Origin of the sequence: Chryseobacterium sp. Leaf394, from assembly GCF_001424105.1 — a bacterium.
Classification (GTDB): domain Bacteria; phylum Bacteroidota; class Bacteroidia; order Flavobacteriales; family Weeksellaceae; genus Chryseobacterium.
This window is the reverse complement of record NZ_LMQH01000012.1, coordinates 141,285-198,955: the sequence shown is the minus strand read 5'-3', so window position 1 is coordinate 198,955 and position 57,671 is coordinate 141,285. Positions and strand designations below refer to the sequence as shown.

Sequence of the window (57,671 nt, the reverse complement as noted above, 5' to 3'; positions counted from 1 at the left end):
AAATTTTTAGTTTTCAGAATTTAAATTAAAATGCAAGCTGCTGATTTATTTTTAAATCATCTGAAAAAAGAGATTATCTATATTTTAATTTTCCGGTTGCAAAGATACTCAAAAGAAGACGAACTTATAAAACAGGAATCTTTTTCTCGATTATATCATAATTCCTTTTCAAGACCTTCGGTGGAGGAAATCTGTAACCAAAGTACAGCAGACCAAAAACGTTACTGTTGATAACTTCTGAGCTGGAATCTTCTTTATAAAACGATGAGGTTACATTAAGCTTGGCACCAAACAGAAATTTTCGCGAATTGTATCCCAGATGAATTCCTGTCCCGAATTTACTTGTCAGATATCTGTCTTTTTCCGGATCGGATTTTGTTCCGTCCGCAAAATCAGTTCGGTAAGACGACCATTTTCCTCCAATTCCCGCAAATATGTAGGGTGCGAAATTTATTTTCTCTGCAATCACCCAATTGTAATGATATCCAAGGTTTAAACCGAGATTGTATTGTCTTTCCCTGCTTTTCAGACCATCATTTCTGTTACTGAAATAGGACAGATCATATTCAAGAACAGGAATCAAACTTCCACTGCTTTCTTTCTGCCATTCCCGCTGATAATAGATGCTTTTCAAAGAAAAGTCTTTATTAAATACATAAGAAGTGCTGCCACCAAAAGTCTGAATTCTCAAATCCGGAAATTGAAGATAGGGATCTGTACCCTTTTGCCAGTCGGGGAAAAAATCCGCCATGTTGTCGACATAAAAACCTTTGATATTGCGGTAATTAAATGACTGAATAAACTGGTTGGGGAAAAATCTAAATACAAAATCTGTGTAAGAGCTTTCACCTTTCAGGTTATTGTCATTATTTCCCGGAAGAATATCCGGTGCGAAAGACAACGCTGCACTGATCATTTTGTAATCCACAGAAAAGGAAGTTCTGGTTTTGTTGTTGATGGTCAGTCTGGTTTGGAGATTTCCTGCATCTGAATTATAGCTTGCTACAAAGTCTTCGATATTGGTGTCGAAATTAATTCTCAGCATTACCTGTTCTTCATAAGAAATAATTTTTGCAGAATCTATTTTGCTCTGTGCATTTGCCGGCACAAAAGATATTGTTAATCCTAAAAAAATGAAGAATTTTATCAAGTAGATGTGTTTAATTCGAGGTTTAAATTACTGCAAATTATTTAAAATTAGAAACAGTCATAATTTCTTCTCGCAGTTTGTATTGACGGAATTCAAGTAAATAAGTTATTAGAATTGGAAAATTTACCAAACGCAAATGTGTAAGAACAAAAGCTTTTTTCAAAAACAAAGAATAACCGGAGAACTTATCACATTGAAATATCAATTCATATTGCAGCATAAAAAAGGAAAAAGAACTTCTGAGATCAAAGTTAAAGATTCCCGAAAATCTCATCAGTAGAAAAACTGAGTTCAGGAAATGTTTTTGAAGTAATTATTTCGCCTTCTGTGAAAGGTTTTAAGCCAATGTAAATTCCGTCCTTTAGCACAAAAACCTGAATATTTTTATCTGTAGGATGCACAATCCAGTATTCAAAAACACCTGCCTCTTCGTAAATACGATATTTGAGATCCTGCTCTTTTTTTGTATTTCCCGGGGAAAGAATTTCAACAATTAAATCTGGTGCTCCTAAACAGCCTCTGTCGTCCAGTTTTTGCAGATCACAGATCACACACAAATCCGGTTGCAAAACAGTGGAAATATTCCCATCTTTATCAGGAAAACGTACGTCAAATGGTGCATAATATAATTCACATGGGTGTTTTCTGAAAAAATCATCCAAAACCCTCGTAATGTTTAAAGAAATTTTCTGATGAATTCTCGCGGGAGCAGGGCTCATTTTGAAAACTTTTCCTTTAAAAAGTTCTATTCTTTCTTTAAACTTCCACAAAAGATAATCAGCGTAAGTGTACTTTTTATTGGGGTCAAGTTGGTTGATATCAGTAATTTCCATGCTGTGATTTTTAACAAAGTTAAAGAAAAAAAGGAAGATTGTTTTCTAAGAACATCCGCAATCATTGTCACAGCCTGTTCTTTTCGAATCAAATTTTTTCGGGGCGAAGTTTTTCTTTAAAATTCTAAACAGGGCATAGCACGCAAATCCGAAAACCAACGCGAGAATAATGTATTGAATGATAAGAGAAGTTTCCATTGTTGAAATGATTTGATTTTAAAACTTTGTCAAAGTTATAAGCGCCATGCAAAAACTTTGACAAAGTTGGCTTTTTCCCACTCAGGAAATACAAACAACCGATTTCCTTTTTCTGATTATTTTAATATCTGATAAGCAATAAGCGACACAAAATATGCCAAACCGGTCATCATGGCCAGCTGAAAGCCAGTCCATTTCCAGCTTTTTGTTTCTTTGTAGACGATAGCAACGGTCGAAGCACACTGCATGGCGAACGCATAAAAAAGCAATACTGAAATTCCGGTAGCAAAACTGAAAACTTTGCTGCCGTCAGGTTTAACGTCGCTTCTCATTTTGTCGATCACTTTCCCTTCGGGAGCGTCATCGTCCAGACTGTATAAAGTCGACATGGTTCCTACAAACACTTCTCTTGCAACGAAGCTCGTCAGAATTCCAACGCCCATTTTCCAGTCGTAACCGAGTGGTGCGATAGCAGGTTCGATGGCTCTTCCCATTCTTGCGAGGTAGGAGTGATCGAGTTCAACATCAGTTGCTACGATTTCGTTTTCATTAAGTTTCGGACCGAAATAACTTAAAACCCAGATAATAATACTGACTACGAAAATAATCTTTCCGGCTCCGGTGATGAATTCCCAGACTTTACCTAACACAAGTTTAAAATCATACCAGAAAAGCGGTTTTTTATAGGTTGGAAGATCCATGACGAGATAGGATTTCCCTTTTTCTTTAATAAAATATTTCAGGATGAAAGCAGACAGAAGTGCAACAAAAAATCCTAAAAGATACATTGCCAAAAGAACCAAAGCTTTGTAGGAAATGCCGAAGAAATTGTCGTCAGAGATAATCAAGCCGATCATAATGCTGTACACCGGAAGCCTTGCTGAACATGTCATAAAAGGTGTTACCAGAATTGTAAGCAGTCTTTCTCTGAGGTTCTCAATATTTCTTGTAGACATCACGGCGGGAATTGCACAGGCCGTTCCTGAAACCAGTGGAACGATACTTTTTCCGTTGAGACCAAAAGGCCGCAGAAATCTGTCCATTAAAAAAACAACTCTCGCCATATATCCCGAATCCTCCAGAATGTAAAGGAAGAACAGTAAAATTCCGATTTGCGGAGCAAAAATAACGATGCCGCCAACGCCCGGGATAATTCCGTTCGAGATTAATGAATTTAAAGGTCCTTCGGGCAAATGTTCGCCAGAAAAGCCAGACATCCATGCAAAAAGCCCGTCAATCCAGTTCATCGGATATTCTGCGAGGAAGAAAACCGACTGGAAGATTATCAGAAGCACCAAAAGAAAAATAATATAGCCCCAGAATTTATGAACAAGAACTTTATCTAATTTCTCGGTCAGAAGTTCCTTGGCATTTTGCTTTTTTGAAATAATTCCCTGAAGCATTTTGTCTGCAAGCTGGTATCTTCTTACCGTCTCCTGAACCTGTATTCTTTTTGGGTTTACTGATTTTAAACCTGAATTTTCATCGGCAGGATTTTTTTTATCCGAGTCGAGGGAAATGCTCAGCCAGGCTTTGTAAGCGTTTTCTGAATTTTGCTGGGCAACAATTTTTTCAACCAAATTTTTATGTTCAGTTGGAATATCAAAATAGGGAACAGAGGTATTTTTAAATTCATTTTTCAGAATTGACTCTTTTAATTCCACAATTCCGGTCTGTTCTTTAGCGTTGGTCTGAATGATTTTTAAACCTAATGTTTCTTCAAGTTTTCGTACATCGATGTCAACACCTCTTCTTTTTGCCTGATCGACTTGGTTCAGAACTACAATCATTGGCAAACCTGCATCCAGTATCTGTTGCAGCAAAAGCATTCCACGTTTGATGCTTAGTGCTTCAAGAATGTAGATTACTCCGGCATAGTTTTTTTTGTCAAGTAAAACTTTAGAGAATATAGCTTCATCCTCAGAACTCGGATAAATGCTGTATGATCCTGGTAAATCGGTGATTTTTACTTCTTCATTTTTATAAGAATAGTTTCCGGAATGGCTTGAAACGGTTACTCCGGCGTAGTTTCCGGTTTTCTGTGTTGTATTGCAGAGTGCATTGAAGAGGGTAGACTTTCCCACATTGGGATTCCCAACCAAAAGCACCTGTTTTTCGTGATTTTCCTGCATTTAGATCAATTCTTCAACAATAATAAAATCTCCTTCTTCTTCTCGGAGAGCAATCCGGCTTTTTTCTTCCCCAAACTCCACGTAAATAGGCCCGTTAAAAGGTGCCTGATACAATATTTTAAAGGAAGTTTCAGGAAGCATACCCATTTCAATGATCTTTGTAGGCATGCTGAGATGCTCATTGTCATAACCTTTTATTATTCCCTTTTTGTTTTTCGGGAACCGACTCAGTTTCTGTGGATCTTTCTGTTTCAAAGCTGAAAATTTGTCGTGCAAATATACGTTATTTAAAGTAAATCTAAATTAGAGCAAAAAAACAGACCCAAACACATTGCTGTATCTGGGTTTGCTTCTAATATAGTTAAGTTAAATATGAATGTGCGTTTATTTTGCTTTTTCAGTACCTGTTCTTTCTACTTCGCCTACTGTTAAAGCTCCGTAAGCAGGTTCTATTTCGTTATCTACAGCTTTGAAGAAATCTTTGTACTGTTTCTCCTGTTTTTTAATCATATCCCCTACCGTTCCGTCCATTCCCGGGATAGACTGAGACATGATTTCTTTTGTCAGCATCGGTCTCATGGTAGCGAAAGGATCTTTCTTAAATTCGTTGAATTTTTTCTCAAATTTATCTCTCGGCATTTCGTTCACTTTACCTCCTTTAGCCTGCATCATATTTTCGATGTAAGAATATTCTGTGTAGTCCTGTATTTTTTTATTTCCCTGCAAAACCCATGAGTAATCTTTAGCTTCGTCTTCGATCTTTACAATTAAACCCGGAAGTCCTGAAAATTTGTATGGCCCGTCCTGAAAAGGAATATCTGAACTGAACCAAGCCGTCCATTTTCTACCTCCGAATTCTGTAGTAGCTTTCTGGGTGTTGTATTCCCCGATTTTCTGTTTGTCTGAAAGAATCTTCCATGCAAATTTCGGTTCTTCAACATAACCGATGTTGGCTGGTGTAAATCCGCTTGTGATTTTTTCCACAAACTGAATTTTCATTGTAGGATAGGTTTTGTAAACTCTTGCAGAAAGTTTCGGCATCTTGATCAGTTTAGAAAGATCTTTCATCTGACCCGATTTCTGCATCGCTTCAATTTCTAATTTCATAATAGAATCCTGAGCAATGATGGTGTAATCCTGATAGACAGATCTGTTCTTATCTGTGATATCCAGAATAGTGATTACCTTATCAGTTTTTGTGGAATCTTTTTTAGGCTTAAAGTTAAGTTCGTAAAAAAACCTGTTTGCGGTTTCTTTGGCATCCTGAGCATTGGCGAATACCGCCGTTGCAATTAAAAATATTGAAAATAGTTTTTTCATATTAAAAGTAAATGTTTCTCTATTAGTTTGAAGTAGAGGCAAAATGTTACAGAATTTTTAAACTTAATTTTAAACAGGATTAAAATTTAAGTATTTATTATGCTGGAAATCAATGATTCCGATAGCATAATTTTTGATGTCAGAAAGAGAACAACACAAAATAAATTATTATGGATACGCTGAAACAATTAAAAGACGAGCTCACACAAGAGTACAAAACCACAAAACAGTTTTTTGATATTTATCCCGAAGACAAAGGTGAATATAAGCCGCACGAAAAAAGTATGGCAATAAATCATCTCGTGACGCACATTGCAGAAATTTTTGGATGGGCAGGTTTTATGCTGAATTCTTCTGAGTTGGATTTTGCTGACAGTTCAATGCAACCGAAATTACTTACTACCAGACAGGAAATTTTAGAAACTTTTGAAAACAATTTCCAGCAAAGTATTAAGGCTCTTGAAAATGCTACAGAAGATGATTTGACACCGTACTGGGCTTTAAAACATGCCGGGCACGAACTGGCAAAATGGACAAAATACGGAGCGATCCGCCACAGTTTGGATCAGATTACCCACCACAGGGCTCAGCTCGGAGTTTATTACCGGCTGAATGATATTGAGCTTCCCGGAAGTTATGGGCCGACTGCCGACAACGAAAATTTTTAAAATTAAAATGAAAGCAAAAAAAATATCCCTCTCAAATCTGAAAGGGATATTTTTATTATTTAAAGTTAAATTTCACTGTAAACATAACCTGGCTTGGTCTGAGCTGAATTCTGGTGTAAGTAAGAGAGTTCAGCGTTCCGTTAAGATCATAGGTTTCAAAAACTTTTCTGTTGCTGATGTTCATCCACTTCAGTTCAAAATCAATTTTCTTTTTTGACCATGTAAACTGGTAAGAAAGATCAAAGAATGGGTTTCTGTAGGTAGTGTCGTTGTTTGTAGTGTTCAACTGATCCCATGAAAAACCGATGTTGTGATCTTCGAGAGGATAGAAGAATACAGCTAAATTATGATTGTATCCTCTGTTGATACCCAAAGTTCCTGTACGGCCTTCCTGTTTTGTACGCGAAAGATTCATGTTGAAATCCACACTCATCCAGCTGAAATACGTGTTGTTTAACTTAAAACCGTAAGACTGGTTGTTGTTTTTGTTTTTAAATCTAACTTCGTCAAGGAAAGCATCAGAAAGTGACGTCGTATTTCTGTAGTTTACAGATGCATTCGTTTTAAATGAAGGGAAATATTTTCCAACTTCTGCGCTCAGCCTGTTGCTTTTAGCATGATTTTCAATATCCAGATACTGCATCAATGTAAATCCTGTATTTGGATCAAGCAAAGGTGCAGAAAGTAGATTTCTTTTACTGTCGGAATAAGAATAGTTTACATTAAAAAACAAATTGTTCAGTGGATTTCTATATTCAAGTCTTGAGCCCAAAGCAGAAGTTGTTGTCTGCGGAATTGGATTGTTTGCGTCCATCACGTTAAACCCGTTTGGTGAAAGCAGCATATAACCTGCATAGGCTGTCTGAATATCACCGAAATTATTGCCCACATTGGCATTAACACTGGCTTTCCAGAATGATGCAAAAGTATACTGCGCAAATAAATTCGGGGTAAATGTGGTTCTGTTTAAATCTTTTGAAACTCCTCTCACGTCATCTTCAGCTTTGATGCTGGTGAAATTTACCGGTAAATTGGCAAACACATTCCATACATCTGTTTTGTAGTTTATACCTAATGAAGCGTTAGGATTGATTTCTGTGAATTTCAGATTGTTTTCGTATGCCGGACCGTTAAAATTTGGTATTCCTGAAAGGGCAATTGCATTGAAATCGGTATCCAATCTGTCATTTGAAAAGTCAAACCCAACTGATGGCGTAAACGTCCAGCCTTTTTTGGTAAAACTGATGTTCGCTGAATGTGAAGTATCTAAAGTTTTAAGTCTGAAATTCTGCTGTGCAACGGTATTGGGAAGAAATGCGATCGTTCCTATCGGTGCATCTTCGTTTTCTCTGAATGGAAAACGAAGGTAGTCTGCCGGTGATACTTTCAACATTTGCTGATCATCCTGATAGCTGATATATGATCTGAGGTTTACCATCTTTTCTTTCCAGGGTATGATAGTGCTCAAAGAGTTCTGGAAATTTGAGGTAGGAGATTCTACTGCCTGTCCTGCAGATCTTCCTTCTCTTACCGCAAATGCGCGGTCTGCATTCCAAAACTGGCTGAAGCTGGTTGAGTTTTTAAAGAAACCTTTCTTGGCATTTTTTGTGAAAAGTAATTCTCCTCTTACCTTGTCGGTGTAGAAATCGTTTCTGGTGCTGTTGATGACCTTGCTTCCTGCCAAATCTCCTGTCTGATAAGTCGTTTCTTTGTAATCTTCTCTCTCAACCGCATTATTGGTATAGTTGGCAATAGCTTTCAGTTCCCACTGTTTTGCCTTGTCAATATTGGTTAAATAGTTTGCAGAGGCGTAGTGTACATTGTTGAACAAGTATCTTTTAACCGGCGTGCTTGGTGTACCGGAAGTTTCCACGTTCAACCAGTCATTTTGAGAAACATTTCCACGTCTGCCTTCCCAAGGGTTGTAGCTTCCCAGGATATTTCCCTCATTTTCTACCTGATCTCCAACGTTATTTGTTTTATAGTTAACTACCCACTGGCTGGTTTTGCTGAAAAACATTGGGGTCAGTTTTACATTCCACAAAAGAGGATCTGCACCAATTCCCACTTCGCCACGACCTGTCATGGTCACAGATTTTTTAAGCTTGATATTGATGGCAGCTGCATCAGAAGGTATTTTACCCTGAAGCATTTTTACCGGCTGGTGATTTTCCAAAACCTCAAGTTTTGCGATGGCATCTTTAGGTAATGAGTTGGTTATTGTTCCGTAACCGCCTTCCATAAGGTCTTTTCCTTCTACATAAAATTTGTTGATGGCATTTCCCTGATACAGAACCGTTCCGTCTGCATTCACTTCAATTCCCGGTATTTTTTTCATGACGTCGGCCAAAGTACGGTCACTTTTGCTGTCGAATGCTTTCAGATCGTATGCAATGGTGTCGCCTCGCGCGGTAATCAGTTTGGTTTTGAGCTGTACTTCTTTGATTTCTGTAGCTTCAGACTGCATCTTGAAATTCAGATTCTGATCTGAATTGCTGATCTGCTTTGTGATAGGCTTTTGGTTAAACCCTTTCACTTTAAGGTCTACATTGCTCTCGGATGAGGTAAAGGTAATTTTGTATTCCCCCTTGGCATTGGTAATTCCATACGCAAGAATGGCGTCTTTGCCGGGTTCTTCAATCGTCACACTGGCACTTGGGATGCCCACTCCGTCTTCATCGGTAATTTTTCCTGAAACCGTTTTCTGCGAAAATACCATCACAGAAAAAAACATCAGAACAAAGAGGAAAAAATTTTGTTTCATATCAAGTTATTTATTTTTTTAAGTTTCTTAAAACCGTTTTTTAATCCTGAAAATTCAGGACAAAATGATTTCGGAATTTATTATTTGAACTATTAGTTTAAAAGAATCAGGATTTGTTACTACTCATAGAGATATAATTTTTTTGAAATAGTTAAAACACAGTTCACAAGTGAAAAGAAAAGCGATCAGGAACGGTATTAAAATTCACTTTCTGTTGACTGGAATCTGTGATGCGGAAAGTTTTTAAGACAAAGGAAAATCAGAACTGCTAAAAACAGCACAGAATTTTTGAGAATATTCCGAACTAACTGAATTACACATTTCAGTTTTGAAAACAAAAAAAATATATTTTTACCGATTCTAAATTAAATGTGATGAACATCATAGATTAAAAAAATCTTTATTTCGTCTGCATATGCATTTATTTAATAATTTTGTAACATTAATTTTTTTAAAAAATGGGAGTTATCTTAAAGCCGATTGATGTTGTAGACGATATTACTCAGGAAGATTTTATTGAAAAATACTTAAAGCCAAGAAAACCGGTTGTCATAAAGAATATGGCAAGAAAATGGCCGGCTTACCAAAAATGGACAATGGAGTATGTGAAGGAAGCGGTAGGCGACGTGGAAGTTCCGTTATACGATTCGAAAAAGGCTGATCCTGCTGCACCAATCAATACGCCGACGACCAAAATGAAGTTTGCAGATTATATTGATCTTATTCAGAGGGAACCTACAGATTTGAGGATTTTCTTTTTTGATCCTATCAAGCAGGCAAAAAAACTGTTGGAAGATTATATCTCTCCTAAAGATCTGATGGGCGGATTTCTGGATAAATTTCCATCCATGTTTTTTGGGGGAAAGGGTTCTGTGACATTTTTACATTATGATATCGATTTAGCCCATATTTTCCATACCCATTTTAATGGAAGAAAACACGTTCTTCTTTTTGAAAACAAATGGAAACAGAGATTGTATAAACTTCCCTATGCTACCTACGCACTGGAAGACTACGATATTGCCAATCCTGATTTTGCAAAATTTCCCGCTTTGGATGGAGTGGAAGGAATCGAATGCTTCCTAGAGCACGGCGATACCTTGTTTATGCCGACGGGATGGTGGCACTGGATGAAATACCTCGACGGAAGCTTCTCAATCTCGCTCAGAGCGTGGGACAAATCGTGGGCGGTAAAAGCGCAGTCGCTTTGGAATCTTACTGTTCAAAGGAAGTTTGATGACGTAATGAAGAAGAATTTTAAAAAGAAATACATGGACTGGAAGGAGCGTAAGGCCGTAGCCAGAGCCGAATTAGCTTTAAAAAAAGGGTTACCTAAAAGATAGAAAAAAGACGTTTCAGCTGAAGCGTCTTTTTTGTTTACAGAATTCTGTAGACAGGATATTGTCTGAACGTTTTTTCCTCGAAATACGGAGAGTTCCGGTAAATCCAGTCGAGCTGTACTGTTCCGTCTGTGGCAAATTCTTTGTCTGAGGCTTTTTTAGCTTCAAATTTCTGTTTTAAATCTTTCTCTTTTTTCAACAGTTCTGCAGCGGTATCTTCAAAAATGTAAGCTGAAAAATATTCTTTCTGAGATAGAATTCCGTCGAAGAAATTCCAGTTGAAGAATGAATCTGTGGCTTCCGGTTCCAGTGTTTCAATAATATACTTTACACCAAACTGTTGGGTTGAAACGAGATAATCTCCCGCTTGAAAAGTTATTTTTTTATCTGAATGAGAAACTTTGGTGTCGTAATGCAGATAATGGCCTTCAGATGGATTTTTAACGGTTTTAAAATCATCAATTTTATAAGATTCTACGGCGATTGCACTGTCTTTTCGGATCAATTTCATGTGGATCTGATTTCTCTTTAATTCTTCAATCACCCGGTACTGCGACTGTGGAATTACATAATACTTCGGAATGGTAATGTAGCCGGTAGGAATCGCTGTTGTAAAAAGTTTTATCTCTTTTGTGAAAGGTTTGTTTCTGTCATAATACAACCTAGGCTTCCCCGAAATTTCGCTTGGTTTATATTTTCCTTCAAAACCTTTAAAATTCATGGTTGAATATTGTGTGGAATCTATTTTCCAGCGGATGCCATACTGTTTCCCGGCTTCGTACTGTTTCAGATTTTCAAGTCTCAGTCGCTTGATTTTAAGATAATCTTTGTCTAAATTCTGAAGATTCACAAGCATGTATTTGTAAGTCGCATCCACGCGTTTGTCATAAGGTTTCAGCATATGCGTTTCAGGCATCGTGGCCAAAGTGTTGAAAAGCGAAGCATAGCCAGTCGAATATCTTGGAGTATCTTCAAAAGCAGCAAACCCAATATCGGGAACATCACCGTGGATATTGACGTAAGGTGTGCTTTCGTAACCAAGCTTTTTTAAATCCTGTAAATTTTTAGACTGAAAATCATTGTAAAAATATTCACCTAAAACTTTCCCCAAACGCTCTTTGAAAGTAGAAATATAAGTAAAAGTATACTGATAATCTGCCCCGTTGCTCACGTGATTGTCAATAAAAACATCCGGTTTCAGCCACTGGAAAATTTCCTGAAAACTCTTTGCGTTTTTAGAATCAGCCTTGACGAAATCTCTGTTGAGGTCTAAATTTCGTGCATTTCCTCTGAAACCATATTCCTCCGGACCGTTTTGGTTGGCTCTTGAAAATGCTCCACGGTTCAGCATCCCGCTGATGTTGTAGGCAGAAATTGCGGCGATGACAAAATTTTCAGGAGTTTTAATTTTTTTTAATGCTAAATCCCGCATCAGCATCATGGTCGCATCGATTCCGTCGGGCTCGCCTGGATGAATTCCGTTGTTGATAAAGAGAACGGCTTTTTCCTTTCGTAATTTCTCGAAATCTTTCTCAGCAAAGGGATTGTAAATGACGACATAAATTGGTTTTCCATTATCGTCTACACCTTTTTGAAGATATTGAATAGTGTTGAAATTTTTTGCAAGGTTCTCATAGAAATTATTCATTTCCTGATAGGTTGCCGTTTTATTTCCGTTACCCTTTTCGAAAGGAGTCTGATACTGATTCTGAGAGAAAATGAAAGAGGAAATCAGGAGAAAGAGGAAAGGTGTCGGTTTCATAAATTCATTGGTTTGGAGTTGCCAGTTATTTAAAGAAGATTAGAATTGATTAAACTTTAAACTTTTAGTTTAATCTTTTGACGGTTTCTACCTCTTTCTTCTGGGTATAAAACGGTAAGCGGTTCGCTCTGCCAAAATTCTTTTGTGTCAACATCCATGATCGAGAGCGCTCCTGTAAAAGCCGCGCCGGTATCAAGATTCCACACGTTGCTTTTTTTTACAGGTTCTGTAATTCCTAAATGTAAAGTATGGGTGTGACCGATAAAAATTTCTTTAAAAAGCAGTAATTTTTTAGGGAATAAATCAGGATTTTCCTTCAGTTTTTTGTCCATGGTGATGGCTGTTTCCCAAAGTGTTCTGTCCCAACGGCTGTCTGCAGTATACATTTCAGCCTCCGGACCCTCAATTGAAGTGTAACCTGCATGAATAAAGAGTCTGTTGTCTTCGTCTACGTAATAGTTTTTCATATTCTGAAAAAACTCAAGATGTGATTCAATCTTATCTAAAGAGTAATCCACATAACTGTCGACTGTACTCTGTCCTCCATTGTTTAGCCAAACAGCGGGCTCAGAGCCAAACGAAAGCCATTCTTCAGCCCACGCATCGTGATTTCCCTTGATGAAAATACATTCCTGTTTTTGCGAAAGTTCCATCAGAAACTGAATAATCTGAGCAGACTCGCTCCAGCCGTCGACGTAATCTCCAAGAAAAATAAGTTTATCGTTTTCTGTAACTTCTGCTCTTTCCAAAACCTGTTTTAAGGCTTTGAATCCTCCGTGAATGTCGCCAATGGCTAAAGTTCTTTTCATTTAAATATTTTGTAGTAAGTCGGATGGGAAATTTTACATATCCCTTGAAATATAATTCACATCCACAAAATCCGTCAGCCAGACTCCGTTTTCTGAGAGATAAAAAGGAATGCCGTCTTCAGACATTTCTTTTGTTTTAATGGTTAAAATTACAGGTTTTCCGTGACGCATTCCTACTTTTGTTGCGGTTTCTCTGTCTAAACTTAAGTGAACGTGCTGCCGGCTCTTCTTTTCAATGCCGTTTTCTAAAATTGAATTGATATTTGACTGTGCCGTTCCGTGATAAAGAAATTCAGGAGGCTGCTGAGGTTTTAAATTTAAATCAATCCCGATCGAATGCCCTTGATTGGCTCTGATTCTGGTTTTATCTTCATTAAAAACAAAACGTTTTTTGTCATTGGTTTCCACAATGTCACTGAGTTCTTCGAAAGTAAAACCATGACTGTCATTGGTTGATTTTGCAATGAGTTCCTCCACATCTGCCCAGCCGTTTATCTAAATGTAAACCAATCAGTTCAGGATGATGCCTGAGAACGTAGCTGAGGAATTTGCTTGTTTTTTTATTTTGGGAGTCAGTCATAGTGTAATTTTTTAAGCCAAATCCACAAGTTTGTCAAACAACAGCTTCATTCCCTGGGTCGCAGTCTCTTTCATTACAACGGCTCTCTGTCCGTAACCGAAACCAGTTTCATTGGGATTGATAACGATCAGAAGACAGTCATCTTTAATCTCGTGAACCAATCCTGCGGCAGGATAGACTTGAAGAGATGTTCCAATAACAAGGAAAATATCGGCCTCACGGGCGAGCTTGGTTGCTTTTTCCATCATTGGCACTTCTTCGCCAAACCAAACGATAAAAGGCCTGAGCTGAGCTCCGTCTTCCGCTTTGTCGCCAATGTTGATGTCGTTTTTCTGCTCGTAAATCAGATTTTTGTTGTTGCACGAGCAGGATTTAAAAAGTTCACCATGAAGATGGGTGATATTTGTAGAACCTGCTCTTTCGTGGAGGTCGTCTATGTTTTGAGTGATAATTTGTACTTCAAAATGTTGTTCCAGTGCTGCGAGTAATTTGTGGGCATCATTGGGCTCTACTTCATGCAGCTGACGGCGTCTCTGGTTGTAAAAATCCAGAACCAATGCTCTGTCCTTCATCCAACCCTCCGGACTTGCTACGTCTGTGATGCTGTGGTTTTCCCAAAGTCCGTCGCCGTCTCTGAAGGTTTTAATTCCGCTCTCAGCGCTGATTCCGGCTCCGCTTAAAATGGTGAGTTTTTTCATCGGTTTTAGATCTGATTATTTTCCTTTAAAATATGCAAAAAAACTTTTTTAGCAATCATCCGTGCTCCAAGACTTTCAAGGTGAGGTGTGTGAGACTGACAGTCGATAAGCGTGAGAGAATCTTTATTTTTCTCCACAAACGTTATAAAACCTGCTTTTGAGGCGTTGCTCACTTTGCTGAACATGCTTTCGCCACAGAAAACATTTCCGATTTTCAAACCATAGAATCCTCCAACCAATTCGTCATTTTGCCAAACTTCAATACTTTTTGCCAAACCATACCTGTGAAATTGCAGAAAAACCTGAATAAGTTCTTCTGAAAGCCACGTTCCGTCCTGATCTTTTCTCGCTGTCTGCTGACAGTTCCGGATGACTTCTTCAAAATATTGATTTTCTGTGAATGTGAAAATGTTCCTGTCTAAAATTTTCTTCATCGACTTCGAAATTTTTACTTCTTCAGGAAAAAGTACAAATCTGGGATCGGGACACCACCAAAGAATCTCTTCATCCGGATTAAACCACGGAAAAATACCGTTTTGATAGGCAAACCACACACGGTCTGCCGACAGGTCGCCACCGTAAGCGATAATGCCTTCGTGGCCATCGTAAAATTCCGGGTCGGGAAAAGTTATCTCTTTGGGATCAAGTTTTACCATAAGACAAAAAATCCCACTTTTTTTCGGAAAGCAGGATTGTATTTTGATTTTAGATTTCGATTAGAAAGGAAGATCGTCGTCGTCTTCTTCAAAAGGGTTTGCATTAGAAGCAGCTGGCGATGCAGACTGGTTTGGTGTTGCGTGCGTTGGCTCTGCGCTGTTGTTATCCATTACCTTTTCAACTCTCCATCCTGTAATAGAGTTGAAATATTTAGTTTCGCCCTGCGGAGACACCCATTCTCTACCTCTGATGTTGATTCCCACTTTCACATTTTCACCTTCAGAAACATTATCAAGCAAATTGATCTTATCCTGCAAAAATTCGATGTTGATTGGCTGCGGATACTGCTCCTGCGTCAAAATCACCATTTCTCTTTTCTGAAAACCGCTTGCAAAAGACTGAACTTCAGAGATTTTCTTTACCGTACCTTGTAATTCCATATCATTAAATGTTAAAGATGTAAAAGTAATAAAATGAAACGTAAAAATAAAGGAAGAAATAAAATTTTAAAAAAAATGAAAAAAAAGTTGCAAAAGACTTGCAGTTATGATTTTTTGCCCTATATTTGCACTCACAAAAACGAAGGAAGTTCTTTAAAATATTTCAATAATCATGCGGATGTGGTGTAATTGGTAGCCACGCCAGACTTAGGATCTGGTGCCGTGAGGCGTGGGGGTTCGAGTCCCTTCATCCGCACTTATTGCGAAAATAGCTCAGCTGGTAGAGCACAACCTTGCCAAGGTTGGGGTCGCGGGTTCGAGTCCCGTTTTTCGCTCTCATCACGCCCTGGTGGTGGAATTGGTAGACACGCAGGACTTAAAATCCTGTATCCGCAAGGATGTACGGGTTCAAGTCCCGTCTGGGGTACTTAAAAAGACTGTTAATCATTGATTAACAGTCTTTTTTGTTTTTAGGGGTGGCCAAAATGGTAATATATCTTTTTTGCATTTTGGAAAATTAATACCCCTTGAAAGATTTTCAATTAATCTTTATTATTATTTATTCGGCATAATTTTTTTTCCATTTCGAAATTGTGTTTCTGCTCATTTTAAAATCTCTCGCGACCTGAATATTGCTTAATTTATTTTTTTTCTGGTATTCAATAATCTGTTTGATGTCTGTTTGGCTGTAGGTCCGGTGTTTTTGATTGAAAATTTCTGCATCTTTCCCCGAATTACCAAAAATAATGGTGTTGAGCTTAATGATGTCGAGTGCGGAGAGATCATCTTTTTCCAGTAAGTTTTTGCAGGCAACCCTCTTGTCGGGATGTTTTAAGTCGATAATATCACTGAAAATCAGTTTGTAGTTTGGTCCTGGATTTTTCATAAATCTTTTGGTGCTAAAAAAGAAACAACTTTGAATTCGGGATTTTTTCCCTCAAAATAATACACATTGATGAGCTCTTTCCAAAGAAAATATTTGCTTATGGAAATATCAACTACTTTATCATCTTCGAAAATAAATACGATCTCATCATTATAGAAACTCGGCTTGAATTTTCTGAAAAACCATACTTCACTGTCAGATTTTCTGGCCGGCCTTCCAAATGAAATTAAAATTTCATTTTTAGATTTATGAAGATAATTTGCAATCAGCTTTTTAAGTTTTCGTACTTGTTGATCCATTTGTATAACGTGGTTTTCGGTATTCTGTATTTTTCGACGGCACTGGCTTTCGTTATTTGCCCGCAACTGATCTGTTCAAGTATAAAACTGATCATCTCCTGCGTGTAGATATGCTTTCGGAAGACCGGCAGTGATGTTTTTGTTTTTGCACCCTCTGAGCTTTTGTCTGCAGATGAAGATGCAGCGGGAGAATAGAGAATCAGATGCTGGCTGTAAATTCTGAAGAAGTCGTACTCCAGGAGTTTACACCATTTTAAGAGAACGTCAGAATTAAGGCTTGGCGATGAAAGCATTGTTTTGATTTCTTCCTCAGTGCTTGCCATGAAACTGCAGATTCTTGAAAATTCTGTTTTGTTTTCTCTTATTTTCTGCTCAATAAGAGAACCGATGTGAATTTTTTTAAAGTCCAAAATTTGTGATTTATAATTTGAATTCAAAGAACGTTCAAACTATTGGAAAATAAAAAAAACAGGGGGTCTATTGAGATACTACTTTCGTTTAACTAATTGATAAACAATTTATTTAAAATTATTTTTTAGCTAAATTTTTAAACCAGAGTTCAGTGCTTTCTTCAGCAGGAATACTGAGTTTTGTTCTCAAATTGTGCTTTCTATTACGGACCGTGCTTAATGTCCGGAACGTAAAAGTTGCTATATCTTTGGTAGTAAACCCTAAAAAAATATAGGAACAGAGAGTAAGTTCTGAAACCCTGAGTTTAGAATCAATCTGTAGAAGTTTGCTGATTACTTCGGGATATACTTCCTGAAAACGGGTGAAAAATTCGGGGCTGTTACTTTTGGCGAGGAAAATGATTTCTTCGAAAGCTTCATTTACTTTTAGTTGCAGCTGAGAGTTTTCTTCTTCTTTAGAATACAGTTTTTCTTCATCCGCTCTGCTCTTTTTAGAGTATTTTATTTTCAGAAAGATAAAGATTCCCGCTGATAAGAACAGAATTATGGCTATAATCAGATAAAGTTGAGTCTTTGATTTTTCTGAAACTTCTTCTTTTTCTTTAATAAGTTTTTTTACGGGGATTTCCTGTATTTGGGTGCTTACAGTTGCCAGACTGTCATTTAAAGAAGTGTGTTTTTCCAGGTTTTCTATAGCTTCTGTGTTGTTTTGGGATGCTTTGTGAGCTTCATATAAAAGTTTGTGAATATCCCGCACATCCTGTGGTTTTTTTAATTGTTTACAAATCACCAGAGCTTCTTCATAGCATTCAATTGCCTTTGCAAAATCTTTTCTTTCCATGTAATACCTTCCAAAATTTCTCTGCAGAACTGATTTCTGAAAGACAGGAATTTTTTTGGTTTCATAGATTTTTTTGCCCAGATCCAAGTAGTATCTTGCGGAATCAAGATCTTTGTTATATGAGATAAAATACTTTGCTATTCTGGAAGCAGTAAATGTGTTGGAGGACGCCTTGTGGGCGTTCTGAATATCCTTGTAGAAAGCTTTAATATTCTTATTCTCCTCGTGAATAACACTTCGTAGACCGTAAAAATACTGCAGGTGGCCGGCATTTGCTTTCGGATTTCCTTTCGCAATATCAATCGCGATACTGTAATTTTCTATTGCTTTTTCATTAAACCCCAAAGCATTATAATTTCTGCCGTATTCCCCGTAAATTCTGGCGTTAAGTGAGGGGTTGTCGAGATCTTTACACTTTTCGAGGGCAAGATCGAGATAGTGCATACTTTCTTTGATCCGGTAAAGATTGCTGCTGGTATTGGCGGCAAAAAGATATGCTTTTGCTGCATCCTCGTCTGCATTCAGGCTTTCATATTCGCGTATTACTTTTTTACAGAGTTCCAGAGACTCCTGTAGCTGTCCGTTTTTGAACAGACGTACCACATGATTGTCAAAAACAGAGTCTGTTGCTTTTTTAGTATAGATTTGAGCATCAGCAGAGATGAAACCGATGAAGAATATACAGATTGTAATAAATACAGTTTTAGTCACTTTGAATGAAGTTTTTAAATTCCGCTAAAGCACATGCTTTCAGGAGATAGGATTTTTAATTCTCCTTGATGTTTAGGAATTTTACTGAATAAATTTAAGGAAAACTTCCTGATCATTTTCAGGAAAATAAAATAATGGCCGGCAAGCTGCGCGAAATCTTATCTCATCTCTCCCTCCGCGGGTTGAAATATCATTGTGTTTTTTAGCAGAAGAACAGGCCATTCTTCCTTTTTGCGGAGGGATATGATGAGAATTCTGTATGAGAAATTTTCATTTTTCAGTTTCCATCAGATTGTGTTTTTGGGTTGGCAAAGAAATCTTAAATTTTCCTATTTAACATAATAATTGGTACCCTATTTAGTATCTATTTTGATTTAAATATTTGATTTTCAGGAATATAAAATTTAATTTTAAATCTTAATCATTGATGTCTGTTATTTCACTGGAGAGAATCAATTGAATTTTTGTACTGTTTTAGTTTTAATGATCACGCCGTAAATCATCAGATTTTTTTCCTTTTTAACAGCGAAAATGGGGAGAGTGTAATTATTGGAGATTAGAAATAAAAAAAACCCAGGAAGAACTCTGGGTTTAATTATTTATATGTGCTGTTTGTTTTTTTTAAAGCAAAGTGATGAGACTCTTATTTTCTCAACATTTCTGTGTGAGGAATTCCGTCTTCCAGATATTTTTTTCCGGTATCTTCAAAGCCAAATTCACCATAAAATTTCAGTAGATAATCCTGAGCCGAAATTCTGATTTGTGAAATTCCAAAACGGTTTTCAATTGTTTCAACAGCGTACTTTATAAGCTGTCTTCCCAGATTTTTACCTCTTGCTTTTTCTGTAGTTAAAACTCTGCCGATTGATGTTTCAGGATATTTAATTCCTTTGTTAAAGATTCTGCAGTTGGCTAAAACTTCCCCGTCTTCCTCAGCCCAAATGTGCACAGCTTTCTGGTCGTAATCATCAAGATCAGGATAAGGACAGTTTTGCTCTATCACAAAAACATCGATCCGTGCTTTGAGAACCGCATAAAGTTCAGGAACAGTAAATTCTTCAAACGTTTTAATTTTCCAGATAATATTACTCATCGAAGGTCACGCTGTTGTTAATTAGAAATTCATTCGTAGTCTGGATGAAGCTCAAAATTTCTGCACAGCCTTCTTTTTTTTCTGCAGAAGTCACGTAGATTTCCGGAAGATCAGCCCATGTCTTGTGCAGTTCGGTTTTGTAATCTTCAATATTTTTTATCACTGCGTTCGGCTTTAGTTTGTCTGCTTTTGTAAATACAATCGAAAACGGAACTCCACTCTCACCACACCACTGTATAAACTCGAGGTCAATTGTCTGTGGTTTGTGTCTGGAATCTACTAAGACAAAAAGGTTAACAAGATTTTTTCTGTTCAGAATGTAGTTGGTAATCAGTTTTTCGAAGTCTTTTCTGATTGATTTTGAAACTTTTGCATAACCATAGCCTGGTAAATCTGTCAGATACCAGGTTTCGTTTACCAAAAAATGATTGATAAGCTGTGTCTTACCTGGGGTTCCCGAGGTTTTTGCCAAATCTTTATGATTCATCATTGCGTTGATGAGAGAAGATTTCCCAACGTTGGATCTGCCGATGAACGCGTATTCCGGCATATTGGGTTCGGGGCATTCCTGCCATTTTCCGCTGCTTTTTACAAAGGTGGCTGTTTTAATGACCATAATATATATTTTAGAAAAACAAACCATTAAGAAATTTCTTAATGGCTGTCTTATTTTTTATTAAATTTTATTTTTTAACCAGGCGTAAAGAATTTCATTGAATTCATCAGGCTTTTCCATCATTGCTGCGTGACCACATTTATCAATCCAGAAAAGTTCTGAATTTGGGATAAATTTATTCATATCGATAGCAACTTCAGGCGGAGTTACGTTGTCCTGTTTTCCCCAGATCAGACATGTTGGTCTCAAAATTTTAGGAAGATCATTCAGCATATTGTGTTTGATGGCGCTTCTGGCCAACATTACAGTTTTAATGCCTTTCATTCTGTCATTTACCACACTGAAAACTTCGTCTACCAGTTCTTCAGATGCTACAGTTGGATCATAAAAAACCTCTTCTGCCTTCTTTCTTATATAGGAACGGTCATTCTTTCTCGGAAAACTGTCTCCGAAAGCTCTTTCGTATAAACCTGAACTTCCTGTCAGCACAAGATTCTGTACGAGATCCGGACGGGCGAGTGTTAAAATCAAACCTACATGCCCACCCATTGAGTTGCCTACGATGGTAACTGGTTTACCAATATTGCTTTCAATGAAAGTAACAACATATTTGGCTATTGTTGTGAGATTGGTATTGAGAACCGGAAGGTCATATATCGGAAGCTGAGGTACGTAAACTTTAAAACCTTTTTCAGAAAAAAAGTCTACCATTTTCTCAAAATTGCTGAGACCACCCATCAGACCGTGCAACAGTACCAATGGATGTCCTTCTCCCGCTTCCACAAAGGCGAATTTTTTCTCTTTTTTTGTTTTGAATATCATAAATATGCTTTAAGAAAGCCTTGCAAAAATACAAATTAAACGTCACAAATATTTTGCCAAGCCTAATTTAAAATAAAAATAACATACAACTGCACATTTTGGTGAGTTTTTTCTGAAAGTCTTTATCGCGCTTCATCTGCTGAAATTTACAACTTCCAAATTATCAGCCGTTAAGATTGATTTTGAACCTTAAAGGTAAAACTTATTAACATTAAGTCAAAAAGTGGGAAAAAGTGGGAGCTTTTGGAAAAATATTTCTAATTTTGTCCCAAATGAGAAATTTCATTGGAACATATGAGTGCAAAATAGACGACAAAGGCCGTCTCAAAGTACCCTCTTCTTTAATAAAGCAGATGGAGAATTTTGATGACAAAACCTTTGTGGTAAAGCGTTCTGTGTTCCAAAAGTGCCTTGAAGTTTATCCTATGAATGCGTGGGATAAAATGATGGACAAAATTAATAAACTCAACAGATTCAACAAACAGAATGCTGATTTTATTAGAATGTTTACGGCAGGAGTGAAAACCGTAGAGCTGGATAATGCCGGAAGGCTTCAGATTTCAAAAGACCTTACGCAGTACTCGGGTCTTCAGAAAGACATCGTGATTACAAGCGCGGGTGAACTATTTGAAATTTGGGATAAGGATGCCTACGAAAGTGTAATCTCAACCAATGAAGAGGATTTTGCAAATCTTGCAGAGCAGGTGATGGGTTCTTTTAACGAAGAATAGATTACCGGAATCTGATTGTAAACAATTAAAAAACACAAACTTAACATGTATCATAATCCCGTTTTATTAAAGCAGAGTGTAGATGATTTGGTGACGAATCCGGACGGCGTGTATGTAGACTGTACGTTTGGTGGTGGTGGTCATTCAAGAGAAATTTTGAGCAGACTTTCAGAAGGTGGAAAACTGTTCAGTTTTGATCAGGATCTGGATGCGCTTAAAAATACAATTGACGACCCGCGATTTACATTAATCAATCAGAATTTCAGATTTCTTGAAAATTCTTTACTGATGTACGGAATTTCAAAAGTTGACGGGGTTTTGGCGGATTTGGGTGTGTCATCACATCAGTTTGACGAAGCTGTGCGCGGCTTTTCAACAAGAAGTAATGCTCCGCTGGATATGAGAATGAATATCATGCAGAGTCTGGATGCGAAAAAAGTAATCAACGATTATGACGAAGAGGCTCTCGCTGACATATTTTACTATTACGGTGAATTGAGAGAAGCAAGAAAATTGGCCCGTGACATCGTTCATCACAGAAAAATAAAGGTGATTGAAACTACTGAAGATCTTAAAAAACTTTTCAGTTATCTGCCGCCGCATAAAGTAAATAAATTTTATGCACAGCTGTTTCAGGCTATCCGAATTGAAGTGAATCAGGAGTTGGATGTTCTGAAGGAAATGCTGGTGCAGTCTTACAATGTTTTGAAACAGGACGGAAGACTGGTTGTAATTTCCTATCACTCACTTGAAGACCGTCTTGTAAAAAGATTTTTGAAAAACGGAATGTTTGAAGGCGAGCCTGAAAGAGATATCTACGGAAATTACAGCAAAGCATTTGAGCTGGTAAAGAGCAAAGCAATTATTCCTGATGATCAGGAAATTGAAGAAAACTCCAGAGCGAGAAGTGCAAAAATGAGAACAGGAATAAAAATATAAGTAATGAGCAATGAGTGATGAGCAATGGAAATTACTCATTACCAATTACTGATTACCAATAAAACAAACGTGGCAAAAAGAAATACATACAAACCTCAGAAAAAACTCACTTTTATAGATATTGTAAAGGGGAACTTTCTGAACCGTGATGAGGTGAAAGCCCATTACAAATATTTTCTGCTGCTATTTATATTGATGATGGCGATGATTTATACCAACCATCTGGTCAATCAGAAAATCAAAATTGTTAATGCATTAAAAGAAGAAACTGAAGAATTTAAATCAAGAAATGCTTACGCTCAGAGCAAACTCATCAAAGTAAAAATGGAATCGGAGCTGGGAAAAGAAGTAGCACAGGATTCTCTAATGACGCTCGAAAGCCACCCGCATAAACTACTAATAAAACTGGACAGTACGGATGCAGAATCAAAATGAATACGACAACAAACGTAAGAAAACATTACGTTGGGGCTACCTCTTTGCAGTGGTGGCTTTATGCGTATTTGCGCTGTTCATGGGCAGAATTGTACTGTTGCAGAATACCAATGTTACCGAAATCAAAGAAGATTATATCAACAAAAATTACCGTGAAGCCACACTGAAAGCCGCAAGAGGAAATCTTTTTGCCTCAGACGGATCTATTTTGGCGACTACCGTGATGAGATACGATATTTATCTTGATTTTAAAACAATGCGCGATACTGTTTATACCAACAATATCGGTGCACTCAGCGATTCTTTAAGCAAAATGTTTGGCAAGCCCAGAGCAGAATACCGCAAAAGGTTTGATGAGCAGCGTAAAAAAGGAAGAGAAAATCAATATTACTCGTTGGTAAAAGGTCTTGATTTTGACGAGTACGACAGAATCAGAAAATTTCCGATTTTTAAAAGAGGAAAAAATAAAGGAGGTTTTATTGTAGAAAGAAATTACAAGCGCGAACTGGCTACAACCGAAATTGGCTCGGGAACCATTGGAATGGACAACGGTCAGTACACATCTGGTCTTGAAGGTGCCTTTTCAAAATATTTGCGGGGCAAAGACGGCAAACGTCTTGAGCAGAGAATCAATTCTGCGCAGTGGAAACCGATTGATTACTGGAAGGTGGAAGAACCTGTAGACGGTCAGGATGTTTATACCACTTTAGATCTTAGAATTCAGGATATTGCTCACTCCGCTCTGGAAAAACAGCTGGTCAATTTTGAAGCAAAACACGGAACCGTTATCGTTATGGAAGTGGAAACCGGAAAAGTTCGTGCGATGGTGAATCTTCAGCGTGATGATGCTGGTGAGTATGTAGATTCTTATAATTATGCAATAAAAGATAATATCGAACCGGGATCGACTTTTAAAGTGATTTCACTTCTGGCAGCGATGGACGACGGTTTTATTGATGAGAAAACAACAGTAAATGTTGGAAGTGGTTCATGGGTTTATGCCAAGCAGAGAATCAATGACGGCCACGGTGGAGGAGTCTATGAAATCAGTGATGTTCTGGCAAAATCCAGCAACGTGGGAACTGCAAAACTTATAACTCAGTATTATGCAGACAAGCCACAGATATTTTTGGATCATTTAAAAAGATGGAAGCTTTTCGATAAAATGGATATTGAACTGCCGGGAATCACAAAACCGAAAATTCTCACTCCTGAGCATAAAAGATGGAACGCAGCGACACTGGCATCAATAGGTTACGGATATTCCACCAACATCAATCTTTTGCAGCTGGCTACATTTTACAACGGTGTTGCCAATAGAGGTAAAATGGTAAAACCTCTGTTCATCGATAAAATCATGCAGGATGGTAAAGTAACATTTGAAGCAGAGCCTCAGGTCATGGTTAAAAAAATGGCTTCTGAAAAAGCAATTCAGATGATGACGAGTGCACTTACAAAAGCAGTTGAAAAAGGTACGGCAAGAAGCATTTTTACACCCAACCTGAAAATGGCAGGAAAAACCGGGACCGCAAGATTTGAATACTGGCTGCCCGGTCCAATGAAGTACAGAGCGTCATTCGCAGGATTTTATCCTGCAGATAATCCGAAATATACATGCTACGTCATGATCAGTGAGCCAAATGTTTCAAAAGGATTTTACGGAGGAACGGTTTCAGCTCCGGTTTTTAAGGAAATTGCAGGTAAAACTTTCCTTAAAACGCCACAGAATATCGAAAAGGAAATGCTCGTCGATAAAAAGGTAAACCTTAATAAACTGGTTGAACCGAATGTGAAAGTCGCGGTTAACAATAAACAGATGCCGACCGTTGTCGGTTTAATCGGCAAAAATGTAATTCCTCAGCTGGAAAATTTAGGTTACAGGGTGGAATTTAAAGGAGTCGGAAGAATTAAGGAACAGTTTCCGCTCGAAGGCACGGTGATCAGTAAAAATCAAAGGATTTATCTGACGTTGCAGAATTAAAGTTAAATACTTCACGGCAGAGCTAAGCGATGCAATCGCAGTATGTCAGCACTAAGTAAAAAGATATTAAGAGGTGCGAAGCACCGGAATGTAGGTATATGGAATTAAGCAGATTATTAGAAAGAATCCAAATTCTGGAAACAGCAGGAACTCTTACAAAAGACGTTTCAGAACTGGTATTCGACAGCAGAAAAGTGATCCAAAACTCATTGTATATTGCAGTGAGAGGAACGGTTGCGGATGGTCATTCCTACATTGCATCATCTGTTGAAAAAGGAGCAACAGTTATTGTCTGCGAAGAGTTTCCGGAAAATTTAAATGATAATATTACCTACATCAAAGTAAAAGACTCATCAAAAACTTTAGGCCATCTTGCTTCCAATTTTTACGGAAATCCTTCAGGAAAATTAAAACTTATTGGCGTTACAGGAACCAACGGGAAAACCTCTGTTTCCACTTTGCTGTTTGATGTTTTTAAAAATTTAGGCTACGATTCAGCTTTACTTTCAACGGTAGAAATCAGAATTGGAGATGAAAAAATTCCTGCAACACACACTACACCTGATGTGATTACCATTAATCAAACTTTGGCAAAAGCAGTTGAAGCAGGTTGCGAATTTGCTTTTATGGAAGTGAGTTCACACGGTATTTCTCAAAACAGAATTGAAGGTTTAACCTTTAAAATCGCGGGTTTTACCAATCTTACGCACGATCATTTAGATTATCATAAAACGTTTGATGAATATTTAAAAACGAAAAAAAGATTTTTTGATGAATTAAATAGCGAAGCTATTGTTATCACCAACGTGGATGATAAAAACGGAAATGTGATGCTTCAGAACACAAGGGCTGCGAAAAAGTCTTATGCTTTGAAAACGATGGCAGATTACCACGGAAGAACTATGGAAGTAGATTTCAACGGAATGCTGTTAAACTTCAACGGAAAAGAATTCTGGACAACCTTAACAGGAAAGTTTAATGTCTATAATTTGCTTCTGGTTTTCGCAATTGCTTCTGAATTAGACTTTCAGCAGGATGAAATTCTTCAGGCCATCAGCATTTTGAAAAGAGTCAACGGTAGATTTGAAACTTTTAAATCCGACGGCGGCATTTTCTTCGTCGTAGACTATGCTCACACTCCTGACGCATTGGAAAATGTACTCGACAGCATCAACGAAATCAGAACCAAAAACGAAAGACTGATCACAGTTTTCGGTTGCGGAGGCGACAGAGATCACTCCAAAAGACCTGAAATGGGAAATATTGCCACTAAGAAATCAACTCTGGCAATCATCACTTCGGACAACCCGAGAACCGAGGATCCTGCAGCAATAATAAAAGAAATTGAAGCAGGCGTTGAACCTCAGAATTTCAGCAAATACACTTCAATTCCCGACAGAAGAGAAGCGATAAAAATGGCTATAAAATTTGCCGAGCCAAAAGACATCATCGTCGTAGCCGGAAAAGGCCACGAAAATTATCAGGAAATCAATGGTGTAAAGCATCATTTTGACGATAAGGAGGTCATCACTGAACTATGGCAATTAATGAGCAAATAAAATTTAAATAAAAGCAATATGCTGTATTATCTATACGAATATCTAACGAGCCAGGGCATCCACATTCCAGGAATGGGAATGATGAAGTACATCTCTTTCCGTGCAGGAATGGCGGTGTTGCTGTCTTTGTTGATTGCTCTTATTTATGGTAAAAACATCATCAATTATCTGAGAGGAAAACAGATGGGCGAACTGGTGCGTGATTTGGGATTAGACGGACAAAAACAGAAAGAAGGAACTCCGACAATGGGAGGCTTGATTGTTATTATCGCAACTCTTATTCCTGTTTTGCTGTTCACCAGAATTACAAATGTTTATATCGTTTTGCTGATTGTTTCGGTAGTCTGGATGGGCGCGATTGGTTTTATTGATGATTATTTAAAGAAAGTAAAGAAAAATAAAGACGGTCTCAGCGGGAAATTTAAAATCGTTGGACAGGTCGGTTTAGGCCTGATTGTAGGTGTTACCATGTATTTTCACCCCGATATTACGGTAAAAAGAAAATATGCGGATGCTAAAGTAGTGAACAGAAATAATGTGGAGCAGAATTTTTCACCAACTGAAAAAATCACCGTTTCCACAGTTCCGTTTACCAAGAACAATGAGTTTGATTACAGTGGAATTTTGTTCTGGATGGATGATGCAGAGGCTCATGAATGGGCTTGGATTGTGTTCATTCCAATAGTAATTTTCATAGTAACAGCAGTTTCCAACGGTGCCAATATCACCGACGGAATTGACGGTCTGGCGGCCGGAACGAGCACGATTATTCTGCTCGCGTTGGCATTTTTCGCTTACGTTTCAGGGAACATCATTTTTGCAGATTATCTCAACATAATGTTCCTCCCAAACATGGGTGAAACGACCATTTTTGCCGTCGCCATGGTGGGTGCAGTGATTGGATTTTTCTGGTACAATACGTATCCTGCTCAGGTTTTCATGGGAGATACCGGAAGTTTAATGCTTGGTGGCGTAATTGCTGTTTTGGCGATTATTTTAAGAAAAGAATTGATGATTCCTGTTCTGTGCGGAATATTTTTAATAGAAAACATATCTGTAATGCTTCAGGTGGTGGTTTTCAAATACAGAAAAAGAAAATTTGGGTTGGAATATGCCCAAAATAACAGATTGTTTAAAATGTCTCCTTTGCATCATCATTATCAGAAAGATGGTTTTCACGAAAGTAAAATTGTTAACAGGATGATTATCATAGGGGTTATGATGGCAATTGTTTGTCTCATTACATTAAAAATGAGATAGAAAATAGCGGGAGTTGGAAGCAGGAAGCTAACAGCAAATAGCAAAAAGCAGGTTTATGAAAATAGTTGTTTTAGGAGGTGGAGAAAGCGGTTGTGGTGCTGCTTATTTGGCTAAAAAGAAGGGTCTGGAAGTGTTTCTTTCAGACAAAGGTGCCATTAAGGATAACTACAAGCAGTTTTTAACTGAAAATGAAATCGAATTTGAAGAGGAAAACCACGATGAAGAAAGAATTTTAAATGCAGACTGGATTGTAAAAAGCCCGGGAATTCCCAAGAAGGCTGACATGATCACTAAAATTCATGATAGAGATATCAGACTTTCTTCTGAAATTGAATTTGCCGCAGAATTCACAGATGCGAAAATCATCGCCATCACAGGTAGCAACGGAAAAACAACTACAACGTCGCTTATTTACCACATCCTTAAAAACGATGGATTAAATGTAGGTCTGGGCGGAAATATAGGCTACAGTTTCGCAAAACAGGTGGCCGACGAAAGCCATGAATATTATGTTTTGGAGGTAAGCTCTTTCCAGCTCGATGATATTCAGAATTTCAGACCGTATATTTCTTTGCTGTTGAATCTGTCTAAAGATCACCTCGATCAGTACAATTACAATTACGAAGAATATGCTTTAGCAAAATTCAGAATAGCTGAAAATCAGGAGAATGACAATTTTTTCATCTACAATAAAGATGACGAAATGAGCAAAAATATTCTGGAAAAGTTTGAAATTAAGGCTAAAATGATCCCGTTTTCTACCAAAGAAAAATTGACTGAAGGTGGTTTTATTAACGGAGAAAATATTCAGATCAATTTGAAAGATCAGTTCACCATGAAAATTGATGAATTGTCTTTATTGGGAAATCATAATGTTGCCAACAGTCTTGCTGCGTCGATCGCCGGTAAAATATTGGAAATCAACAATGAAAGCATCAGGAATTCTCTGATGACCTTTCAGGCAGTGGAGCACAGACTGGAATTTGTAGCAGAAATTGGCGGTGTAAAGTTCATCAACGACAGTAAAGCAACCAACGTCAACGCCGCTTATTATGCTCTGGAAAGCATGAAAACGCCGACGGTTTGGATCGTGGGAGGCGTGGATAAAGGAAATGATTATACAGAAGTAGAAGATTTAGTTAAAAGAAAAGTAAAAGCAATTGTCTGCATCGGACTTGATAATCAGAAAATTATCGATTTCTTTAAAGGCAAAAAAGAGCTGATTTACAGCACATCGAGCATGGAAGAAGCCGTGAAAATTTCAAAATCTCTAGGGAAATCCGGAGATACGGTTTTACTGTCTCCGTGCTGTGCAAGTTTTGACCTCTTCAATAATTATGAAGACAGAGGTCATCAGTTTAAAGAACAGGTTTTAAAAGCCAATGGCAATTAGCCAGAAGCCAATAGCATAAAATATGAACGAACAGATTACAGATCCGAAATTTGAATTTCTAAAGGGCGATAAAGTGCTTTGGATGGTCATTATTTTGATCTCCATTTTCTCCATTTTCCCTGTATATTCTGCGAGTTCAAACCTTGAATATATCGTAAATAACGGCACCACTACCAGCCACATTGTAAAACACATGTTTTTCCTTTTATTAGGTTTAGGCTTAATGAGAATGGTAGGAATGGTAAAATACGAGCACATCGGTAAAATAAGCATGGCATTATTGATCGTCATGTGTGGGTTGCTGGTTTTGACGATGTTCACAGGGCAGACCATCGATGGGGCAAGTGCTTCAAGGTGGCTCAAAATTCCTGGAACGCCGTTTTCGTTTCAGCCTTCGTCATTCGCATTTCTAATGCTCATTATTTACCTCTGCAGATATTTAACCAAGAAAATTGCGAGAGAAAGAACGGTTGGTGAAAACGTAGGGTTTATTTTCGGACCTATTTTACTCGTGTTTTTGCTTGTTGCCAAAGACAACGGTTCCACAGCTTTAATGATTCTGATGGTTTCTGTGATTGTATTGGTGATCGGACAGCTCAACTGGAAATATATCGCAGGATTTATTTCAACTTCAGTGGTTGCGATTATTTTGTTTTTACTGATTGCTTTAAATACAAATATGATCGGTGGAAACCGTGTTCACACATGGATGAGCCGTATCGAGACTTTTACCTCAAGCAAAGCAAAGACTGCTGATGTAGATGATGAAAGTGTAAAGGCTAAAAATTATCAGGTAATGCAGGCGAAAGCCGCCATCGTTCACGGAGGTGTTACAGGAATGGGACCTGGGAAAAGTGCTTTAAAGCAAATGCTTCCACAGTCTGCTTCCGATTTTATTTTTGCCATCATCGTAGAAGAATATGGTTTGTTGGGTGCAGGATTACTGATTTCGCTTTACCTTATTATGATTGTAAGAATTGTAATGATTGCCAGCAAAATGCCCGCATTTTTCGGATCGTTGCTGGTGCTGAGTATTGGCGTTATGATATTTATACAGCTGGCTGTAAATATAGCTGTTGCTGTAAATTTAATACCGGTTACCGGTCAGCCATTGCCGCTGATCAGTTATGGGGGAACATCAATGTTGGTGACTTATATTCAGTTGGGACTGGTTCTGAGTGTGAGTTCAAGAATTCAGATTTATGATGAAGAAGGTATTGGCAAAAAACAAAGTGTAGCAGAAATTAACGATATAGCTTAAAAAGTATGGAAACCAAACAGATAATATTCACAGATAACAAAAGTTCAGAGCAGCTGATGATTTTGGATACCTCAGAGAAAATCTCAGGTTTTCTTGAAACTTTCAGGCTGGAAACCGGAGAGGTCATTGAGATCAACGACGGAATGTTTTCCGTGAAAAATATATCAGAAAAAGCTGTTGACAGTCAAAAAGAGATTTCAGTTGAAGTGGAATTTATTGATTTGATTGAAAATCAACCTACAGCATAATATTTTTAAAATGAACAGGACATTAAAAATTCTAATGAGCGGCGGCGGAACAGGAGGACACATCTTCCCGGCAATCGCTATTGCAGATGAAATCAAAAAAAGATTTCCTGATGCAGAATTTTTGTTCATCGGTGCCAACGGAAAAATGGAAATGGAGAAAGTTCCGCAGGCAGGTTATAAAATCGAAGGTTTAAACATTGCCGGTTTCGACAGAGGAAATCTGCTTAAAAACATAGGATTGCCTTTCAAACTCATTTCAAGTCTGATAAGAGCAAGAAAAATTATAAAAGAATTTAAACCTGATTTTGCTGTGGGAACAGGAGGTTTTGCGAGCGGTCCAGCCTTATTCATGGCTGCGAAAATGGGAATTCCCACTTTCATCCAGGAGCAGAATTCTTTTCCTGGAAAGACTAACACTGCCAACAGTAAAAAAGCGAAAGCAATTTTTACAGCCTATCCGGATATGGAGAAATTTTTTCATGGAACTAAAACATTCTTCCTTGGAAATCCGGTTCGCCAAAATGTAATTTCAGACTTAACCGACTCTGAAACTGCAAAGGAAAAATTAGGTTTAGACAAAAATAAATTAACAATCCTATCCGTAGGTGGTTCGCAGGGTTCACGAACTTTAAACAACGGCTGGAAAGATAATTTAGAAAACCTGAAAGAAAAAGGCTATCAGTTGATTTGGCAAACTGGGAAATTGGACTTTGCGGAGATAACTTCCAGCCTCCAGCCTCCAGCTTCCATCCAAATTAAGGAGTTTATCTCAGATATGGCAACCGCCTATTCTGCAGCCGATGTAATTGTTTCCAGAGCAGGAGCAATTGCGATTTCAGAACTGGCGATGGCAAAAAAGCCCGTGATTTTGGTTCCGTTACCAACTGCCGCAGAAGATCATCAAACTAAAAATGCGATGAATCTTGTTGAAAAAAACGCAGCACGAATGGTTAAAGATGTTGAAATGAAGGAGAAATTTTGGAATACACTTTCAGAAATCTGCGAAAACGAAGATGTAAGAAAAGAAATGTCAGACAGTCTTAAATATTTTGCCAAACCCAATGCGGCAAAAGAGATTGTGGATGAGATATTTAAAATAATAAAGTAATGATAAAAGGACTTTCAACATATCGAAAATTCATTTACGAGGATGATGCTTTAGAATTAATGGAAATTCTGAAACAGAATCATATTACTTACGAATTGATTAATAATTCATCTCAATTAGATTCAAATTTTGGAGGTGATATCAATACAAAACAGTTTGAAGTAAAAATACATCCTGAAGATTTCGTCTTGGCTGAAAATCTGGAAGAAGAGTTTCTTAAAAGTGAAATAGAAAATGTAGCGGAAGATTACCATTTGTTTGATTATACCGATGAAGAATTGGTTGAGATTGTCACAAAAAAAGAAGAGTGGAATAAATTTGACTATCTGCTTGCGCAAAAAATATTAAAACAACGGGGAAAAGAGATTAATCCGGATCTTTTGAAAATAATTAATAAGCAAAGAATTGAGAATCTTGCAACACAGGAAGCAAGTCCGACGTGGCTGATTATTATAGGATATGTAGCGGCATGTTTAGGCGGCTTTTTAGGAATATTTATCGGAGCGTATTTAATGTATTACAAAAAGGCGCTTCCAAATGGTGAAAGAATTTACGGTTTTGAAAGAAACGACAGAAGTCATGGGCAAAACATTCTGATCATTTCCGGAATAGCATTTTTCATTTGGATTGGATATAGCCTTTTCAATTATAAAAATTATTAATAAAAATAATTGTAAACGAATTAAATGTGTTGTTCTGATTAAATTGAGCAATTGAAGAATCTAAGTTGAGATTCCTCGTTCCTCGGAATGACAAAATGATGTTTAAAAATAATAAAATATAAGAGACAGAATAAGAGAGGGTTAAGCAATTTCAAATCTCAAACTTCAAATCTCAAATTAAAAAAAATGAACAATTTAGAAACATATCAAAATTTTTACTTCGTCGGAATCGGAGGTATCGGGATGAGTGCTTTGGCGCGCTACTTCCATGCTTCGGGCAAGAATGTTTTGGGCTATGATAAAACCAATACAAAACTGACGCAGTTGCTGATGAGCGAAGGAATTGATATTGTTTTTGAAGATGTGATTGATGATAAAATTACGTCACTTCAGAAAGAAAATACATTGGTGATCTACACTCCGGCAATCAAAAAGCTGGGGATCTTAGATTATTTTAATGAAAGTGATTTTAAAGTAAAAAAGAGAGCAAAAGTTTTAGGTTTAATTACCGAAAACACCGACTGCATCGCTGTTGCAGGAACTCATGGAAAGACAACAACGTCAACCCTGGTTTCGCATTTGTGTAAAGAAGCAGATTTGCCGTTTTCATGTTTCTTAGGTGGAATTTCGGAGAATTTTAAATCGAATTTCCTGTTTAACGGAACAGAATTTTCTGTGGTGGAGGCCGATGAATACGACAGAAGTTTCCTCAACCTCTCTCCGGACTGGGCGGTAATAACTTCGACTGATGCAGATCATCTGGATATTTACGGAGATAAAAATACGATTGAAGAAGGTTTCAGACAGTTTGCGGCATTGGTTCCGGATGACAAACAGCTTTTTGTAAGAAAAGGAATCGAAATCGGAAGAGCACACAAAACATACGCCGTCAACGAAGAAGCTGACTATTACTCAGACAATCTCCGCATGGATTATGATAAAATCTATTTCGATTTTCATGCACCAGCAAACGATGGTCACTCTGAGCTTGTCGAAGAGTTTGTCTGGGATGTTCCGGGAATTCACAATGTGGAAAATGCAACGGTTGCGATTGCTATTCTGCATAATCTGGGAGTTGATTTTGAAACGTTGAAGAAGGCGATCGCCAGTTTTAAAGGCATAAAAAGAAGATATACAAAACATATTTATCCGAGCGGTAAAATTTATATTGACGATTACGCGCATCATCCGACAGAGATCAATGCTGTCGTAGGTTCAATAAAAACGTTTTATCCTGATAAAAAATTATTGGTGGTATTTCAGCCGCATTTATTCAGCAGAACGAGAGATTTTGTGGATGGATTTGCTGAAAGTCTAAGCAATTCTGAAGAGTTGATTTTGCTCGACATCTATCCGGCAAGAGAGCTTCAGGAAAATTTTGAAGGCATTACTTCAGATTGGTTATTAGAAAAAGTGACTTTAGATAAAAAAGAAATTTCAAATTTATCTGAAGCTTTTGATAAAATTACAGATAAAGAATTTGACATCTTGCTTACGGTGGGTGCAGGAAATATTGATACGCTGTACGACCCGATTTGTGAGTGGTTAAGTAAAAATTAAAATAAAACAGTATGAAGTCCCCTTTGGGGATTTAGGGGATTATGAAAAACAAATACAGAATTTTAAAAATTGCTATCACAGTGATCATTCTTGGTTTCCTGCTGAGTTTCTCTTTGAAGAAATTTAGCGGTCAGAAGATTACAGATGAGAAAATTTCTGTAAAAATGAATGAGAAAACGCCGGTTTATTTTATTGATGAAAAAGATATTAAACAGATCGTCATTAAAGAAAACCCGTCTGGCAAAGTGGGAGATTTGAATATTCCTGAACTGGAAAAGAAAATCACCGCCCTTTCTGCTGTAGACAGCGCCAATGTATATTTAAATTTAAACGGAAAACTTCATTTGGATATCAAACAGAGAGTTCCGGTTTTCAGGTTAAATTACAATGGAAAAGATTTCTATGTAGACGAAAAAGGAACTGAATTTCCAATTTCAAAAACCTATTCCCATTCATGCATGTTGGTTACCGGAGATGTGAAAAAAGAGGAATATGAAAAACTGGGTGAGTTGGTTTCCAAAATTGATAAAGACGATTTCAGCAAAAAATATTTTATTGGGATTTCAAAACATAAAGACAGTTATTACCTGTTGACCAGTGAAGGAAACTATAAAGTGGAAATCGGAGATCTGGACCATATTGATTTTAAGGTGAAAGGGTTTAAAACTTTTGTTGAAAAATTCCTGATTTTTCAGGACTCACAGAAGTACAGTATGGTGTCCGTGAAATATGATAATCAGATTGTAACAACTCTGAATCCCTATTTTAAAGAAAACGACAGTATACTGAAAGCTGGGCATAAAGATTTGGCTAAAACTCCGGTTGCAGCAGCTCCAGTAAAAAAAGAGGAAGTAAAAGCTAAAACAGCTGAGAAAAAAACAGCTTCAGCAAAACCTAAAGAGTCGGTGAAGCCAAAAACAGCTGTAAAACCAAAGGAGAAAAAGAAAACTCACGAAAAGAAACCGGCAGTAAAGCCGAAAACAAAAGCAAAAGTAAAAATAGAATAAACAGAAGGTTGCACCTTTTAAATTAAATAAGTAATAAAATCAAATCGATATAACACAATGGAAAATCAAGAGTATTCAGTAGGTCTTGACATTGGGACAACCAAGATTGTCGCCATTGTAGGACGCAGGAATGCCCACGGGAAAATAGAAATTCTCGGAGTGGGGAAGGCTAAAAGTCTTGGTGTACACAAAGGTATTGTGAATAACATTTCGCAGACTATTAATTCAATCAAAGCAGCTGTGTCTGAGGCACAGTCGAGCGCAGGAGTGCCTATCCGCAAAGTTACGGTGGGGATTGCTGGTAAACACATCCGTTCGCTTCAGCATTCAGATTATATTATGCGTGAACATCCGGATAAATTCATCACAGATGATGATATTGAAGCATTAAAAGACCAGGTGAAAAAACTGGTGATGCTTCCGGGAGAAGAAATTATCCACGTACTTCCACAGGAATACAAGGTAGATTCTGAAGGTGAAATTCAGGAACCAATCGGTATGCACGGAAGCCGTCTGGAAGCCAAATTCCACGTTGTGGTGGGACAGATGGGAAGCATCAGAAACATCGCTAGATGCGTGCGTGAAGCAGGTCTTGAGATGGAGGCGCTTACTTTGGAACCTTTGGCATCTTCCGAAGCCGTTTTAACGAAGGAAGAAAAAGAGGCAGGCGTTGCCATCGTAGACATCGGTGGTGGTACTACAGATATTGCAATCTTCAAAGACAGCATTATCCGTCATACCTGCGTTATTCCTTATGGTGGCGGAATTATCACTGAAGACATCAAAGAAGGATGTTCAATTATTGAAAAACATGCCGAGCAGCTGAAAGTGAAATTCGGTTCTGCAGTGCCTGAGCTTGAAAAAGACAGTACTTACGTTACGATTCCGGGACTTCACGGAAGACCGGATAAAGAAATTTCTCTTAAAACTTTAGCACAGATCATCAATGCAAGAGTAGAAGAAATTTTGGATCTTGTAAACACAGAATTAAAGGCTTACGGCGCATTCGATCAGAAGAAAAAACTGATTGCTGGAATTGTGCTGACAGGTGGTGGTTCAAACCTGAAACACCTTCGTCAGTTAGCCAATTATACCACAGGTTTCGACAGCAGAATTGGTTTTGCAAATGAGTATGTGGCAAACGATAAAAATCAGTATCTTAAAGGACCGGAATTTGCAACCTCAATCGGTTTGCTGATGGAAAGTCTGAAGATAAGGGATAAAAAATCAAACCTTCCTGAAGAGGAAATTATCGCGGAAGAACCAAAGGCGAAAGTGCAGAATGACACCGTTGCGGCAGCTGATAACGAGCCAGCTGTTCCAGCATCTCAAACTGAACAGCCCATGTATATTCCGCTGGCTGAAACAGAGACAAGATCTGAAAAAAGACTGGCTAAGCCCACTTTCGGACAGTCATTGATGGAAAAGGTTAAAAAATTCTTTGAGGAAGTAGAGTAAAAAAATATAAATGATGAATGATCGGCGATAAATGATGTATCCGGGATCATTAATCAAAAATCAATTGTTAAAAATATAGATATGGAAAATATAGGAACACAGGGATTTTCATTTGATTTACCAAAAGGAAATTCGTCAATCATAAAAGTAATCGGTGTAGGTGGCGGCGGTAACAATGCCCTGAAGCACATGTACGAAAAAGGAATTCACGGTGTAGATTTCGTGATCTGCAATACCGATGCTCAGACTTTGGATAATAATCCTGTTGCCAACAAAGTACAGTTGGGGACTACCATCACAGAAGGTCTTGGTGCGGGGGCAGATCCTGAAGTAGGAGAAAAATCTGCAATCGAAAGCATTGAAGACATCAAAGCTGCAATGGGTCAGAATACCAAAATGGTCTTCATCACTGCCGGAATGGGCGGTGGTACAGGTACCGGTGCTGCTCCAGTCATTGCAAAAGTGGCAAAAGACATGGGAATTCTTACCGTAGGAATCGTTACCGTGCCTTTCAGCTTTGAAGGAAAAAGAAGACTGGATCAGGCAGAACTGGGTCTTGAAAAATTAAGAAATAACGTTGATTCTTTAATTGTCATCAACAATGATAAATTAAGACAGCAGTTCGGAAATTTAGGTTTCAAACAGGGATTCTCAAAAGCCGATGAAGTGTTAACCAACGCTGCAAAAGGGATGGCAGAAGTTATTACAGGTTATTTTGATGTAAACATTGACTTCCGTGATGCTAAATCTGTACTTCAGAATTCAGGTACAGCTTTGATGTCTACCGGTATGGCTTCAGGCGAAAACAAAGCCGAGGAAGCTGTGAAAAAAGCTTTAGACTCTCCGCTATTGAACGACAACAAAATTACAGGTGCAAGAAACGTGTTATTGTTGATCAGAAGTGGTGTAGAAGAAGCTACAATGGACGAAATCGGAATCATCATGGATTATATCCAGAAAGAAGCGGGGCACACAGCTGATATCATCTTCGGTGTTGGTGCAGATGAAGAATTGGGCGATGCAGTAAGTGTATTGGTGATTGCTACAGGTTTTTCCAATGACAACCAAAAATTTTCCGGGCCAACTGAGAAAATAAGAATCGGTTTGAATGACACTTTGGAAACACCGAAAGCTTCTCCATTTAAAACTAAGGAAGAGAGAGAAACTACACCAGAACAGGGTTATGATTTTGGAGGGAAAAATCTTTTCAGATTGGATGATGAAGAGCAGGATTTGCCGCAATTTAAATTGCTGTCTTCTGAAAAAAAAATGATTATTGAGGAGGATGAAGTGGAAACCGCTATTAAATTCTCTGACAGAGAGGAAGATACGGCAGATGGTTTTACACACAGCTGGAAAAACGATGAGCCGGCACGTGATGAAAGTGTAAATCTGTTTACTTTCGAAGAAGATCCTAATGATTTGGAAATTCAGTCTTTCTCATTTGATTTTGAAAATAAAAAAGAGGAACCGAAACAGGATAACTTCAGCAACAGCTTTACTCAGGAAAAGCCTGTAGAATTTAATTTTACTGTGAACGAACCTGTTTCTGAGCCAAAATATGATTTCGGACAACCGAAAAATGAAGTTGAAGTTTCAGTAATTGAGAAAACAACAGAAGAAACAACACATAAAGTTGAGACTTTTTATCACACTCCAGAGCAGCCCAAAACTGAAGAGCAGCAGGTTTTTGAAAAAAGAGTGGAAACAGAAACAACAAGACATACAGAATCTGAATTTTCTTTTGTAAATAAACCTGCAGACCAGGAAAAAGTATTGGAAAGAAGAAACAAGCTGAAAGAATTCAATTCCCGCTACCAAAGTTTTGATAAGCAGGATGATTTTGAAACTGTGCCGGCTTTCAAAAGAAAAAATATCTCAATCGACGGTGCCAACGCATCAGACCAGAACATCCACAGTTTTATGTCTGAAAACAACGAGGGCTCTATCCAGATCAGAGAAAACAGATTTTTAAATAAAGACGTTGACTAAAATAATGTAACAATGTAGAAATGTACCAATGTAACAATCATATTTGTCTTGCTGAGCCTGTCGAAGCATTTCATTGGTAAACTGTTACATTGATACATTGTTAAATTGAATAAAAATGAGTTTAGAACTTACCATCAGCGAAGCGATAAAAACAGCCATGAGAGCCAAAGACAGAGTTGCTTTGGATTCTTTGAGAGCTGTGAAGTCGCAGATATTATTACTGAAAACAGAAGCTTTGGGAGCCGAAGTTTCGCCGGAGCAGGAAATTGCTATTCTTCAGAGAATGGTGAAGCAGCGTAAGGATTCTTACGATCAGTTCATGGCTCAGGGCAGAAACGATCTTGCCGAAGTAGAAGATGCTCAGATGAAAGTAATCGAGCAGTATTTGCCAAAACAGTTATCTGCCGGAGAACTGGAAGCTGAAATAAAGGCAATCATTGCCGAAACAGGCGCTGAATCTATGAAAGATTTAGGAAAAGTAATGGGAACAGCCTCAAAAAATCTCGCCGGAAAATCAGACGGAAAAAGCATTTCCGAGATGGCAAAGAAGCTGCTTTCTTAAACATGACTGATTAGTGATAATTGATGTTTGATATCATTCATCAATCACAGATCATCATTTATATTATTGGATATTCAACCTTTGCATATCGATTTGATTAAAGAAGCCCGGAAATTTATTTTCGGGCTTCATTTTGTTTGAAACTAAAACTTCAAATGTAATAGTTAGAGGGAAGTTTATTATTTGAAATATAGTTTACGTGAATAAATAATTCTCAAGAATCAATTTTCTTTCATGTAAAATCGGTTTTAGAATCTGTTCAAATTTAACAAAAATTTATGAATAAACAAATTGTATTGATTTTTTATCAATATTGTTTTTTATCAAGTATTGAAATAGTTTTTATAAATCAATTAAAAAATATAATTATCGTAAATTTGGGTCGAATTTAAAAATGAATTAATATGTATCCACAGGATTTAGTAATGCCGATGAAGGCAGAGCTTACAGATAAAGGCTTTGAAAATTTAGATACACCTACAGCAGTGGAAACTGCACTGAAGCAGTCAGGAACTACACTTTTGGTGATCAATTCTGTTTGTGGCTGTGCAGCTGGTGCTGCAAGACCCGGAGTTGTGTACTCTTTAACAGGAGAAAAAAAACCGGATCATTTAACGACTGTTTTTGCAGGTTTTGATGTAGATGCAGTATCAGAAGCCAGAAAACATCTGGCACCATTCCCTCCAAGCTCACCTTGCGTAGCACTTTTCAAAGACGGAGAATTGGTACACATGCTTGAAAGACACCACATCGAAGGAAATCCTGCAGGAGCCATCGCTGCCAATCTTCAGGCTGCTTACGACGAGTATTGTTAGTAATATTTTTAATAATCTCAAGACCGCTGTACTTTTGTGCAGCGGTTTTTTTATTTCACTGAAAATCAGTCGGGTTAGCAAATCTCATTTTATTTTATTTGTGTTGTATTATTACAGAAATAAAATTTTTTGTTATGAAATTAGAAATTACATATGACAGTTTAGTTTACACAGCAATAATAACCAAGGAAGCGATGAAGTACAATAGATTTAGTTATGGTTTTCAACTCATAAGAAGTGATGGTTGTGTAGAATATAAGGAAACATATAGTTTTTATAAGTATTCCTGTAATCTAAGTTGCAGATTGCAGCATTACAAAAATTTTAAAAGAAACATCTTTATTAGTAAGGATTGTACGCCCAAAATTTTTAGGCCAGATAGTGTCTTAGATGAGTGATTAAGTAGTGTAAGTTTGCTCTATCTTTTTATACCCAAATATTTTCTGCATATCAAAGAATTGTTATATTTGTTGTAATGGCAACGAAAGCACTTTTCAATACGGTGGTCAATTGGTTTATCAAGCAGAGGATAGACCAGATACAGCATTTCATCGATCATCCGATAGATACTCAGAAAGGGATTCTCTTTTCGCAGCTTTTTCACGCGGAAGACACCGAATACGGGAAAAAATATGGCTTCAACTCCATCTCGAGTTATCAGGATTTTAAAAATAAAGTACCTGTGGTTTGCTATGAAGATTTTGAACCCTACATTGAAAAGGCAAGGCAGGGACAGAAAGACGTCAGCTGGCCCGGCTACATCAAGCATTTTGCAAAATCTTCGGGAACTACGAATGCGAAGAGCAAGTTCATTCCGATCTCAGCAGAAAGTCTTGAATACTGCCACATGAAAGCAGGAAAAGACATGGTTTCCATCTACGCCAACAACCATCCGGAAAACCAGCTTTTTACCAATAAAAATCTTAGACTGGGTGGCAGTTCTGAACTGTATGCTGACTTTAATACCAAGTTCGGTGATCTTTCAGCCATAATCATCGATAATCTGCCTTTTTGGGTAGAAATTACAACTATTCCCAATAAAAAAGTTTCTCTGATGTCTGAATGGGAATCCAAACTTCAGGCAATCGTTTCTCAGGTGAAAAATGAAGATGTCGGAAGTATTCTTGGAGTTCCAAGCTGGATGATGGTACTTCTGCAAAGGGTTTTAAAAGAAACTGAAGCAGGAAGTATTTCTCAGCTCTGGCCCAACCTAGAAGTGTTTTTCCATGGTGGAATCAGTTTTAAACCTTACCGTGAACAGTATCAGGGAATTATTGGTAAAAAAATAAATTACTACGAAATTTACAACGCTTCTGAAGGCTTTTTCGGTATTCAGGACAGATCAGATAGTGATGAAATGCTTTTGATGCTCGATTACGGGATTTTCTACGAGTTTATTCCGATGGATCAGTTTCATCTTTCCAACCCGAAAGTAGTTTGTCTGGAAGAGGTTGAAAAAGGTAAAAATTACGCGATGGTCATCACTACCAATGGCGGTCTGTGGCGTTATCTGATTGGCGATACCGTGGTTTTTACATCTACGGATCCTTTCAGAATAAAAATTACAGGTAGAACCAAACATTACATCAATGCCTTCGGAGAAGAGTTAATGATCAATAATGTAGATGCTGCTCTGGCAAAGGCGTGTGAGTGTACGCAGGCAAGTATCGCTGAATTTACGGGCGCTCCGGTTTTTATGAAAGAAAACGAAAGCGGTGCCCACGAATGGATTTTTGAGTTTAACAAACATCCTGAAAATCTGGATGCGTTTGTGGATCATTTTGATCAGCACTTAAAATCTGTAAACTCCGATTACGAGGCAAAAAGATACAATAACATCACCCTGAAAAGACCTGTGGTTCACATTGCCAAACCCAATCTTTTCTATCTTTGGTTAGAGTCTAAAGGAAAACTTGGCGGACAGAACAAAGTCCCGCGACTCAGCAACGACCGTGAATATATTGACGTCCTTTTAGAATTAAATAAATAAAAAAAACCGCAGAAAGTGATTTCTGCGGTTTCTCTTTTTAGGATTTGATTTGTTATTTATTCAAATCTTCCTTCAGTTTTTTTGCGCCTTCTTCAATTTTTCCGGCACCTTTTGCTGCTGCTTCTTTAATGTCTTTACCGGCTTCGTTCAAATCTTTTTTTGTTTTTTCAGCGGTTGCGTCAATTTTCTGTTTTGCTGCGTCAGCTTTAGTGTCGATTTCGCTCGTTGCTTTATCAATCTTGCTGTTGATGTCGTTTTTAGCTTTGTTTACATCTGAACTGTCAACAATTCCTGAAGTGTTGGTAGTTGTGGTAACCGTAGTTGTAGAACCGTCTGGATTTTCGATCGTTTCTGTTTTCGATGTTGATTTTTCGCAGGCAGTCATTAAACCTAAACATGCTGCTGCAATGATGATATTCTTTTTCATAAGTTGATTTTATTGATTTTTTTGTTCTTTGTCTTTATTGTTTTCAGAAGATTTTTTCTTTTCTTCTTCGGCTTTCTTTTTATTTTCTTTTTCCAGTTCTTCAGTGATTTTTTTCTCCTGCTCCTGAAGTTTGACTGCTGCTTTCACAGAATCCTGATACCTTTGAGAAGACATTCTGATCTGTCGCATAACATCCACTGAAGTAGCTCCAGCCGAAAAAGAATCTATCGCAGTGGTGTCATAAGTTGCTCTGCTTTCGTCAACGGCGGCTACAGCGGAGGTGTCAGGCTTTTTACTGCAAGACAGTCCTGTCACAGATAGGCAGACAATTCCAAAGATAAAATTTTTCATAGAGATTCTTTTTTGAGAAGCAATTTATTTGCCACAATTTCAATTTAATTTGAAAATTTTAAGACAGCCGAAACAGGATAATGATCTGAAATTTTAACGGAATGATCCACCTGATAAGAAACAGGCTCTACCGATTCTGATGAAAAAATATAGTCTAAACGCAGCGGATATTTGTAATCATGAAAACTGGTAGCACTTCCTTTTCCCGCTTTTACAAAGGCATCCTGAAGGTTTTTACCTAAATGATAATATTCGTATGAGTTGGGAACTGCATTAAAATCTCCAGTCATAATGACGGGGTAGGGTGAGTTGTCTACATATTTTCTGATCATGTCAATTTGATCCTGATGCATTTTGAAAGTAGGGACAAGTTTTTTTACGATATTTTTTACTTTAGTTTCATCCTCAGCGCTGTTGCCGTTAAGCTTTACCATGCTTTTGTTGAACTTAAAAGGCTGAAGGTAAACATTCATCACTCTCACTGTTTTACTGTCGATTTTAAGATCTGTGTAATCAGCGAATGCATTGAAATCTTCACTGTATAAACCTTCAAAAATCTCTTTGTAGCCTACAATTTCATATTTTGAATAGAGCGAACTGAGCGGTCTTTCTTTAGCTTTTTTCAAACCTGTAAACTGATAATCAAGATTGCCGTCTTCCTGCAGCAAAACTAAATCTGCACCTTTTGCGTTGACGTAGTCTTCAATTTCTTTTTTACCAAATTTTCCTCCTTTTGTATTAAAAGTGATAATTTTCAAATCACCTTTTTCCTTTTTAGAACTGTAATTAAGCCATCTTTGAGTGGCAGAAAAGAAAAACAGTCCGAAAATCATAAAAACAAACGCCCTTTTTTTCCACATAAAAATCCAGACTACAGTCAGTAAACTGTAAACTGAAATAAGGACCGGAAATGCCAGAGATAAAATATTAAACCAGGGAAAAATTCTCGGTGGGACATATGCATTCAGCAAAACGCCAAATAGCAGACAAAGAATCCCAAGATGAACGATCAGCAGAACAATCCTTACAATTTTCATAAATTTTTAATTGAAACGGTAAAGATGTTTCTTCCAGATTTTAGCCAAAATAAAACCTACAATTGCACCGCCAACGTGAGCTAAATGTGCGATTCCACCAGCATTTCCAGTTACCCCCAAATAAATTGAGCCTAAAATAATTACAGGCAGTACATATTTTACTTTTACTGGAATTGGAATAAACATGATGCCAATTTTTGAATCAGGATACAAGGTAGCGAAGGCCGCAATTACTCCAAAAATAGCTCCTGATGCTCCAACCATTCTGCCAAATATAATGGGTCGAAGTTCATTTTCTATAGAATCTTTAACAGCCAGAGAAACTTTTGTATTGGCAATACTTTCAGGATCCGCAATATAACCTTGTATATCAAAGCCGGCATCGCTAAGCTGATTGTAGATTTGCTGATATTCCACAAAATTCCATAAATTAAATAAAACGAAAGCGCCTAAACCACTTAGAAAATAAAGGATTAAATATTTTTTATCTCCCAAAGACTGCTCCAAAATTGGACCGAAACTGAACAGAGTAAACATATTGAAAAGGATATGCATAAAGCTTCCGTGCATAAACATGTGGGTAATAATCTGCCAGGATCTGAACAATGGCGACAGTGGAAAGTATGCTGCCAAATAATCATTAAGCTGAGGCATAATAAATGATGCAATGAAAAATACAACATTTAAAATAATCAGATTTCGTGTAATCGGCGGTATATTGTTAAACATCTACTTAAAATTTATTTTTAAAATCATTAAACGGAACCTCAAAAAAACAACGCTTCCCATTAGGCAGATACTCCGGGAAACCTAATGCGGTAAAATCTTTGATAAGCTGTTCCGCATCTTTTTTGTAAATAAAATCAAAGCGGGATTTCGACTGCATTTTAGACCATTGATTCTGGTAAAACTGCATAAATTCTTCTTCGCTTTTGTATTCTAGAATTTCAAAAAGGTTTTCCAGAAATTTCATCACCTGAGTTTCCTTCAGGCCTTCGGGTACGCTGTCTATTCTCAGCACGCTTTCATGAGCAATTTTCATGTCAAAGCCGAGTTCGGGGAGATATTTTTTTATCGAGCGGTATTTATTCTTCTCAATTTCATTCATGTGATATTCCAGAGAGAACAAAAGTGAGTGGCTTGTAGAATTTATTTTCCTTTCAGATTTACTGTTTTCTGAGATCACAAGTCGGTGCATCCTTCCCAAATCCAGCATCAGTGTTCTGTCGCCTTTGTTGAAAAGCCAGTATCCGTTAGGCAATCTCATCAAGTCTTCGTCAAAATCTTCATCTTCAAAAAGGTTAATTTTTGAAGGCTCGGCAGAAATATTCTGATGATACATTTCTGCAAGATTCTGCATTTCTGCCTTGGTCACCTGTTTTTCTTCAGCAAAAGGATTGTAATCGCGGTCAACAGTTATTTCCGGCATTTTTACCGAAACATTTGCTTTGCTCGGGAAGCTTTTCTGCATCATCTGGTCAAGATGAGGATCTCTTTCAAAATCCAGACTTGGTGCAATGTTGTAAATTCCTAAAGATCTTTTAATGGTAGACCTCATTAAAGCAAAAATAAGATGCTCGTCTTCGAATTTCACCTCCGTTTTTTGAGGGTGAATATTGACATCAATTTTCTCAGGATCAATTTCAAGATAAAGAAAAAACGTCGGAATAAAACCAGGCAACAGAAGTCCGTCAAAGGCTTCCTGTACTGCTTTGTTGAAGTAAGCACTTTTAAAAAACCTTCCGTTGACGAAAAGAAACTGTTCGCCTCTTGTTTTTTTTGCTCCTTCAGGTTTCGCTACAAAACCATGAAGTTTACACCAGATAATATCTTCTTTAATGGGTATCAGTTGTGGCTGTAGTTTTCGGCCGAAAATATCAACAATTCTCTGCATCTGACTGCCTTTTCTCAGCCTAAAAATCGCTTCATCATCCTGAAAAAATGAGAACTCAAGATTTTCATGAGCCAGGGCAACTCTCTGAAACTCATCAATTACATGACGGAATTCTATATTGTTGTTTTTAAGAAACTTTCTTCTCGCAGGAACGTTGTAAAAAAGGTTTTTAACCGAAAAATTAGAACCTTCAGCGGTCTGAGTCGGTTCCTGAAACTGAAATGTTCCCCCTTCAATGTAGATGTTGGTTCCCAAAGCGGCGTCTTTCAACTTAGTTTTTAGTTCAACCTGTGCTACTGCTGCAATAGAAGCCAAAGCTTCACCGCGAAATCCTTTGGTCGCAATTTTAAAAATATCTTCGGTGCCACGGATTTTTGAAGTAGCGTGTCTTTCAAAAGCCATTCGGGCGTCGGTTTCAGACATTCCTTTGCCGTCATCCACCACCTGAATAAGATTTTTTCCGGCTTCACGGATGATAAGCTCTATTTTGGAAGCACCGGCGTCAATAGAATTCTCCAGCAGTTCCTTTACAATGGAGGCTGGCCGCTGCACGACTTCCCCTGCTGCAATCTGATTGGCTACGTGATCCGGTAAAAGCTGAATGATATCTGACATAATAATGAATGAACTTACAAAAATAAGCATTCGAACTAAGAATCTAAATATTTAAACTTCGAATTAAAATTTAATTAACTAAAATTCTGTCCGGATATTTTAAACGCAGCGTCCGAATGTTCAAAAAAATTCGTTCTGAAAACTTTTCTGTTCGCAAAGGCGTTTCACTCAGCAAAGGTTTACTCTAATTTTGTAACATAAATTAAAGCTGTCATTTAAATTTGACGGATATTTAGAAATTAAAAAAACTCCCGCCTTCAAAAAAGAGGGCAGGAGTTCCAAACTAAGTATATACAATTAATGTGTTTTTGAAAATATTTACATCAATTTTTCTTCAAGAACAAGTTTAGACTTTTCTTTTCTTTTTCTAGGTTTTTCTACTGCTGCACTGCCGTGTAATGCGTCATACAGTTCAGACATCAGGTTAGGGCTTTTGTAAATTTTTGAATATCTGTAATTGGTTCTGAAATGTCTGATATTAATTTTATAAAAATCATATCCAATCACCACAGCAAGACATGCGCTGATGACATAAAACACCCTGAATTCCAAAATATAGTAAGTCAATCCGGAAAATACGGCTCCGCAGACGTAGGCGAGCATAATGCTCCAGAGAAGTTTGGCCTTAGCAACCATCTCAGGGTTTTTTCTGAATCTTTTCTGTGTGAACATTGAAGTGAGGATTCCCAAATCAGTGGTGGTACCTGTAAGGTGTGTTGTTTTCACGGAAAAGTTGGATATACTTGCCGTCAGACCATTTTGTAAACCGGTTGCGAAAAGCATGATTCCCACTAAAACTTCTGCTTCCTCAAGTGTCTTCTGATAATACAGCTGTCCGTAAATTCCGACCGCCATTAAACAGATTATTTCCAGAATCAATGGGATGGAATGTGCCAGATATTTGCTTTTTCTGTGAAGGTTGATCACCGAAAGATTGGATACAAAACTTCCGAAAAAGAACATGAAAATCCACAGTCCGGCTATCAAAACCTGAGACCAGTTGCCTTTACTTATTTCAGCCGCAAAAACAGCGTAATGTCCTGTTACATTTGACGTAAAAGAGAGGAATATAAGCAGAGAGGCAATATTAATAGTCCCTGCAACGAAGGCAGTTAGTGTTCCTAACTGTATATTCTCCTTGAGCGTTCGGCTGCTACTATAATTCCTTAACATTTTGATTCTTTTTAATAATTTACCTTCATCTTAAACCTCTACGAAGACTTCTGCAATTTTTCCTTTTTCAGGCATGAAGTCCGGTGTAATAACTTTGATTTCCTTTGCTTCAATTAAATCTGTCTTTTTCAGAAAAGGAACAATATCAAACTTTCCGCTGTGATTGATTTCCTTCAACGATTCAGAGTAGTAGGCTTCTTCCACATCAGCCGATTTGAGGTACTGATCGAATGTTCTCTGGAAGTATCCTGTAAAAATATCGCACGTAATCTTGCTTACCAGATCAGGATATTTATTTTTAATGATGCTTAAAGCTTCACAAAACTCCGCAGATCTGATTTTGCTTAAAATTTTGCCTTTATTGTTAAACAGCAAATCTCTGATGGAATCTCCGGCGTCGTAACCCGATACCAATAAGATTTTAAACTGTCCGCTGTCGTGTGAAGAATTTTTTTCTCTTAAAACTTTCTTCATTATATTTAAAGACTCCAGCGAAAAATCGGTGGCTATTAAAATGGTCTTGCTCATAATCTGTAGATTTAGTTAGTAAAAGATTTATTTACTCTACAAAATTATGATCATGTTATTAGAAGCCTTTTGGAAAGGAATTAAAATGTAGTTAAAAGGATTAAAATGGGATTAGAATTTCAAAGAAATTTGCTAAATCTGTGTTTCCTCATTCTTTAAAGTGGTGTATAGCGTAGGGAATCTGAGCTGAACTGTCGTTCCCTGATTCTCGAACGAACTCACAATCAATTCGCCGTTGTGCATTCTCACGATGTTTCTTGCCAAAGGCAATCCTATGCCGTAGCCTTCGTAATTTTTTGTATTGGATGCACGGAAAAAGGGATCGTAGATTTTATGCATTTCAGATTCGGGAATACCGATTCCGATATCTTTGATTATGATGTAAACATCTGTGTCAGTAGCTCCCAACGATACTTTTACCTGCTGGAAATTGGAATATTTACAGCCGTTATTGATGATATTGGTCACCGCAAGATGCAGCAGTTGCTCATTACCGGAAATTTTAAGTTTTTTGGGATTGTCCGGCAGCATGCTGATGTCGAGATAAATATTGTTTCGGGCATCCATTCTTCTGATGGTTTCGATGGCATCCCAAATCAGCTGATCGATTCTTACTTTATCAATTTTCTGAATTTTACCGTCGAATCCGGTTTGGGCAATAAGAAGAAGAGCTTTTATTTTTTTGTCTAATTTTTCAGCTTCGTCCAGAATAATTTCTAAAGTTTCCTTGTACTCCTGAGCACTTCTGCTGATCGATAAAGCCACATCTGCCTCGCCCATAATCGAAGTTAGTGGCGTTCTGAGTTCATGGGAAACATTTCCAATCAAATGGTTTTGAGTTTCAAAAGAAGTTTCAAGCCTTGTGAGCATCGTGTTGAAAGTATCTACAAGTTCATTCAGTTCTTTATTTCCCGCTTGAGGTTCGAGTCTTAAATGTAAATTTTCGGAGCTGATTTCTTTTACTTTTCCTGTGATTTTTAAGATGGGTTTAAATAAAGTTTTAGACAGATAAAACGAAAAAATCATGCTGAAAAACAGGGAAAGAACCATACAGGTGATCAGGGTTCGCTTTAAAAATCCTAAATAATAGACAACGTAATGGTTTTTTGCAGACGCGATTGCTATATAACTTTTGTTGTTGTATTTAAAGCTCTGTCCGATGTAATAAAATTCATTATCATTGTAGTTGGCTTCCCCCTTTCTGATGATATTCTTAAAAAAAGTATCCGGAATATGTACTTCAGATGATATTTTTTTAAAATTTGAATCCTCTGGAACAGAAAAAACGTAATCTCTTTCCATTGGAAGTTCTTCGTCATTGAGGCTGTTGAGAATGTGATTTTCGGGAATGTCAAGCTGTTTTTTGCTTTTTTCGATCTGAACAATTGTGGTGGTTCTGATTTTCAGCAATTCGTAAAATCTCTGATGCGAGAAGTTGACGATGGAGTAATAAACCAAACCTCCGAAAAGCAGAATGATGGTGGTAAAAACGACCATCAGCAGTATCATCGTTTTAGTCTGATTGTTAATTACCCGGTTAAACATTTTTTTAAGCCTTTTTTAATACATATCCCATTCCGATTACGGTATGAATCAGTTTGTTGTCTTCGTGAGTGTCTACTTTTTTTCGGAGATAATTTACGTAAACATCCACAACATTGGTTCCCATTTCGTAATTTACTCCCCAAACTGCGTCCAGAATTTCTGCACGGGAAATTACTTTTTCGGGATTATTCAGGAAATAATAAAGCAATTTAAATTCCGTGGAAGTAAGCGTAACTTCTTCTCCTGCCCGCACTACTTTTTTAGTATAATCATTCAGACTTAGATCTGAAAACTGGTAAATATGTCCGCTTTGAACATCGTCGTCATCTGAATCGGATGATGAGCTGCCGTTGCTTCGTCTCAACAGAGATTTTATTCTGGCAACAAGCTCTATAAACTTAAAAGGTTTGACCAGATAATCGTCGCCTCCGCTTTCAAGACCGAGAACGATGTTTTCAGAAGTTCCCAGTGCCGTTAAAAATAAGATCGGAACATGATTATTTGTTTTTCTGATCTCTTTGCATACTTCCAACCCGTTCATTTCGGGAAGCATGATGTCTAAAATCACCAGATCGAAATCGTTTTCTTTCACGAGTTTAGCCCCGGTGACGCCGTCAAAAGCCACTGAAATTTCGTATCCGTTTTCCTGAAGTCCTTTTTTAATGAAAGAAACTACGCTGGTTTCGTCTTCAATCAGAATTATTTTTTTCATAGAGGTTCCTGTTTCACAAAAATAGGAATTTTCATTAAGTCTTGTTGCAGTTAGAGTATTAGATTAATTCTATCAGGAATAAATATTTTCCAGAATTTTCACAAGGCCGATGCCGTCCTGCAAAAGAGTGGCGTTGTTTTTTTCTCTATTTAAAGATTTGAAAATTTCCAGATACATTTCTTTCAGGTTGTCCTCGTTAGATGTTGATGGGATTTTAAATTCGTCCGGACAGTTTTCTATATGCTGAAACGAAACTTCATTAAAGTATTGTCCGGAGATTTTCAGAGTACCTTTTTCGGCAATAATATTCAGAGAGGTTTCCTGGTTTTTTTCAAATACTGCCGTAGTGAAATTAATGTTGACTTTGGTGCCGCTTTTTCCCTGTAAAACCAAAATTGCAGTGTCTTCAATTTCTGAAATATTAAAGTTTCTGAATGAGCTGAGATCTTTGAAGAGAATTTCAAATTCGTCATTAAAAACATGACATAAAAGATCGATTAAATGTGAGAATTGCGTGTATAAAATTCCGCCATCTGTATTCTTTCCTCCTTTCCATGAGTCTTTTTTATAATAATTTTCTCCGCGGTTCCAAAATGCATTAAACTGAATGTTGTAAACTTTGCCCAGTTTATCATCTGACACCAATTCACTTAAAAATTTGGTAACAGACGAAAAGCGGTTTTGCATTACTACAAAGACCTGATTTCCTTTTTTATGAGATATTTCCTGAAGTACACGTGCCTGGTCTGTATTAAAAACAAACGGTTTTTCTATAAGAATATTATAACCTTGCTCTAAAAGCTCCTGTGCATGCTTGAAATGAAGGTGGTTTGGTGTTGCAATGACAACCAGATCTGTGTCATGCTTAGTCTTCAGAAATTGCTCCAGCGAGAAAAATCCTGGTTGTTCAGCTGGATGCCAATCTATTATTGCGTTAACTTTAATATCTGGAATTTGTTCTAAAACAGCCTTATGTTTTTTACCCATAAAACCGAATCCTAAGATTGAAATATTCATTACTGTGAAAAGCTTAAAAACGTATAAAAGTACGAAAAATTTGATTGGTTGGCGCAGGATGTTGTGTCTTGCTGAAATGTCTGCGTCGCCTTCAGACTGGAAACTTTTCAATACTAAAAAAATCCGACCCGCAAATTTTTGCGAGCCGGATTTCTGTGATATATAGAATATGATCTTATGATTGAGAAGATTTCTCTGCCGGTTTTTTTGTTTTAGAAGTTTTGCCTACTAATCCGTCTTTTTCTTCATTCAAATCTAAAACTACAGTTTCACCTTCAGATAATTGTTTGTTTACAAGCATTTCTGCCAATAAATCTTCAATATATTTCTGGATTGCTCTCTTCAATGGTCTTGCACCAAAATCTTTATCCCAACCCTTGTCTGAGATGAAATCTTTGGCTTCTGCGGTTAATTCAACTTTGTAGCCTAACTTTTCCAGTCTACCGTAAAGTTTTCCTAATTCAAGATCGATAATTCTCTTGATATCTTCTTTCTCAAGTGAGTTGAAGATCACGATATCATCAATTCTGTTCAGGAATTCCGGAGAGAATGCCTTTTTCAATGCATTTTCAATGGTGCTTCTCGCTCTTGAATCTGTATTTGTTTTCTTCGCATTAGTTCCGAAGCCTACACCATCTCCAAAATCTTTAATATCTCTGGTGCCGATGTTTGAAGTAAGAATAATAATCGTATTTCTAAAATCGATTTTTCTGCCTAAACTGTCTGTAACGTGTCCTTCATCCAAAATCTGAAGAAGAATATTGAATACGTCAGGGTGAGCTTTTTCAATCTCATCCAAAAGTACTACTGAGTAAGGCTTTCTTCTCACAGCTTCAGTTAGCTGTCCACCTTCTTCATATCCAACATATCCCGGAGGCGCACCTACCAGTCTTGATACAGCAAACTTTTCCATATATTCACTCATATCGATTCTGATCAGAGATTCGTCAGATTCGAAGAGTTCTCTTGCCATTACCTTAGCCAGCTCAGTTTTACCGACGCCGGTTGTTCCAAGGAAGATAAATGTACCAATCGGGCGGTTCGGATCTTTCAGTCCGGCTCTGTTTCTCTGAATTGCTTTCACAACTTTTTTCACAGCGTCTTCCTGACCGATCACTTTTCCGTTAAGCTGGTCATCCATTTGAGCCAATTTGTCGAGCTCATTTTTACCCACTTTCGTTACAGGGACACCACTCATCATAGAAACTACTTCAGCAACATTTTCTTCTGAGACGGTTTCCTTTTTCTCCTTTACATCCTTATCCCACTGGTCCTGAGCGGAGTTAAGCTCCATCTGGAGTCTTTCCTCTTCATCCTTCAGTTTTCGGGCTTCAAGATAATCCTGCGCTTTTACAGCTTTCTGTTTCAGCTCTTTGATATCTTCAATTTTCTTTTCAAAATCGATGATTTCGGTAGGAACCTTCATGTTTTTAATATAAACACGGGATCCCGCTTCGTCCATTGCATCAATTGCTTTGTCCGGTAGAAAACGGTCTGTAATATATCTCGAAGTAAGGTTTACACATGCAAGAATTGCCTCGTCTGTGTAGACTACATTGTGATGTTCTTCGTATTTGTCTTTAATCTGATTTAAAATCTGAATAGTTTCCTCAATATTGGTAGGTTCTACCATTACTTTCTGGAATCTTCTTTCCAGTGCACCGTCTTTCTCGATGTACTGACGGTATTCGTCAAGAGTTGTGGCACCAATACATTGAATTTCACCTCTTGCCAAAGCCGGTTTAAACATATTGGAAGCATCTAAGCTTCCTGTAGAACTACCTGCACCTACGATCGTGTGAAGCTCATCGATGAATAAAATGACATCTCTGTTCTTTTCAAGCTCGGTCATAATAGCCTTCATTCTCTCCTCAAACTGTCCACGGTATTTAGTCCCGGCAACGAGGCTTGCTAGATCTAAAGTAATTACACGCTTTCCGTATAATACTCTTGAAACTTTTTTCTGCTGAATTCTTAAAGCCAGACCTTCTGCGATGGCAGATTTACCAACTCCAGGCTCACCAATTAAAAGAGGATTGTTCTTTTTTCTTCTTGATAAAATCTGAGAAACTCTTTCGATCTCTTTTTCACGGCCGATTACAGGGTCTAATTTCCCGTCTCTTGCCAAAGAAGTCAAATCTCTTCCGAAATTGTCGAGAGTAGGAGTTTTGCTTTTTGCCGAACCGAGATTTCCTGTCGGCTTTCTCATCTGCTCGAAATCTTCTCTTTCTTCGTCGTCATCATAAGCACTCATTTGAGGTGCCTGTCCCGAATTTTTCAGCATTGTCTGATATTCTTTAGATACACCCTCGTAATCAATTTCGTGTGCTCCCAAAACATTTGAAGTAGGATCTTCATATTTATAAAGAATGCCTAAAAGCAAATGCACGGTATTGATTTCGTTGCTTTTATACTGTCTGCATTCAAGCTCGGCACGCTTCACAGCATGATCTGCCATTTTTGTAAATGAAATATTGAGAACCTCTTCTGAAATAGGATTGATGCCTGCTGCATTTAATGTTTCAATTTTTCTTCTGATTTGTGTTAAATCCGCATTAAGGTTTTGAAGGATTTCTTTTGCAGAGTTTTCTGTTTTTAAAATCCCTAAAAGGAGATGTTCTGTATTTAGAAATTCACTTTTCAGCCTTCTCGCTTCGCTCTTGCTTTGTTTGAACACCTGGCTCAAACCTTGTGAAAACTTGTAATCCATAATATAACTCGTTAGAATAAATGCACCATTGCCATTTATTCAATATCTAAGTTACAAATATTTTACCAAAAAACAATCTGTGACTTTATGGCAGAAATTTGTTTTTTATCTTATTGAAAATGACTAAGTTTGTGTCCCTTTAATTTTTCTCATGAGCCCTGAACTTGCATCGTACATTGGCTATGCCGCTTCATTCTTTATCGTTTTGAGCTTTGCGCTTAAAAATCTTACTAAAATTAGAATTGTAAATCTTGTGGGTTGCATCTGTTTTGTAACTTACGGAATCTTCAGCGGAATGCTTTGGCCTGTGATTATTCCCAATGCAATTCTGTGTTTTGTGCAGATTTATTATTTGATGAAAACAAAAAAAGATTAATGAAGAAAAAAATAATTACTTCTGCCTTCAGTAATTTGTATACAGACCAGCGTATTGAAAAAGTGTGTAAAACACTGTATGATAGTGGGTATTCTATTGAGCTTATAGGAAATGACTGGGGCGGAAACGAAAAAATGGAGAGGCCATATCCATTTTCCAGAATTGAATTAAAATCAAAGAGTTTAAAAACAGCTTATTTTGAATTTAACTGGAAATTATACAAAGAACTGAAGAAAAAGGCAGACAAAAATACTATTCTTCATGCCAATGATATTGATGCCTTACTGCCAAGTTTTCTTATTGCCCGAAAGTTGAATATTCCGCTGGTTTTTGACAGTCATGAGATTTTTACCGAAATGCCGGCAATCCAAAATAAATTGTCTCAGAAGATCTGGAGGCTTTTAGAAGGAAGTCTGGTTCCGAAAATCAAATTGATGATGACAGAGAGCCAAAGTTATGCAGAATGGTTTTATGAAAAGTATAAAGTAAATGCGGTGGTAGTAAGAAATATACCGAGAAAAATAGTTTCGAGACCCGGCATACCGGATAATAATCCTAAAATCATACTTTATCAAGGCGTCATCAATCAGTCTAGAGGTATTGAAAAAGTAATTTTAGCAATGCATTCAATCAAAGATGCGGTTCTGAAAATTGCCGGAGACGGTCCACTGAAAAAAAAATATGAAGATTTGGTTATTCAGCAGAATTTACAGGAAAGAGTGGTATTTCTGGGCAAACTGAAGCCAGAAAACCTGAGAGAGGTAACAAAAACAGCTGATGTAGGATTCAGTCTTGAAGAGAATAATGGCGTGAGCTATTACTACTCGCTTCCCAATAAAGTTTGTGATTATATCCAGTCCAGAGTGCCTTTGGTGATGATAAATTTCCCTGAAATGAAGCGCATTAAAGAAAAGTTTGATATCGGAGAAATGGTAACCGATCACAACCCCGAAACTATAGCAGCGGCACTGAACAGAATCCTTAAACGGGGAAGAGAGGCTTATGCAGAAGAACTTGAGCGGGCTTCCGAAGTTTTCTGTTGGGAAAATGAAGAAGAAAAGATTTTAGAACTATTTCAGAAAGCAGCTCAGTAAGCGATTTACAAAATTAGCTATCTTTGCACAAAGAAAGTATAGAAATGACCATTAAAGAAAAACAGCAGGAAATCATTGATGAATTTGCTTTTCTCGACGATTGGGAGCAAAAATATGAATATATCATCGATCTCGGAAAAGAACTGAAAGGGCTTGCAGAAGATAAAAAAACCGATGACAATCTGATAAAGGGCTGCCAGAGCAAAGTGTGGATTGATGCAGAATTTAAAGATGGAAAGCTGTTCTTCAATGCAGATTCAGACGGTATTTTGCCAAAAGGAATTGTATCACTTTTAGTGAGTATTTACAGTGGCCATTCCACAAAGGAAATTTTAGATTCAGATTTTGAATTTATTTCAGAGATCGGTCTGCAGGAATTTCTTTCGCCATCCAGAGCCAATGGTTTGATGGCAATGACCAAACAGATTAAATTTTACGCAGTAGCTTATCAGTTGAAATCTTAGTCGTGACCAGAATTTTAGCATACCGCTTTTCCGCATTTGGAGATGTTGCCATGACGGTTCCTGTATTCAGGGAATTTCTTGAGCAGAATCCTGATGTTGAAATTGTAATGGTTTCCCGAAGTAATTTTGAGAGTTTGTTTTCTGATATTCAGAATGTTAAATTCAAAGGGGTAAACCTTGATGATTACAAAGGTTTTTTTGGGCTGAGACGTTTGGCGAATGAACTTCAGCGAGAGTTTCAGCCAGACTTTATTGCCAATCTGCATGATGTCATCCGTACAAAGATCCTTGACAAAATATATAAAAGGCGCAGGCTGAAAGTTTTTAAAATAAATAAGGGAAAAGAAGAAAAAGAACAGCTTACAGATGTCTGGAATCTTAATAAAAAGCAATTAAAATTAACAATTGAAAGATATGCGGATGTTTTCAGGTCTATGGGTTTCAAGGTGGAGCTTTCGCATCAGTTGAGACCTTCTTCCAAAGCAAAATCGGGGATAGGATTTGCTCCTTTTGCCCAGCACAAAGGAAAAATGATGCCGCTTGAGAAATCTTTTGAGCTCGTGAAAATTCTTGCCCAAAAGCATAAAATTTACTTTTTTGGAGGTGGTTCCAAAGAAACTGAAACATTACAGACATGGGAAAGTCAAATCCCAAACACCGAAAGTCTTGCCGGAAAACTCAGTCTTTCTGAAGAATTAAAAAAGATATCAGAACTTGAATTAATGATTTCAATGGATTCTGCCAATATGCATTTGGCAAGCGTTGTCGGAACAAGATGCGTTTCAGTTTGGGGATCTACAGACCCTTTAGCTGGCTTTTTAGGCTTCGGGCAGAGGGAAAATGATGTAGTTCGTGTTTCAGATTTATCTTGCCGCCCGTGTTCTGTTTTTGGTGATAAACAATGCTACCGCGGCGATTGGGCTTGTTTGGAGGAGCTCAAAGTAATGCGGATTGTGGAAAAGATTTAAAAATAATGATAAAACTTTCGGTCTGTATTCCTGTTTATAATTTTGATGTCCGTGAATTGGTTTACGAACTGAAAAAAGAAATCGAAAGCCAAAGCCTCTCTGCCGAAATTATTTTAATTGATGATTTTTCTGACAGGCAATTTTTTAGTTTAAACTCTGAAATTCAAAATGTTGTAAGTGTGTTTGTTTCACTTGATGAAAATGTGGGAAGATCAAAAATCAGGAATCTTTTTTTGAATTATGCTCAGGGAGAATATCTTCTTTTTTTAGACTGTGACGGGAAATTAATTCAGGAAAACTTTCTCGAAAACTTTCTAAATTTTCTTTTAAAAAATCCTCTCGCAGATACTATTTACGGCGGAAGAAAAGTTCCCGTTGAAATCCCTGATCAGAAACATCTTTTACGTTGGAAATTTGCTGTTGAAAGGGAAAATCTCTCTGTGGAAGCAAGAAAACATCATCCTTATTTAAGTTTTCAGACCAATAATTTTGTAATCAGAAAGAAAGTTTTAGACAAAATTCCTTTCAATATTTCCTACAGCAATTACGGTTATGAAGACCTGCTTTTTGCCATGGATTTGAAATCCGAAAATATCACAATTCATCATATCGAAAATCCGGTTTTAAATAATGATGTTGAAACCAATGAAGTTTATCTGAAAAAAGTAAAAGAATCTGTTGCGAGTGTTTCTACAATGCTGAAAAATACCGAAGTAAAAAACAGAATTTCAGATATTAAACTTGTAAAAGCATATGACAGTTTAAATTTT

The 57,671-nt window shown here is 37.4% G+C and carries 54 protein-coding genes, 3 tRNA genes and 2 pseudogenes; 29 read left to right on the top strand and 30 right to left on the bottom strand.

Translation table 11 applies throughout. The features are described 5' to 3' along the window. Positions 1-124: 124 nt before the first annotated feature. From ASG21_RS16365 to ASG21_RS16340, 5 genes are all read right to left on the bottom strand, one after another. Positions 125-1,150 carry a DUF4421 family protein gene (locus ASG21_RS16365; RefSeq protein WP_056082979.1) on the bottom strand — a complete coding sequence of 342 codons (1,026 nt, stop codon included), beginning with the start codon at positions 1,148-1,150 and terminating at the stop codon, positions 125-127. A gap of 251 nt (positions 1,151-1,401) precedes the next feature. Next, positions 1,402-1,983 (bottom strand): Uma2 family endonuclease, encoded by a 582-nt coding sequence (locus ASG21_RS16355; RefSeq protein ID WP_056082974.1) that lies wholly within the window; start codon positions 1,981-1,983, stop codon positions 1,402-1,404. Between the two features lie 314 nt (positions 1,984-2,297). Continuing rightward, a complete protein-coding gene (gene feoB, locus ASG21_RS16350) occupies positions 2,298-4,313 on the bottom strand; it encodes a ferrous iron transport protein B (RefSeq protein WP_056082971.1) in 2,016 nt (671 codons plus the stop codon). Continuing rightward, positions 4,314-4,544 carry a FeoA family protein gene (locus ASG21_RS16345; protein ID WP_241773526.1) on the bottom strand — a complete coding sequence of 77 codons (231 nt, stop codon included), beginning with the start codon at positions 4,542-4,544 and terminating at the stop codon, positions 4,314-4,316. Between the two features lie 153 nt (positions 4,545-4,697). After that, on the bottom strand, positions 4,698-5,633 hold the full coding sequence (locus tag ASG21_RS16340) for a GLPGLI family protein (protein ID WP_056082968.1): 936 nt from the start codon (positions 5,631-5,633) through the stop codon (positions 4,698-4,700). A 170-nt stretch (positions 5,634-5,803) separates the two neighbouring features. On the opposite strand from ASG21_RS16340, the gene ASG21_RS16335 reads away from it, so the two are divergent. Further along, positions 5,804-6,301: a DinB family protein gene (locus ASG21_RS16335; RefSeq protein WP_056082964.1), complete on the top strand. Its 498-nt coding sequence runs from the start codon at positions 5,804-5,806 to the stop codon at positions 6,299-6,301. Between the two features lie 55 nt (positions 6,302-6,356). On the opposite strand, the gene ASG21_RS16330 is transcribed toward ASG21_RS16335, so the two are convergent. Beyond that, positions 6,357-9,065, bottom strand: a complete 2,709-nt coding sequence (locus ASG21_RS16330) for a hypothetical protein (protein WP_056082961.1) — start codon at positions 9,063-9,065, stop codon at positions 6,357-6,359. A 458-nt stretch (positions 9,066-9,523) separates the two neighbouring features. On the opposite strand from ASG21_RS16330, the gene ASG21_RS16325 reads away from it, so the two are divergent. After that, positions 9,524-10,408, top strand: coding sequence for a cupin-like domain-containing protein (locus tag ASG21_RS16325; RefSeq protein WP_056082958.1), 885 nt, complete (start codon positions 9,524-9,526; stop codon positions 10,406-10,408). A gap of 34 nt (positions 10,409-10,442) precedes the next feature. On the opposite strand, the gene ASG21_RS16320 is transcribed toward ASG21_RS16325, so the two are convergent. The 6 genes and pseudogenes from ASG21_RS16320 to ASG21_RS16295 form a co-directional block, all read right to left on the bottom strand. Continuing rightward, positions 10,443-12,167 carry a hypothetical protein gene (locus ASG21_RS16320; RefSeq protein ID WP_056082955.1) on the bottom strand — a complete coding sequence of 575 codons (1,725 nt, stop codon included), beginning with the start codon at positions 12,165-12,167 and terminating at the stop codon, positions 10,443-10,445. A 56-nt stretch (positions 12,168-12,223) separates the two neighbouring features. Beyond that, positions 12,224-12,976, bottom strand: a complete 753-nt coding sequence (locus ASG21_RS16315) for a metallophosphoesterase (RefSeq protein WP_056082952.1) — start codon at positions 12,974-12,976, stop codon at positions 12,224-12,226. Between the two features lie 33 nt (positions 12,977-13,009). Beyond that, a pseudogene (locus ASG21_RS16310) lies at positions 13,010-13,556 on the bottom strand (RNA 2'-phosphotransferase). 11 nt (positions 13,557-13,567) lie between these two features. Continuing rightward, complete coding sequence (locus tag ASG21_RS16305) at positions 13,568-14,254, bottom strand: NAD-dependent deacylase (protein WP_056082950.1); 687 nt, start codon at positions 14,252-14,254, stop codon at positions 13,568-13,570. A gap of 5 nt (positions 14,255-14,259) precedes the next feature. Then, positions 14,260-14,910 (bottom strand): leucyl/phenylalanyl-tRNA--protein transferase, encoded by a 651-nt coding sequence (aat, locus tag ASG21_RS16300; RefSeq protein ID WP_056082946.1) that lies wholly within the window; start codon positions 14,908-14,910, stop codon positions 14,260-14,262. Between the two features lie 60 nt (positions 14,911-14,970). Beyond that, the gene (locus tag ASG21_RS16295) at positions 14,971-15,351 is read right to left on the bottom strand and encodes a DUF3127 domain-containing protein (protein ID WP_056082943.1); all 381 of its coding nucleotides are present in this window, start codon (positions 15,349-15,351) and stop codon (positions 14,971-14,973) included. A 33-nt stretch (positions 15,352-15,384) separates the two neighbouring features. On the opposite strand from ASG21_RS16295, the gene ASG21_RS20255 reads away from it, so the two are divergent. From ASG21_RS20255 to ASG21_RS16280, 4 genes are all read left to right on the top strand, one after another. Further along, on the top strand, positions 15,385-15,540 hold the full coding sequence (locus tag ASG21_RS20255; RefSeq protein WP_157844535.1) for a hypothetical protein: 156 nt from the start codon (positions 15,385-15,387) through the stop codon (positions 15,538-15,540). Beyond that, a tRNA-Leu gene (locus ASG21_RS16290) sits at positions 15,526-15,607 on the top strand. The genes ASG21_RS20255 and ASG21_RS16290 overlap by 15 nt, the downstream gene beginning before the upstream one ends. A 6-nt stretch (positions 15,608-15,613) precedes the next feature. Then, a tRNA-Gly gene (locus ASG21_RS16285) sits at positions 15,614-15,686 on the top strand. Positions 15,687-15,694: 8 nt separating this feature from the next. Next, positions 15,695-15,778 (top strand) — tRNA-Leu (locus tag ASG21_RS16280). 132 nt (positions 15,779-15,910) lie between these two features. Here the strand turns inward: ASG21_RS16280 and ASG21_RS16275 are convergent. The 7 genes from ASG21_RS16275 to ASG21_RS16245 all read right to left on the bottom strand — a co-directional run bounded on the left by ASG21_RS16275 (position 15,911) and on the right by ASG21_RS16245 (position 21,029). Next, positions 15,911-16,237, bottom strand: coding sequence for a transposase (locus tag ASG21_RS16275; RefSeq protein ID WP_056082940.1), 327 nt, complete (start codon positions 16,235-16,237; stop codon positions 15,911-15,913). Further along, entirely contained in the window at positions 16,234-16,536 is a 303-nt protein-coding gene (locus ASG21_RS16270; protein WP_056082937.1) for a hypothetical protein, read from the bottom strand. Before ASG21_RS16270 ends, ASG21_RS16275 begins: the two co-directional genes overlap by 4 nt. Continuing rightward, entirely contained in the window at positions 16,503-16,946 is a 444-nt protein-coding gene (locus tag ASG21_RS16265; RefSeq protein ID WP_056083776.1) for a hypothetical protein, read from the bottom strand. Before ASG21_RS16265 ends, ASG21_RS16270 begins: the two co-directional genes overlap by 34 nt. A 118-nt stretch (positions 16,947-17,064) precedes the next feature. Beyond that, positions 17,065-18,498, bottom strand: a complete 1,434-nt coding sequence (locus ASG21_RS16260) for a tetratricopeptide repeat protein (RefSeq protein ID WP_056082935.1) — start codon at positions 18,496-18,498, stop codon at positions 17,065-17,067. A gap of 643 nt (positions 18,499-19,141) precedes the next feature. After that, positions 19,142-19,591 (bottom strand): GNAT family N-acetyltransferase, encoded by a 450-nt coding sequence (locus tag ASG21_RS16255; protein WP_056082933.1) that lies wholly within the window; start codon positions 19,589-19,591, stop codon positions 19,142-19,144. Then, positions 19,584-20,207 (bottom strand): ribosome biogenesis GTP-binding protein YihA/YsxC, encoded by a 624-nt coding sequence (gene yihA, locus ASG21_RS16250; protein WP_056082930.1) that lies wholly within the window; start codon positions 20,205-20,207, stop codon positions 19,584-19,586. The genes ASG21_RS16255 and yihA overlap by 8 nt, the downstream gene beginning before the upstream one ends. A gap of 60 nt (positions 20,208-20,267) precedes the next feature. Beyond that, the gene (locus ASG21_RS16245; RefSeq protein WP_056082927.1) at positions 20,268-21,029 is read right to left on the bottom strand and encodes an alpha/beta hydrolase; all 762 of its coding nucleotides are present in this window, start codon (positions 21,027-21,029) and stop codon (positions 20,268-20,270) included. 272 nt (positions 21,030-21,301) lie between these two features. Here ASG21_RS16245 and mraZ point away from each other — a divergent pair, with 272 nt between their 5' ends. The 18 genes from mraZ to ASG21_RS16150 all read left to right on the top strand — a co-directional run bounded on the left by mraZ (position 21,302) and on the right by ASG21_RS16150 (position 41,990). After that, positions 21,302-21,760 carry a division/cell wall cluster transcriptional repressor MraZ gene (gene mraZ, locus ASG21_RS16240; RefSeq protein WP_056082924.1) on the top strand — a complete coding sequence of 153 codons (459 nt, stop codon included), beginning with the start codon at positions 21,302-21,304 and terminating at the stop codon, positions 21,758-21,760. Between the two features lie 45 nt (positions 21,761-21,805). Then, positions 21,806-22,699, top strand: a complete 894-nt coding sequence (gene rsmH / locus ASG21_RS16235) for a 16S rRNA (cytosine(1402)-N(4))-methyltransferase RsmH (protein WP_056082921.1) — start codon at positions 21,806-21,808, stop codon at positions 22,697-22,699. A 69-nt stretch (positions 22,700-22,768) separates the two neighbouring features. Continuing rightward, positions 22,769-23,134, top strand: coding sequence for an FtsL-like putative cell division protein (locus ASG21_RS16230; RefSeq protein ID WP_056083773.1), 366 nt, complete (start codon positions 22,769-22,771; stop codon positions 23,132-23,134). After that, positions 23,118-25,115, top strand: a complete 1,998-nt coding sequence (locus tag ASG21_RS16225) for a penicillin-binding transpeptidase domain-containing protein (protein WP_056082918.1) — start codon at positions 23,118-23,120, stop codon at positions 25,113-25,115. Before ASG21_RS16230 ends, ASG21_RS16225 begins: the two co-directional genes overlap by 17 nt. A 98-nt stretch (positions 25,116-25,213) precedes the next feature. Further along, positions 25,214-26,674, top strand: coding sequence for a UDP-N-acetylmuramoyl-L-alanyl-D-glutamate--2,6-diaminopimelate ligase (locus tag ASG21_RS16220; protein ID WP_056082911.1), 1,461 nt, complete (start codon positions 25,214-25,216; stop codon positions 26,672-26,674). Positions 26,675-26,692: 18 nt separating this feature from the next. Then, positions 26,693-27,934 (top strand): phospho-N-acetylmuramoyl-pentapeptide-transferase, encoded by a 1,242-nt coding sequence (mraY, locus tag ASG21_RS16215; RefSeq protein WP_056082907.1) that lies wholly within the window; start codon positions 26,693-26,695, stop codon positions 27,932-27,934. A 55-nt stretch (positions 27,935-27,989) separates the two neighbouring features. Then, entirely contained in the window at positions 27,990-29,327 is a 1,338-nt protein-coding gene (gene murD, locus ASG21_RS16210) for a UDP-N-acetylmuramoyl-L-alanine--D-glutamate ligase (RefSeq protein ID WP_056082904.1), read from the top strand. Between the two features lie 22 nt (positions 29,328-29,349). After that, positions 29,350-30,588 (top strand): FtsW/RodA/SpoVE family cell cycle protein, encoded by a 1,239-nt coding sequence (locus ASG21_RS16205; protein ID WP_056082901.1) that lies wholly within the window; start codon positions 29,350-29,352, stop codon positions 30,586-30,588. A gap of 5 nt (positions 30,589-30,593) precedes the next feature. Further along, a complete protein-coding gene (locus ASG21_RS16200; protein WP_056082898.1) occupies positions 30,594-30,836 on the top strand; it encodes a hypothetical protein in 243 nt (80 codons plus the stop codon). Between the two features lie 10 nt (positions 30,837-30,846). Further along, on the top strand, positions 30,847-31,944 hold the full coding sequence (gene murG / locus ASG21_RS16195) for an undecaprenyldiphospho-muramoylpentapeptide beta-N-acetylglucosaminyltransferase (protein WP_056082895.1): 1,098 nt from the start codon (positions 30,847-30,849) through the stop codon (positions 31,942-31,944). After that, positions 31,944-32,606 (top strand): hypothetical protein, encoded by a 663-nt coding sequence (locus ASG21_RS16190; RefSeq protein ID WP_056082891.1) that lies wholly within the window; start codon positions 31,944-31,946, stop codon positions 32,604-32,606. Before murG ends, ASG21_RS16190 begins: the two co-directional genes overlap by 1 nt. Before the next feature lie 186 nt (positions 32,607-32,792). Then, on the top strand, positions 32,793-34,166 hold the full coding sequence (gene murC, locus ASG21_RS16185) for a UDP-N-acetylmuramate--L-alanine ligase (protein ID WP_056082888.1): 1,374 nt from the start codon (positions 32,793-32,795) through the stop codon (positions 34,164-34,166). 41 nt (positions 34,167-34,207) lie between these two features. After that, complete coding sequence (locus ASG21_RS16180; protein WP_056082885.1) at positions 34,208-35,173, top strand: hypothetical protein; 966 nt, start codon at positions 34,208-34,210, stop codon at positions 35,171-35,173. Between the two features lie 57 nt (positions 35,174-35,230). Beyond that, on the top strand, positions 35,231-36,631 hold the full coding sequence (gene ftsA / locus ASG21_RS16175) for a cell division protein FtsA (RefSeq protein ID WP_056082883.1): 1,401 nt from the start codon (positions 35,231-35,233) through the stop codon (positions 36,629-36,631). A gap of 81 nt (positions 36,632-36,712) precedes the next feature. Continuing rightward, positions 36,713-38,623: a cell division protein FtsZ gene (gene ftsZ, locus ASG21_RS16170; RefSeq protein WP_056082880.1), complete on the top strand. Its 1,911-nt coding sequence runs from the start codon at positions 36,713-36,715 to the stop codon at positions 38,621-38,623. 115 nt (positions 38,624-38,738) lie between these two features. Continuing rightward, positions 38,739-39,185, top strand: coding sequence for a GatB/YqeY domain-containing protein (locus tag ASG21_RS16165; RefSeq protein WP_056082877.1), 447 nt, complete (start codon positions 38,739-38,741; stop codon positions 39,183-39,185). Positions 39,186-39,589: 404 nt separating this feature from the next. Beyond that, on the top strand, positions 39,590-40,000 hold the full coding sequence (locus ASG21_RS16160; protein ID WP_056082874.1) for a BrxA/BrxB family bacilliredoxin: 411 nt from the start codon (positions 39,590-39,592) through the stop codon (positions 39,998-40,000). A 475-nt stretch (positions 40,001-40,475) separates the two neighbouring features. After that, on the top strand, positions 40,476-41,990 hold the full coding sequence (locus ASG21_RS16150) for a GH3 auxin-responsive promoter family protein (RefSeq protein WP_056082866.1): 1,515 nt from the start codon (positions 40,476-40,478) through the stop codon (positions 41,988-41,990). Between the two features lie 52 nt (positions 41,991-42,042). Here ASG21_RS16150 and ASG21_RS16145 read toward each other — a convergent pair whose 3' ends face one another. The 11 genes from ASG21_RS16145 to ASG21_RS16095 form a co-directional block, all read right to left on the bottom strand. Continuing rightward, positions 42,043-42,417, bottom strand: coding sequence for a hypothetical protein (locus ASG21_RS16145; protein ID WP_056082862.1), 375 nt, complete (start codon positions 42,415-42,417; stop codon positions 42,043-42,045). A 9-nt stretch (positions 42,418-42,426) separates the two neighbouring features. Further along, the gene (locus ASG21_RS16140) at positions 42,427-42,768 is read right to left on the bottom strand and encodes a hypothetical protein (RefSeq protein WP_056082858.1); all 342 of its coding nucleotides are present in this window, start codon (positions 42,766-42,768) and stop codon (positions 42,427-42,429) included. A 44-nt stretch (positions 42,769-42,812) separates the two neighbouring features. Next, on the bottom strand, positions 42,813-43,805 hold the full coding sequence (locus ASG21_RS16135) for an endonuclease/exonuclease/phosphatase family protein (protein WP_056082853.1): 993 nt from the start codon (positions 43,803-43,805) through the stop codon (positions 42,813-42,815). A 6-nt stretch (positions 43,806-43,811) separates the two neighbouring features. Continuing rightward, a complete protein-coding gene (locus tag ASG21_RS16130; protein WP_056082849.1) occupies positions 43,812-44,534 on the bottom strand; it encodes a rhomboid family intramembrane serine protease in 723 nt (240 codons plus the stop codon). Positions 44,535-44,538: 4 nt separating this feature from the next. Further along, positions 44,539-46,314: a DNA mismatch repair endonuclease MutL gene (gene mutL / locus ASG21_RS16125; protein WP_056082846.1), complete on the bottom strand. Its 1,776-nt coding sequence runs from the start codon at positions 46,312-46,314 to the stop codon at positions 44,539-44,541. 318 nt (positions 46,315-46,632) lie between these two features. After that, the gene (locus tag ASG21_RS16120; RefSeq protein ID WP_056082843.1) at positions 46,633-47,487 is read right to left on the bottom strand and encodes a YoaK family protein; all 855 of its coding nucleotides are present in this window, start codon (positions 47,485-47,487) and stop codon (positions 46,633-46,635) included. A 30-nt stretch (positions 47,488-47,517) separates the two neighbouring features. Further along, positions 47,518-48,015, bottom strand: coding sequence for a hypothetical protein (locus ASG21_RS16115; RefSeq protein ID WP_056082841.1), 498 nt, complete (start codon positions 48,013-48,015; stop codon positions 47,518-47,520). Positions 48,016-48,147: 132 nt separating this feature from the next. Continuing rightward, positions 48,148-49,560 carry a HAMP domain-containing sensor histidine kinase gene (locus ASG21_RS16110; protein WP_056082837.1) on the bottom strand — a complete coding sequence of 471 codons (1,413 nt, stop codon included), beginning with the start codon at positions 49,558-49,560 and terminating at the stop codon, positions 48,148-48,150. Positions 49,561-49,564: 4 nt separating this feature from the next. Further along, complete coding sequence (locus ASG21_RS16105; RefSeq protein WP_056082834.1) at positions 49,565-50,272, bottom strand: response regulator transcription factor; 708 nt, start codon at positions 50,270-50,272, stop codon at positions 49,565-49,567. Positions 50,273-50,344: 72 nt separating this feature from the next. Beyond that, a complete protein-coding gene (locus ASG21_RS16100) occupies positions 50,345-51,400 on the bottom strand; it encodes a Gfo/Idh/MocA family oxidoreductase (RefSeq protein ID WP_056082831.1) in 1,056 nt (351 codons plus the stop codon). A gap of 64 nt (positions 51,401-51,464) precedes the next feature. After that, positions 51,465-53,999, bottom strand: coding sequence for an ATP-dependent Clp protease ATP-binding subunit (locus ASG21_RS16095; RefSeq protein ID WP_056082828.1), 2,535 nt, complete (start codon positions 53,997-53,999; stop codon positions 51,465-51,467). A 151-nt stretch (positions 54,000-54,150) separates the two neighbouring features. On the opposite strand from ASG21_RS16095, the gene ASG21_RS16090 reads away from it, so the two are divergent. The 5 genes and pseudogenes from ASG21_RS16090 to ASG21_RS16070 all read left to right on the top strand — a co-directional run. Then, positions 54,151-54,375: a hypothetical protein gene (locus ASG21_RS16090; protein ID WP_056082825.1), complete on the top strand. Its 225-nt coding sequence runs from the start codon at positions 54,151-54,153 to the stop codon at positions 54,373-54,375. Continuing rightward, positions 54,375-55,469, top strand: a complete 1,095-nt coding sequence (locus ASG21_RS16085) for a glycosyltransferase (RefSeq protein WP_056082823.1) — start codon at positions 54,375-54,377, stop codon at positions 55,467-55,469. The genes ASG21_RS16090 and ASG21_RS16085 overlap by 1 nt, the downstream gene beginning before the upstream one ends. A gap of 44 nt (positions 55,470-55,513) precedes the next feature. Next, complete coding sequence (locus ASG21_RS16080) at positions 55,514-55,933, top strand: SufE family protein (protein ID WP_056082819.1); 420 nt, start codon at positions 55,514-55,516, stop codon at positions 55,931-55,933. A gap of 2 nt (positions 55,934-55,935) precedes the next feature. Further along, complete coding sequence (locus ASG21_RS16075) at positions 55,936-56,901, top strand: glycosyltransferase family 9 protein (protein ID WP_241773518.1); 966 nt, start codon at positions 55,936-55,938, stop codon at positions 56,899-56,901. Beyond that, positions 56,835-57,671 (top strand): annotated as a pseudogene (locus ASG21_RS16070) (glycosyltransferase); the annotation flags it as partial. The gene ASG21_RS16075 and the pseudogene ASG21_RS16070, both read left to right, overlap by 67 nt.

Excerpts from the sequence above, each read along its gene's own strand:
- ASG21_RS16355 (WP_056082974.1), bottom strand. The coding sequence starts at position 1,983 with ATGGAAATTACTGATATCAACCAACTTGACCCCAATAAAAAGTACACT.
- feoB (WP_056082971.1), bottom strand. The coding sequence starts at position 4,313 with ATGCAGGAAAATCACGAAAAACAGGTGCTTTTGGTTGGGAATCCCAAT.
- ASG21_RS16340 (WP_056082968.1), bottom strand. The coding sequence starts at position 5,633 with ATGAAAAAACTATTTTCAATATTTTTAATTGCAACGGCGGTATTCGCC.
- ASG21_RS16335 (WP_056082964.1), top strand. The coding sequence starts at position 5,804 with ATGGATACGCTGAAACAATTAAAAGACGAGCTCACACAAGAGTACAAA.
- ASG21_RS16330 (WP_056082961.1), bottom strand. The coding sequence starts at position 9,065 with ATGAAACAAAATTTTTTCCTCTTTGTTCTGATGTTTTTTTCTGTGATG.
- ASG21_RS16325 (WP_056082958.1), top strand. The coding sequence starts at position 9,524 with ATGGGAGTTATCTTAAAGCCGATTGATGTTGTAGACGATATTACTCAG.
- ASG21_RS16320 (WP_056082955.1), bottom strand. The coding sequence starts at position 12,167 with ATGAAACCGACACCTTTCCTCTTTCTCCTGATTTCCTCTTTCATTTTC.
- ASG21_RS16315 (WP_056082952.1), bottom strand. The coding sequence starts at position 12,976 with ATGAAAAGAACTTTAGCCATTGGCGACATTCACGGAGGATTCAAAGCC.
- ASG21_RS16305 (WP_056082950.1), bottom strand. The coding sequence starts at position 14,254 with ATGAAAAAACTCACCATTTTAAGCGGAGCCGGAATCAGCGCTGAGAGC.
- aat (WP_056082946.1), bottom strand. The coding sequence starts at position 14,910 with ATGGTAAAACTTGATCCCAAAGAGATAACTTTTCCCGACCCGGAATTT.
- ASG21_RS16295 (WP_056082943.1), bottom strand. The coding sequence starts at position 15,351 with ATGGAATTACAAGGTACGGTAAAGAAAATCTCTGAAGTTCAGTCTTTT.
- ASG21_RS20255 (WP_157844535.1), top strand. The coding sequence starts at position 15,385 with ATGAAACGTAAAAATAAAGGAAGAAATAAAATTTTAAAAAAAATGAAA.
- ASG21_RS16275 (WP_056082940.1), bottom strand. The coding sequence starts at position 16,237 with ATGAAAAATCCAGGACCAAACTACAAACTGATTTTCAGTGATATTATC.
- ASG21_RS16270 (WP_056082937.1), bottom strand. The coding sequence starts at position 16,536 with ATGGATCAACAAGTACGAAAACTTAAAAAGCTGATTGCAAATTATCTT.
- ASG21_RS16255 (WP_056082933.1), bottom strand. The coding sequence starts at position 19,591 with ATGAGTAATATTATCTGGAAAATTAAAACGTTTGAAGAATTTACTGTT.
- yihA (WP_056082930.1), bottom strand. The coding sequence starts at position 20,207 with ATGGTCATTAAAACAGCCACCTTTGTAAAAAGCAGCGGAAAATGGCAG.
- ASG21_RS16245 (WP_056082927.1), bottom strand. The coding sequence starts at position 21,029 with ATGATATTCAAAACAAAAAAAGAGAAAAAATTCGCCTTTGTGGAAGCG.
- mraZ (WP_056082924.1), top strand. The coding sequence starts at position 21,302 with ATGAGAAATTTCATTGGAACATATGAGTGCAAAATAGACGACAAAGGC.
- rsmH (WP_056082921.1), top strand. The coding sequence starts at position 21,806 with ATGTATCATAATCCCGTTTTATTAAAGCAGAGTGTAGATGATTTGGTG.
- ASG21_RS16225 (WP_056082918.1), top strand. The coding sequence starts at position 23,118 with ATGCAGAATCAAAATGAATACGACAACAAACGTAAGAAAACATTACGT.
- ASG21_RS16220 (WP_056082911.1), top strand. The coding sequence starts at position 25,214 with ATGGAATTAAGCAGATTATTAGAAAGAATCCAAATTCTGGAAACAGCA.
- mraY (WP_056082907.1), top strand. The coding sequence starts at position 26,693 with ATGCTGTATTATCTATACGAATATCTAACGAGCCAGGGCATCCACATT.
- murD (WP_056082904.1), top strand. The coding sequence starts at position 27,990 with ATGAAAATAGTTGTTTTAGGAGGTGGAGAAAGCGGTTGTGGTGCTGCT.
- ASG21_RS16205 (WP_056082901.1), top strand. The coding sequence starts at position 29,350 with ATGAACGAACAGATTACAGATCCGAAATTTGAATTTCTAAAGGGCGAT.
- ASG21_RS16200 (WP_056082898.1), top strand. The coding sequence starts at position 30,594 with ATGGAAACCAAACAGATAATATTCACAGATAACAAAAGTTCAGAGCAG.
- murG (WP_056082895.1), top strand. The coding sequence starts at position 30,847 with ATGAACAGGACATTAAAAATTCTAATGAGCGGCGGCGGAACAGGAGGA.
- ASG21_RS16190 (WP_056082891.1), top strand. The coding sequence starts at position 31,944 with ATGATAAAAGGACTTTCAACATATCGAAAATTCATTTACGAGGATGAT.
- murC (WP_056082888.1), top strand. The coding sequence starts at position 32,793 with ATGAACAATTTAGAAACATATCAAAATTTTTACTTCGTCGGAATCGGA.
- ASG21_RS16180 (WP_056082885.1), top strand. The coding sequence starts at position 34,208 with ATGAAAAACAAATACAGAATTTTAAAAATTGCTATCACAGTGATCATT.
- ftsA (WP_056082883.1), top strand. The coding sequence starts at position 35,231 with ATGGAAAATCAAGAGTATTCAGTAGGTCTTGACATTGGGACAACCAAG.
- ftsZ (WP_056082880.1), top strand. The coding sequence starts at position 36,713 with ATGGAAAATATAGGAACACAGGGATTTTCATTTGATTTACCAAAAGGA.
- ASG21_RS16165 (WP_056082877.1), top strand. The coding sequence starts at position 38,739 with ATGAGTTTAGAACTTACCATCAGCGAAGCGATAAAAACAGCCATGAGA.
- ASG21_RS16160 (WP_056082874.1), top strand. The coding sequence starts at position 39,590 with ATGTATCCACAGGATTTAGTAATGCCGATGAAGGCAGAGCTTACAGAT.
- ASG21_RS16150 (WP_056082866.1), top strand. The coding sequence starts at position 40,476 with ATGGCAACGAAAGCACTTTTCAATACGGTGGTCAATTGGTTTATCAAG.
- ASG21_RS16145 (WP_056082862.1), bottom strand. The coding sequence starts at position 42,417 with ATGAAAAAGAATATCATCATTGCAGCAGCATGTTTAGGTTTAATGACT.
- ASG21_RS16140 (WP_056082858.1), bottom strand. The coding sequence starts at position 42,768 with ATGAAAAATTTTATCTTTGGAATTGTCTGCCTATCTGTGACAGGACTG.
- ASG21_RS16135 (WP_056082853.1), bottom strand. The coding sequence starts at position 43,805 with ATGAAAATTGTAAGGATTGTTCTGCTGATCGTTCATCTTGGGATTCTT.
- ASG21_RS16130 (WP_056082849.1), bottom strand. The coding sequence starts at position 44,534 with ATGTTTAACAATATACCGCCGATTACACGAAATCTGATTATTTTAAAT.
- mutL (WP_056082846.1), bottom strand. The coding sequence starts at position 46,314 with ATGTCAGATATCATTCAGCTTTTACCGGATCACGTAGCCAATCAGATT.
- ASG21_RS16120 (WP_056082843.1), bottom strand. The coding sequence starts at position 47,487 with ATGTTAAGGAATTATAGTAGCAGCCGAACGCTCAAGGAGAATATACAG.
- ASG21_RS16115 (WP_056082841.1), bottom strand. The coding sequence starts at position 48,015 with ATGAGCAAGACCATTTTAATAGCCACCGATTTTTCGCTGGAGTCTTTA.
- ASG21_RS16110 (WP_056082837.1), bottom strand. The coding sequence starts at position 49,560 with ATGTTTAACCGGGTAATTAACAATCAGACTAAAACGATGATACTGCTG.
- ASG21_RS16105 (WP_056082834.1), bottom strand. The coding sequence starts at position 50,272 with ATGAAAAAAATAATTCTGATTGAAGACGAAACCAGCGTAGTTTCTTTC.
- ASG21_RS16095 (WP_056082828.1), bottom strand. The coding sequence starts at position 53,999 with ATGGATTACAAGTTTTCACAAGGTTTGAGCCAGGTGTTCAAACAAAGC.
- ASG21_RS16090 (WP_056082825.1), top strand. The coding sequence starts at position 54,151 with ATGAGCCCTGAACTTGCATCGTACATTGGCTATGCCGCTTCATTCTTT.
- ASG21_RS16085 (WP_056082823.1), top strand. The coding sequence starts at position 54,375 with ATGAAGAAAAAAATAATTACTTCTGCCTTCAGTAATTTGTATACAGAC.
- ASG21_RS16080 (WP_056082819.1), top strand. The coding sequence starts at position 55,514 with ATGACCATTAAAGAAAAACAGCAGGAAATCATTGATGAATTTGCTTTT.